The 55,734-nt window shown below is 36.5% G+C and carries 71 protein-coding genes and 2 riboswitches (2 of these 73 running past the window's edge); of the genes, 13 read left to right on the forward strand and 58 right to left on the reverse strand.

Annotated features, from left to right (window positions below):
- The 5 genes from ltrA to BK574_RS11730 all read right to left on the reverse strand — a co-directional run.
- Positions 1 to 178: the 5' end (the start) of a group II intron reverse transcriptase/maturase gene (ltrA, locus tag BK574_RS11710; protein ID WP_078428053.1), read on the reverse strand. 1,097 nt of this gene lie to the left of the window's left edge; the window shows 178 of its 1,275 coding nt (coding positions 1-178); its start codon is at positions 176 to 178; its stop codon lies beyond the left edge, outside the window.
- Positions 179 to 846: 668 nt separating this feature from the next.
- Positions 847 to 3,411 (reverse strand): vitamin B12-dependent ribonucleotide reductase, encoded by a 2,565-nt coding sequence (locus tag BK574_RS11715; protein WP_078428725.1) that lies wholly within the window; start codon positions 3,409 to 3,411, stop codon positions 847 to 849.
- 433 nt (positions 3,412 to 3,844) lie between these two features.
- Positions 3,845 to 4,384, reverse strand: coding sequence for a GNAT family N-acetyltransferase (locus BK574_RS11720; protein WP_075385063.1), 540 nt, complete (start codon positions 4,382 to 4,384; stop codon positions 3,845 to 3,847).
- Between the two features lie 21 nt (positions 4,385 to 4,405).
- The gene (locus BK574_RS11725) at positions 4,406 to 6,937 is read right to left on the reverse strand and encodes a methyltransferase domain-containing protein (RefSeq protein WP_078428726.1); all 2,532 of its coding nucleotides are present in this window, start codon (positions 6,935 to 6,937) and stop codon (positions 4,406 to 4,408) included.
- A 79-nt stretch (positions 6,938 to 7,016) separates the two neighbouring features.
- A complete protein-coding gene (locus BK574_RS11730) occupies positions 7,017 to 7,853 on the reverse strand; it encodes a lipoate--protein ligase family protein (RefSeq protein ID WP_075385065.1) in 837 nt (278 codons plus the stop codon).
- A gap of 193 nt (positions 7,854 to 8,046) precedes the next feature.
- Between BK574_RS11730 and BK574_RS11735 the strand changes: the two genes are divergently transcribed.
- Complete coding sequence (locus BK574_RS11735) at positions 8,047 to 8,424, forward strand: rhodanese-like domain-containing protein (RefSeq protein ID WP_078428727.1); 378 nt, start codon at positions 8,047 to 8,049, stop codon at positions 8,422 to 8,424.
- Positions 8,425 to 8,615: 191 nt separating this feature from the next.
- On the opposite strand, the gene gcvPB is transcribed toward BK574_RS11735, so the two are convergent.
- The 3 genes from gcvPB to gcvT are packed head-to-tail and all read right to left on the reverse strand — an operon-like array spanning position 8,616 to position 12,524.
- A complete protein-coding gene (gene gcvPB, locus BK574_RS11740) occupies positions 8,616 to 10,070 on the reverse strand; it encodes an aminomethyl-transferring glycine dehydrogenase subunit GcvPB (protein WP_078428728.1) in 1,455 nt (484 codons plus the stop codon).
- Complete coding sequence (gene gcvPA / locus BK574_RS11745; RefSeq protein WP_078428729.1) at positions 10,063 to 11,412, reverse strand: aminomethyl-transferring glycine dehydrogenase subunit GcvPA; 1,350 nt, start codon at positions 11,410 to 11,412, stop codon at positions 10,063 to 10,065. Before gcvPA ends, gcvPB begins: the two co-directional genes overlap by 8 nt.
- Before the next feature lie 11 nt (positions 11,413 to 11,423).
- Complete coding sequence (gene gcvT / locus BK574_RS11750; RefSeq protein WP_078428730.1) at positions 11,424 to 12,524, reverse strand: glycine cleavage system aminomethyltransferase GcvT; 1,101 nt, start codon at positions 12,522 to 12,524, stop codon at positions 11,424 to 11,426.
- Positions 12,525 to 12,888: 364 nt separating this feature from the next.
- Positions 12,889 to 12,996, reverse strand: a riboswitch (glycine riboswitch).
- A 118-nt stretch (positions 12,997 to 13,114) separates the two neighbouring features.
- Between gcvT and BK574_RS11755 the strand changes: the two genes are divergently transcribed.
- From BK574_RS11755 to BK574_RS11765, 3 genes are all read left to right on the forward strand, one after another.
- On the forward strand, positions 13,115 to 14,809 hold the full coding sequence (locus tag BK574_RS11755) for a DEAD/DEAH box helicase (protein WP_078428731.1): 1,695 nt from the start codon (positions 13,115 to 13,117) through the stop codon (positions 14,807 to 14,809).
- Positions 14,787 to 15,584 (forward strand): YqhG family protein, encoded by a 798-nt coding sequence (locus tag BK574_RS11760; RefSeq protein ID WP_078428732.1) that lies wholly within the window; start codon positions 14,787 to 14,789, stop codon positions 15,582 to 15,584. The genes BK574_RS11755 and BK574_RS11760 overlap by 23 nt, the downstream gene beginning before the upstream one ends.
- Positions 15,585 to 15,975: 391 nt before the next feature.
- Entirely contained in the window at positions 15,976 to 17,016 is a 1,041-nt protein-coding gene (locus tag BK574_RS11765; protein WP_158211629.1) for a beta-propeller fold lactonase family protein, read from the forward strand.
- Positions 17,017 to 17,267: 251 nt separating this feature from the next.
- On the opposite strand, the gene BK574_RS11775 is transcribed toward BK574_RS11765, so the two are convergent.
- On the reverse strand, positions 17,268 to 17,438 hold the full coding sequence (locus BK574_RS11775; RefSeq protein ID WP_139313753.1) for a DUF2759 domain-containing protein: 171 nt from the start codon (positions 17,436 to 17,438) through the stop codon (positions 17,268 to 17,270).
- Between the two features lie 184 nt (positions 17,439 to 17,622).
- A complete protein-coding gene (locus tag BK574_RS11780) occupies positions 17,623 to 18,087 on the reverse strand; it encodes a hypothetical protein (RefSeq protein WP_078428735.1) in 465 nt (154 codons plus the stop codon).
- A 78-nt stretch (positions 18,088 to 18,165) separates the two neighbouring features.
- Between BK574_RS11780 and BK574_RS11785 the strand changes: the two genes are divergently transcribed.
- Both BK574_RS11785 and BK574_RS11790 read left to right on the forward strand, forming a co-directional pair.
- Complete coding sequence (locus BK574_RS11785; RefSeq protein ID WP_078428736.1) at positions 18,166 to 18,801, forward strand: MBL fold metallo-hydrolase; 636 nt, start codon at positions 18,166 to 18,168, stop codon at positions 18,799 to 18,801.
- Positions 18,802 to 19,030: 229 nt separating this feature from the next.
- The gene (locus BK574_RS11790; RefSeq protein ID WP_078428737.1) at positions 19,031 to 20,158 is read left to right on the forward strand and encodes a class I SAM-dependent methyltransferase; all 1,128 of its coding nucleotides are present in this window, start codon (positions 19,031 to 19,033) and stop codon (positions 20,156 to 20,158) included.
- A 37-nt stretch (positions 20,159 to 20,195) separates the two neighbouring features.
- Here the strand turns inward: BK574_RS11790 and BK574_RS11795 are convergent, their stop codons facing one another.
- From BK574_RS11795 to BK574_RS11855, 15 genes are all read right to left on the reverse strand, one after another.
- Complete coding sequence (locus BK574_RS11795; RefSeq protein ID WP_075385076.1) at positions 20,196 to 20,441, reverse strand: DUF2626 domain-containing protein; 246 nt, start codon at positions 20,439 to 20,441, stop codon at positions 20,196 to 20,198.
- Positions 20,442 to 20,602: 161 nt separating this feature from the next.
- Positions 20,603 to 21,307, reverse strand: coding sequence for a helix-turn-helix transcriptional regulator (locus tag BK574_RS11800; RefSeq protein ID WP_078428738.1), 705 nt, complete (start codon positions 21,305 to 21,307; stop codon positions 20,603 to 20,605).
- A gap of 254 nt (positions 21,308 to 21,561) precedes the next feature.
- Complete coding sequence (locus BK574_RS11805) at positions 21,562 to 21,759, reverse strand: YqzE family protein (RefSeq protein WP_075385078.1); 198 nt, start codon at positions 21,757 to 21,759, stop codon at positions 21,562 to 21,564.
- Between the two features lie 38 nt (positions 21,760 to 21,797).
- Positions 21,798 to 22,328 (reverse strand): shikimate kinase, encoded by a 531-nt coding sequence (locus BK574_RS11810; protein ID WP_238458011.1) that lies wholly within the window; start codon positions 22,326 to 22,328, stop codon positions 21,798 to 21,800.
- A complete protein-coding gene (comGG, locus tag BK574_RS11815) occupies positions 22,304 to 22,597 on the reverse strand; it encodes a competence type IV pilus minor pilin ComGG (protein WP_158211630.1) in 294 nt (97 codons plus the stop codon). The genes BK574_RS11810 and comGG overlap by 25 nt, the downstream gene beginning before the upstream one ends.
- Positions 22,598 to 22,691: 94 nt before the next feature.
- A complete protein-coding gene (comGF, locus tag BK574_RS11820; RefSeq protein ID WP_078428740.1) occupies positions 22,692 to 23,135 on the reverse strand; it encodes a competence type IV pilus minor pilin ComGF in 444 nt (147 codons plus the stop codon).
- Entirely contained in the window at positions 23,114 to 23,443 is a 330-nt protein-coding gene (locus BK574_RS11825; protein ID WP_158211631.1) for a prepilin-type N-terminal cleavage/methylation domain-containing protein, read from the reverse strand. Before BK574_RS11825 ends, comGF begins: the two co-directional genes overlap by 22 nt.
- Positions 23,430 to 23,867: a competence type IV pilus minor pilin ComGD gene (gene comGD / locus BK574_RS11830; RefSeq protein ID WP_078428742.1), complete on the reverse strand. Its 438-nt coding sequence runs from the start codon at positions 23,865 to 23,867 to the stop codon at positions 23,430 to 23,432. Before comGD ends, BK574_RS11825 begins: the two co-directional genes overlap by 14 nt.
- On the reverse strand, positions 23,864 to 24,151 hold the full coding sequence (gene comGC / locus BK574_RS11835) for a competence type IV pilus major pilin ComGC (protein WP_078428743.1): 288 nt from the start codon (positions 24,149 to 24,151) through the stop codon (positions 23,864 to 23,866). The genes comGD and comGC overlap by 4 nt, the downstream gene beginning before the upstream one ends.
- A gap of 48 nt (positions 24,152 to 24,199) precedes the next feature.
- Entirely contained in the window at positions 24,200 to 26,611 is a 2,412-nt protein-coding gene (locus tag BK574_RS11840; RefSeq protein WP_078428744.1) for a type IV secretory system conjugative DNA transfer family protein, read from the reverse strand.
- Between the two features lie 140 nt (positions 26,612 to 26,751).
- Positions 26,752 to 26,907: a hypothetical protein gene (locus BK574_RS27490; RefSeq protein WP_158211632.1), complete on the reverse strand. Its 156-nt coding sequence runs from the start codon at positions 26,905 to 26,907 to the stop codon at positions 26,752 to 26,754.
- Positions 26,894 to 27,580, reverse strand: a complete 687-nt coding sequence (locus BK574_RS11845) for a M23 family metallopeptidase (RefSeq protein WP_078428745.1) — start codon at positions 27,578 to 27,580, stop codon at positions 26,894 to 26,896. The genes BK574_RS27490 and BK574_RS11845 overlap by 14 nt, the downstream gene beginning before the upstream one ends.
- A gap of 9 nt (positions 27,581 to 27,589) precedes the next feature.
- Positions 27,590 to 28,000 (reverse strand): hypothetical protein, encoded by a 411-nt coding sequence (locus tag BK574_RS11850; protein ID WP_078428746.1) that lies wholly within the window; start codon positions 27,998 to 28,000, stop codon positions 27,590 to 27,592.
- Entirely contained in the window at positions 27,975 to 28,142 is a 168-nt protein-coding gene (locus BK574_RS27495) for a hypothetical protein (RefSeq protein ID WP_158211633.1), read from the reverse strand. Before BK574_RS27495 ends, BK574_RS11850 begins: the two co-directional genes overlap by 26 nt.
- A gap of 15 nt (positions 28,143 to 28,157) precedes the next feature.
- Entirely contained in the window at positions 28,158 to 28,448 is a 291-nt protein-coding gene (locus BK574_RS11855; protein WP_078428747.1) for a hypothetical protein, read from the reverse strand.
- A gap of 143 nt (positions 28,449 to 28,591) precedes the next feature.
- On the opposite strand from BK574_RS11855, the gene BK574_RS11860 reads away from it, so the two are divergent.
- Positions 28,592 to 28,804 carry a helix-turn-helix transcriptional regulator gene (locus BK574_RS11860; RefSeq protein ID WP_078428748.1) on the forward strand — a complete coding sequence of 71 codons (213 nt, stop codon included), beginning with the start codon at positions 28,592 to 28,594 and terminating at the stop codon, positions 28,802 to 28,804.
- A 226-nt stretch (positions 28,805 to 29,030) separates the two neighbouring features.
- Here BK574_RS11860 and BK574_RS11865 read toward each other — a convergent pair whose 3' ends face one another.
- Positions 29,031 to 29,456 carry a hypothetical protein gene (locus BK574_RS11865; RefSeq protein WP_142247955.1) on the reverse strand — a complete coding sequence of 142 codons (426 nt, stop codon included), beginning with the start codon at positions 29,454 to 29,456 and terminating at the stop codon, positions 29,031 to 29,033.
- 75 nt (positions 29,457 to 29,531) lie between these two features.
- On the opposite strand from BK574_RS11865, the gene BK574_RS11870 reads away from it, so the two are divergent.
- Positions 29,532 to 29,843 carry a hypothetical protein gene (locus tag BK574_RS11870; RefSeq protein ID WP_078428750.1) on the forward strand — a complete coding sequence of 104 codons (312 nt, stop codon included), beginning with the start codon at positions 29,532 to 29,534 and terminating at the stop codon, positions 29,841 to 29,843.
- 1 nt (position 29,844) lies between these two features.
- Here BK574_RS11870 and BK574_RS11875 read toward each other — a convergent pair whose 3' ends face one another.
- Positions 29,845 to 30,222 carry a hypothetical protein gene (locus BK574_RS11875; protein ID WP_078428751.1) on the reverse strand — a complete coding sequence of 126 codons (378 nt, stop codon included), beginning with the start codon at positions 30,220 to 30,222 and terminating at the stop codon, positions 29,845 to 29,847.
- A gap of 223 nt (positions 30,223 to 30,445) precedes the next feature.
- On the opposite strand from BK574_RS11875, the gene sda reads away from it, so the two are divergent.
- Positions 30,446 to 30,577, forward strand: coding sequence for a sporulation histidine kinase inhibitor Sda (gene sda / locus BK574_RS11880; RefSeq protein ID WP_142247956.1), 132 nt, complete (start codon positions 30,446 to 30,448; stop codon positions 30,575 to 30,577).
- Here sda and BK574_RS28825 read toward each other — a convergent pair whose 3' ends face one another.
- Complete coding sequence (locus tag BK574_RS28825; RefSeq protein WP_274379425.1) at positions 30,578 to 30,709, reverse strand: hypothetical protein; 132 nt, start codon at positions 30,707 to 30,709, stop codon at positions 30,578 to 30,580.
- 262 nt (positions 30,710 to 30,971) lie between these two features.
- Positions 30,972 to 31,054, forward strand: a riboswitch (cyclic di-GMP riboswitch).
- Positions 31,055 to 31,135: 81 nt separating this feature from the next.
- On the opposite strand from BK574_RS28825, the gene BK574_RS11885 reads away from it, so the two are divergent.
- Positions 31,136 to 31,462 carry a hypothetical protein gene (locus tag BK574_RS11885; protein WP_078428753.1) on the forward strand — a complete coding sequence of 109 codons (327 nt, stop codon included), beginning with the start codon at positions 31,136 to 31,138 and terminating at the stop codon, positions 31,460 to 31,462.
- 203 nt (positions 31,463 to 31,665) lie between these two features.
- Here BK574_RS11885 and BK574_RS11890 read toward each other — a convergent pair whose 3' ends face one another.
- From BK574_RS11890 to BK574_RS11920, 8 genes are all read right to left on the reverse strand, one after another.
- Complete coding sequence (locus tag BK574_RS11890) at positions 31,666 to 32,592, reverse strand: peptidoglycan recognition protein family protein (RefSeq protein WP_078428754.1); 927 nt, start codon at positions 32,590 to 32,592, stop codon at positions 31,666 to 31,668.
- A complete protein-coding gene (locus BK574_RS11895; RefSeq protein WP_078428755.1) occupies positions 32,592 to 32,774 on the reverse strand; it encodes a hypothetical protein in 183 nt (60 codons plus the stop codon). Before BK574_RS11895 ends, BK574_RS11890 begins: the two co-directional genes overlap by 1 nt.
- Positions 32,775 to 32,776: 2 nt before the next feature.
- The gene (locus BK574_RS11900) at positions 32,777 to 32,968 is read right to left on the reverse strand and encodes a BhlA/UviB family holin-like peptide (protein ID WP_078430850.1); all 192 of its coding nucleotides are present in this window, start codon (positions 32,966 to 32,968) and stop codon (positions 32,777 to 32,779) included.
- A gap of 44 nt (positions 32,969 to 33,012) precedes the next feature.
- Positions 33,013 to 33,180 carry a hypothetical protein gene (locus BK574_RS27870; RefSeq protein WP_169917345.1) on the reverse strand — a complete coding sequence of 56 codons (168 nt, stop codon included), beginning with the start codon at positions 33,178 to 33,180 and terminating at the stop codon, positions 33,013 to 33,015.
- Between the two features lie 7 nt (positions 33,181 to 33,187).
- Entirely contained in the window at positions 33,188 to 33,859 is a 672-nt protein-coding gene (locus tag BK574_RS11905) for a DUF4145 domain-containing protein (RefSeq protein WP_078428756.1), read from the reverse strand.
- 123 nt (positions 33,860 to 33,982) lie between these two features.
- On the reverse strand, positions 33,983 to 34,402 hold the full coding sequence (locus BK574_RS11910) for a DUF1617 family protein (protein ID WP_078428757.1): 420 nt from the start codon (positions 34,400 to 34,402) through the stop codon (positions 33,983 to 33,985).
- The gene (locus BK574_RS11915; protein ID WP_078428758.1) at positions 34,399 to 34,692 is read right to left on the reverse strand and encodes an AbrB/MazE/SpoVT family DNA-binding domain-containing protein; all 294 of its coding nucleotides are present in this window, start codon (positions 34,690 to 34,692) and stop codon (positions 34,399 to 34,401) included. Before BK574_RS11915 ends, BK574_RS11910 begins: the two co-directional genes overlap by 4 nt.
- Positions 34,693 to 34,704: 12 nt before the next feature.
- Positions 34,705 to 39,822 carry a phage tail spike protein gene (locus tag BK574_RS11920; protein WP_078428759.1) on the reverse strand — a complete coding sequence of 1,706 codons (5,118 nt, stop codon included), beginning with the start codon at positions 39,820 to 39,822 and terminating at the stop codon, positions 34,705 to 34,707.
- Positions 39,823 to 39,893: 71 nt separating this feature from the next.
- Between BK574_RS11920 and BK574_RS11925 the strand changes: the two genes are divergently transcribed.
- On the forward strand, positions 39,894 to 40,112 hold the full coding sequence (locus tag BK574_RS11925) for a hypothetical protein (protein ID WP_078428760.1): 219 nt from the start codon (positions 39,894 to 39,896) through the stop codon (positions 40,110 to 40,112).
- Between the two features lie 44 nt (positions 40,113 to 40,156).
- Here the strand turns inward: BK574_RS11925 and BK574_RS27500 are convergent, their stop codons facing one another.
- From BK574_RS27500 to BK574_RS12020, 21 genes are all read right to left on the reverse strand, one after another.
- Positions 40,157 to 40,312 (reverse strand): hypothetical protein, encoded by a 156-nt coding sequence (locus tag BK574_RS27500; RefSeq protein ID WP_158211634.1) that lies wholly within the window; start codon positions 40,310 to 40,312, stop codon positions 40,157 to 40,159.
- A gap of 19 nt (positions 40,313 to 40,331) precedes the next feature.
- Positions 40,332 to 41,768 carry a distal tail protein Dit gene (locus BK574_RS11930; protein ID WP_078428761.1) on the reverse strand — a complete coding sequence of 479 codons (1,437 nt, stop codon included), beginning with the start codon at positions 41,766 to 41,768 and terminating at the stop codon, positions 40,332 to 40,334.
- Positions 41,761 to 45,057 (reverse strand): phage tail tape measure protein, encoded by a 3,297-nt coding sequence (locus BK574_RS11935; protein WP_078428762.1) that lies wholly within the window; start codon positions 45,055 to 45,057, stop codon positions 41,761 to 41,763. Before BK574_RS11935 ends, BK574_RS11930 begins: the two co-directional genes overlap by 8 nt.
- Before the next feature lie 17 nt (positions 45,058 to 45,074).
- Positions 45,075 to 45,260, reverse strand: a complete 186-nt coding sequence (locus BK574_RS11940; RefSeq protein ID WP_078428763.1) for a hypothetical protein — start codon at positions 45,258 to 45,260, stop codon at positions 45,075 to 45,077.
- On the reverse strand, positions 45,257 to 45,589 hold the full coding sequence (gene gpG / locus BK574_RS11945) for a phage tail assembly chaperone G (protein ID WP_078428764.1): 333 nt from the start codon (positions 45,587 to 45,589) through the stop codon (positions 45,257 to 45,259). Before gpG ends, BK574_RS11940 begins: the two co-directional genes overlap by 4 nt.
- A gap of 6 nt (positions 45,590 to 45,595) precedes the next feature.
- Positions 45,596 to 46,171 (reverse strand): major tail protein, encoded by a 576-nt coding sequence (locus tag BK574_RS11950; protein WP_078428765.1) that lies wholly within the window; start codon positions 46,169 to 46,171, stop codon positions 45,596 to 45,598.
- A gap of 12 nt (positions 46,172 to 46,183) precedes the next feature.
- Positions 46,184 to 46,513, reverse strand: coding sequence for a hypothetical protein (locus BK574_RS11955; RefSeq protein ID WP_078428766.1), 330 nt, complete (start codon positions 46,511 to 46,513; stop codon positions 46,184 to 46,186).
- Positions 46,510 to 46,911: an HK97-gp10 family putative phage morphogenesis protein gene (locus BK574_RS11960; protein WP_078428767.1), complete on the reverse strand. Its 402-nt coding sequence runs from the start codon at positions 46,909 to 46,911 to the stop codon at positions 46,510 to 46,512. The genes BK574_RS11955 and BK574_RS11960 overlap by 4 nt, the downstream gene beginning before the upstream one ends.
- Complete coding sequence (locus BK574_RS11965; RefSeq protein WP_078428768.1) at positions 46,911 to 47,243, reverse strand: phage head closure protein; 333 nt, start codon at positions 47,241 to 47,243, stop codon at positions 46,911 to 46,913. The genes BK574_RS11960 and BK574_RS11965 overlap by 1 nt, the downstream gene beginning before the upstream one ends.
- Complete coding sequence (locus BK574_RS11970) at positions 47,224 to 47,562, reverse strand: hypothetical protein (RefSeq protein WP_078428769.1); 339 nt, start codon at positions 47,560 to 47,562, stop codon at positions 47,224 to 47,226. Before BK574_RS11970 ends, BK574_RS11965 begins: the two co-directional genes overlap by 20 nt.
- The gene (locus tag BK574_RS11975) at positions 47,555 to 47,872 is read right to left on the reverse strand and encodes a head-tail connector protein (RefSeq protein WP_078428770.1); all 318 of its coding nucleotides are present in this window, start codon (positions 47,870 to 47,872) and stop codon (positions 47,555 to 47,557) included. The genes BK574_RS11970 and BK574_RS11975 overlap by 8 nt, the downstream gene beginning before the upstream one ends.
- Positions 47,873 to 47,883: 11 nt before the next feature.
- Positions 47,884 to 49,080 carry a phage major capsid protein gene (locus BK574_RS11980; protein WP_078428771.1) on the reverse strand — a complete coding sequence of 399 codons (1,197 nt, stop codon included), beginning with the start codon at positions 49,078 to 49,080 and terminating at the stop codon, positions 47,884 to 47,886.
- Positions 49,080 to 49,850: a head maturation protease, ClpP-related gene (locus BK574_RS11985; protein ID WP_238458131.1), complete on the reverse strand. Its 771-nt coding sequence runs from the start codon at positions 49,848 to 49,850 to the stop codon at positions 49,080 to 49,082. Before BK574_RS11985 ends, BK574_RS11980 begins: the two co-directional genes overlap by 1 nt.
- 7 nt (positions 49,851 to 49,857) lie before the next feature.
- Positions 49,858 to 51,078, reverse strand: coding sequence for a phage portal protein (locus BK574_RS11990; RefSeq protein ID WP_420796937.1), 1,221 nt, complete (start codon positions 51,076 to 51,078; stop codon positions 49,858 to 49,860).
- A gap of 4 nt (positions 51,079 to 51,082) precedes the next feature.
- Positions 51,083 to 52,828 (reverse strand): terminase large subunit, encoded by a 1,746-nt coding sequence (locus tag BK574_RS11995; RefSeq protein WP_078428772.1) that lies wholly within the window; start codon positions 52,826 to 52,828, stop codon positions 51,083 to 51,085.
- Positions 52,797 to 53,117: a phage terminase small subunit P27 family gene (locus tag BK574_RS12000; RefSeq protein WP_078428773.1), complete on the reverse strand. Its 321-nt coding sequence runs from the start codon at positions 53,115 to 53,117 to the stop codon at positions 52,797 to 52,799. Before BK574_RS12000 ends, BK574_RS11995 begins: the two co-directional genes overlap by 32 nt.
- A gap of 118 nt (positions 53,118 to 53,235) precedes the next feature.
- Positions 53,236 to 53,568 (reverse strand): HNH endonuclease, encoded by a 333-nt coding sequence (locus BK574_RS12005; RefSeq protein ID WP_078428774.1) that lies wholly within the window; start codon positions 53,566 to 53,568, stop codon positions 53,236 to 53,238.
- A 4-nt stretch (positions 53,569 to 53,572) separates the two neighbouring features.
- Positions 53,573 to 53,830, reverse strand: coding sequence for a hypothetical protein (locus BK574_RS12010; RefSeq protein WP_078428775.1), 258 nt, complete (start codon positions 53,828 to 53,830; stop codon positions 53,573 to 53,575).
- 15 nt (positions 53,831 to 53,845) lie between these two features.
- A complete protein-coding gene (locus BK574_RS12015; protein WP_078428776.1) occupies positions 53,846 to 54,064 on the reverse strand; it encodes a hypothetical protein in 219 nt (72 codons plus the stop codon).
- 1 nt (position 54,065) lies between these two features.
- The gene (locus tag BK574_RS27875) at positions 54,066 to 54,224 is read right to left on the reverse strand and encodes a hypothetical protein (protein ID WP_169917346.1); all 159 of its coding nucleotides are present in this window, start codon (positions 54,222 to 54,224) and stop codon (positions 54,066 to 54,068) included.
- 59 nt (positions 54,225 to 54,283) lie between these two features.
- Positions 54,284 to 54,514: a hypothetical protein gene (locus BK574_RS12020; protein WP_078428777.1), complete on the reverse strand. Its 231-nt coding sequence runs from the start codon at positions 54,512 to 54,514 to the stop codon at positions 54,284 to 54,286.
- A 264-nt stretch (positions 54,515 to 54,778) separates the two neighbouring features.
- On the opposite strand from BK574_RS12020, the gene BK574_RS12025 reads away from it, so the two are divergent.
- Together BK574_RS12025 and BK574_RS12030 are read left to right on the forward strand one after the other, a co-directional pair.
- Entirely contained in the window at positions 54,779 to 54,952 is a 174-nt protein-coding gene (locus BK574_RS12025) for a Spo0E family sporulation regulatory protein-aspartic acid phosphatase (protein ID WP_078428778.1), read from the forward strand.
- 188 nt (positions 54,953 to 55,140) lie between these two features.
- Positions 55,141 to 55,401, forward strand: a complete 261-nt coding sequence (locus tag BK574_RS12030; RefSeq protein WP_078428779.1) for a hypothetical protein — start codon at positions 55,141 to 55,143, stop codon at positions 55,399 to 55,401.
- Positions 55,402 to 55,620: 219 nt separating this feature from the next.
- On the opposite strand, the gene BK574_RS12035 is transcribed toward BK574_RS12030, so the two are convergent.
- A protein-coding gene (locus BK574_RS12035; protein WP_078428780.1) for a hypothetical protein crosses the window boundary here: on the reverse strand, positions 55,621 to 55,734 show its 3' portion. 321 nt of this gene lie beyond the right edge of the window; the window shows 114 of its 435 coding nt (coding positions 322-435); its start codon lies off the right edge, out of view — the gene reads right to left on this strand; its stop codon occupies positions 55,621 to 55,623.

Genomic DNA, 55,734 nt, shown 5'->3' on the forward strand with positions numbered 1-55,734 from the left:
GTGGTTGGTATTTTCTTGTTCTGATGCGCTGGCGCAGTTCATCCTTGTTCTCTTTCAGATATTGTTTTAGTTCGTCGACTGTTACTCCGTCGACCCCACTTGCACCCTTATTTCTATAAACACGCAGGTAAGCTTCGTTCATGTTTTGATTACTTAAAATCTGCTCTAAAAGCTTCACACTCGTTTCTCCTCTCCTCTCACGTAGTAAGTGATAGCTCCATTTTGGCTATCCTTTGAGATACGCTCATTCTTTCACCATTAACACATTCGGAGTTCGTCACTTACGCATTCGTGGCGTTGAAACACTATAAATTGTTCAGCCCTTCATGAGATTACTCATTACTATGGCTTCTGCTGACTTCTTGCGGTTAACCTTTTTCGACTGTACTTCTGTACATCCGCAAGACCTCCCAGGGTAAGACAGCTATCTTTCCTCTTTTACTCGCCTGATTTACTTAATAAAGTTACGCACATCTTTTGGACTTTGGCTTGTATTGGAGCCTCATCCCTTTATCAAGCCTTAGTATCAGATTTCTGTTCGTCGAGCCAAGATTTTATTCCACGCTTCCTCCAGCCCTTACCGCACGATAAGTACCTTGCGCTTCCTTAGTGGTTGGTCGATGTGTACCCCCACAGTAGACTTTCACCACCTAGATAGTTGCCATGCCTGGCACACAACAAAAAGACCGACTCGCGGTCTAGCGTCCTGGTAGTGATCAAACGTTCCCTCAATCCATGGGGTACTTTAATCGACTGTATGCGACATACTAGAATTATCGAGCCGGCTTTTATGATACTGCTACAAAAAAATTTCAGCTTAAATAGAATGATTCTATTGAATTGTTTTTATAGTCCACACTTTAATTGTGCTCCACAACTTGTACACGTATTACAACCACCAAGATCTTCAACCGTTCCTTCTCGACAAACAGGACACTTGTCTCCAACTTCAGATCCAAACGTCACTTTTGTTGAACGAAGGTCTGCAATCGTGTCAACGAGTACGATTGGTTGCTTTTTTGTCGATACTTTCTTGTCTACTGATTGATCATCAAACGTATTTTCTTCGGCACTAAGTGTAAGTACCTGAGCATCACGGCTTCCATCTACATAAACTGTACCACCTTTAGCTCCACCTTTATAAAGACGTTCATAAACTTTTTGAACTTGCTCTACTGTGTATCCTCTCGGTGCGTTTACCGTTTTAGAAAGCGAGCTATCTACCCAACGCTGTATAATACATTGAACATCCGCATGAGCTTCTGTTGTTAATTCCATAGAAGACACGAACCAGTCAGGTAAGTTTTCTTTTGTAACTTCTGGATGGCTATTCATATATTCTTGAACAATTTCTGCATTGACTTCAATGAACTTCCCTAAACGACCACTACGGTAGTAAGAAAAAGAGAAGTATGGCTCAAGACCCGTTGACACGCCAACCATTGTTCCAGTTGAACCTGTTGGAGCAACTGTTAATAAATGGGAGTTACGAATTCCATGCTCCAAAACTCCTTGACGAATATCTTCAGGCATTTTCTTCATATAGCCTGTATTAATAAATGCTTCTCTTAAAGCGACTGTATCTTCATATGTCTCACCGACTAAAAACGGAAAGCTTCCTTTTTCTTTTGCCAGTTCAATACTGGTACGATAAGCTGTCGTCGCAATGGTTTCAAAGATTTGATCGACAAGTTGATTACCTTCTTCAGAACCGTATATTGTTTCACAATAGATAAGTAAGTCATGGAGTCCCATCACACCTAACCCCACACGACGTTCACCTTTTGCTTGCTTTGTATTTTGTTCTAAGAAATACGGAGTAGCGTCAATTACGTTATCTTGCATACGAACGCCAACTTCAACCGTTTGTTGTAACTTTGCAAAATCAACAACTTTATTTTCTTTATCAGCCATTTCAGCTAAATTAATCGCAGCTAAGTTACAAACTGAAAACGGTGCAAGTGGTTGTTCACCACAAGGATTCGTTGCCACTACTTTTTGACCATATGCTTTTGCATTTGTCATGTCATTGGCATTATCGATAAAGAAAATACCTGGTTCAGCAGAATATGTTGCACATATATTAATTAAGTTCCATAACTCTTTCGCTTTAATCGTGCGATATGTTCTTACTTTAAAGCCATGTTTTTCCCACTCACGAACATCTCCATACTCATGCCACTCATTATTATAGATCGCCATTTCCTCTTCTGAGTAGTTTTCTACGTCTGGAAAGCGTAAAGAATAGTTCGCATCGTTTTCAACAGCTTCCATAAACTCTTTCGTTAAACATACAGAAATATTAGCACCAGTTAAAAACTCAGAATTATTGACAGTAAACGTTCCACCAACCGTCAATTTTTCTTCTGCTTCTTTAATCACTTTATCGTCAAATCCGCCTTGACCTTCAACATTTTTAAAGTTAACGATGCCTTGATACATCGCTTGATCAACGTCAGACAGCGGGTTGAACTTTAATTTATCTTTTACTAATTTTTTAATTTGATCATCTTTTGTCGTTTCTAATAAGAACCGCAAAATACGTGGATTTTGCATTTTAGAAATAATAAATTCTAAAATATCAGGATGCCAATCTGATAGCATGATCATTTGAGCCCCACGTCTTGAGCCACCTTGCTCAACTAAATGTGTTAACTTCGCAATATCATCTAACCATGAAACCGATCCTGACGATTTACCATTCACGCCTCTTGCCAAAGTGTTACGTGGTCTTAGCGTTGAACCATTTGTTCCGACTCCGCCACCTCGGCTCATAATTTCCATGACCTGTTTGCGGTGTTCGGAAATGCCTTCTCTCGAGTCTTTTACATATGGCATAACATAACAGTTAAAGTACGTCACATCTGTTCCAGCACCTGCACCATATAAGACACGTCCAGCAGGGATGAAATTCATGCGAAATAGTTCATGATAAAACTTTTCAAAGGTTTCTTGGCGCTTTTTCTCATCCACCTCAACAGATGCTAAACCAGTTGCTACACGTTTAGCAATCTGTTCATAATAAATTTCTAATGGTTTTTCAATTGTATCTAATGAGCGTTCGACGATGCCTGTTTTCATTTCTGTAGGTTCATCTAAAACACCATGGAATTCTTCATCAACAAGGACTTTGGCTTTATTCGCTTCTCTATCGATTTCAAGAATAAATCCAAAACCTCTCGCTGGAAACTTAGGATCATCTTTTACTGTTAAAACGACGAAGTCCCCTTCTTTAAGTGTTTTCTTTTCTGTGTCTTTAAATGTGTAACGATCGAGCATTACAAGTCGGGAAACACCCTTCTTCGTAATGTTCATGTCTGCTGTAATTGGATGAACTTGAGGAAACACCTTAATATCATCGTTTAGTCTTTCTTTGTTGATCGTCATCACCTTCGACATCATCATCGTCATACGAATAGCTCCTCTCATTTGTAACTAAATCTATTTTTCTTATGCTGTACATGTTGTATGTAACAAAGTTGTTTGACTTTTTTGGAGAGTTACCAACAATTTCATGATTACGGGTAACTTGGACAAGCGTAACATAAAATAATCACCAAATCAATATATTGTGTTCCAAAGAATAAAATCTATACTACATATTGTGAATTTGTCATTATTGCATTTTATTTGTCAACTATAGAAAATGTGAAAATAAAGAGAAATTAAGAGATAACAAGATAAATCTTAAACAAAATCGACGCAATTAAAGAAATTTCTTAGTTGCAATTGCGCTCCCTTTCAAAAGTACTGTTAATTCAACACTCTTCGAAATTAAGTAAAATAAAAAACAAAAAAGAAGGCCTCTAAGAAAGATTATCCGTCTTAGAGAGCCCTCGAAACATTACGATTGTAACTTTGAAAAATAAATCGTATCAATACCTTCTCCACGATGATTAAGCAAAGTTTCCTCTACTTTAAACCCCAATTTTTCTAGCACTCGAATATGTGCCACATTAGCGTTCCAGGTACGTGTAGTTATGTATGGTAAGCGATACTCTTCTGGTAGTTTATTCTCCATAAAGTGATAGAACTTCTTAGTTATACCTTTATTTCGAATATCCTTATTTACACAAATTGTCGTAATATAGTTATTGGGCAACACCTTTTTTAACTCTTCACATTCATAATTATGTTTAAAGGTCATAAATCCGATAATGTTTTCTTGATATTCAGCAACTAAGAACAATTGACCTAACATTTCTTTATAATAAGCAGTCGGTAATTCATCTGTAGCAGTAGTACCACTTAAAACTCCTTGATACGAACTATTCCTTGCCGAGAGTGGCGGAATAAATTCACGATCACATTCACAAAGAAGGTCCCAAACTTGTTCTTTTTGCGTATCACTTAACATATTTATAAATGAAATTTCGATATCCATAATGACTGCTCCTTCCTTTCATTACTTCTTTGCTAGAGCATACAAACGATGTGTATATTGATCAACAGGTAGTGAATTAGCTAACTTATAATAATGATTTCTTAACTTATTTTTAATGTTATCATCTGGTAATTGTAAAAAGTAAGGTAACATTCCAGCGTTCGCAAAATTTTCAACTAAATTCGAATACTCCTTACCATCGGTCTCTTCACTAATAACTTTCACGTCTCTAAATCCTATTGAATTGAGTAAATTTTCATATTCATTTTTAGTAGGATAATAGATTGGGTACGTCCAGTTTTGATAATACATTTGTAAATCTAATTCATCTATTGCCATTCTTACTATATCATGTAATCCTTTATAGCAATCTGCTCCACCTTGATGAACATTTAGTTTCCCACCTGTTCTTAATGCATCATATAGTTTTTGATACATTAAATTACTATCTGTCACCCAGTGTAATGTTGCATTACTGAATACTAGGTCGTATTGATTACTCTCGTCTAAATCTAAAGCATTCAACACGTAGAAATTAACGTTATTTTCTTGAATTCCACGTTGTTGACGATTTTCAATAGCTACGTCAATCATGCTCTCAGATAGATCGAAAGCATCAATTTGTAGTTGTGGCCATTTTTCGTATAATTCTAATGTAGTTAGACCATTACCACAACCAACATCTAGCGCACGGTCTAAACCTTCAGCATTGACATAACTAATCAACTTATTACCCTGCTTATACTGTGTATCAGAAGATTTTTGATAGTTTTCACCGTTATAGTTTAGATCTTTCTTATCATTAAAGTATCTCGGAATAATGACTGGGTTAATGGCTAAACTTTGTTTCTTTCTTAAAATGTAGTAATGGGAATAAATATCGATATTCAAGCTGGAATTTGAAAGACTAAAACGAACTTCGGCATCTTTCCAATTTGAACCGATATATAGCCTTCTACCAAATTCGTCAAATACAACCTGTTTTATTTTTATAATCTCTGGAAAAATATCCGAAGCGATCATTTCTTCCATAACATCGATTGCAGATACATACAGTTTTGAAATTCTTTTTCTATACGTTTTGTACGGGACTTCAAAGTTTTGTACTTTTTGATAATGCGAAAAGAAAGAACGGTAGCTCGAAATATTCTCCAACTTATTAATAATTTTCTTATTGATAATATAGTTACGGTTGATATTAATGAGTTTCAGCTGGTACCTTTCATCTTTCGCTAAATTATTCATAAAATGAAATAGCCCGATATATTGCCCAAATGTAATTCTTTGTTGATGGATGTTTTGACCTACCTCACGATTGTATATCTCAAAGAAATTTCTCATCGAACCACATAGATAATTGGAATAAAAATTAAGCATTTCGTATAATACACTTTCTAAATCTTGAAAAAGCGTTATACCTAATCCAATAATATACTCTTTATTTAATCTACCAATAGTATCTTCATTCAATAGTTGATTATTGTTCATAAATCGATGGTAAAAATATTCGATCCCTTTTGGTTTATCCAAAATATTTAATCCAATATTTTTCAAAATTTGCTTAGCTTTGTCTTCAATGGAGTATGTTAATGAAGCTTCCCCTAATTTACGTTCTTTCAATTCAATGATGATATCTCTTGGACCTAATAAGTTAACTAATAGATCAATAGGATCATAAGACAAGCATATATTTAACACTTTATCTTCGTATGGAATTGGTAGAGTAAACGCCTCTTCGACGAATGAAGAGTTAAACTGATTTTTCATTACTTCATATAATACTTGTTCATCAGGGTAATACTCTAAAATAACGTCTCTTAACTTTTCAATTTTATCTTTTATGCGAATTGTAAATAAATAATCACTGTCCTCAACATTTTTAGAATCAATAACTAGATCACGATTAACCTTTGAGAATAAATGAGATTTCATTATAATTTCTAAAAACTGACGTGGCGTTATAGATTTATTTTGCTCCTCCACACGAATTTTAATTTCATCTAAAACTTCCATAACAATATTAAAATTACGGCAATACGTTGCAAATAGATACAGATTTTTTAAGATAGTCTCACCGATATCTTCTTTTTTTATCTGTTGGTGTTGAACAAACTCTTCAAATTGTTCATATGTAAATAAACGGTTCCCAATTTCATAGTCAAATACTTGTATTCCAGGTACCGTTTCTACAAAAAATTTATATTTACTAGTACAAATAATTCTTACATCATTATACTGAGAATAAATACTTAGTAAGTGTCCCTTAAATTCGTTGCTTGAAAAACGATTGTCAACGTCATCTAACAAAATGACATGTTTTGAATTGCAGCTTTCAATGATTTCGTCAAAGAAGTTTTCTTCGCGATCAATTTCCATGTAATCCATTGTATGGTTTGGACTAGAATCTTGAATTTTCTTTAGTAAGCTCGATTTCCCTACCCCATGTTCCCCGTAAATATTGATAAGAAAAGTATTACTGCTTTCTAGTACTCCTAGGACATCTGTAATACAATCCTTTTCTCCAATAAACCCACTAACAAGTGTCTCAATCATCACAAACTCCTTTAAACTGTTTTGGCTAGAAAATTCGACAATTTACAACCTTCCCATTCTATCTTAAACACACTATTAATTATTTCCTAAAATTCCAATCTTCGTTTTCGTAACGCTGTTCCATTATTTCTTGAACCAGCTCTTCCTCACGTTTGGTGATAGTATAAGGCTCTAATTGAATATTTAACCCTTCTTCAAAACCCTTTTTAAAAGCAGTTTTTGCTTCCTCATAACTTACAGGTGAAGTTCTTAATTCATTAATAGCAACAGCTTTATTTTTAAAGTTTTTTTGTAATCGTTCTCGTACACGTTCACTCGGGTATTTAAACAAGTCAAATAATTGATCTTCATCTAAATCTAATATAATGGAACCGTGTTGCAAGATAACTCCTTTTTGTCGCGTTTGCGCACTTCCAGCGACCTTTCTACCTTCTACTACTAATTCATACCACGAGGGTGCATCAAAACAAACAGCAGAGCGAGGGTTTTTCAATGCATCTTTTTCTTGCTGAGTTTTCGGAATCGAAAAATAGGTTTCTAATCCTAACAGCTTAAAACCTTCCAATAGTCCTTGAGAAATGACACGGTACGCTTCAGTCACAGTTTTAGGCATATCAGGATGATCTTCAGAAACAATGACACTATAAGTCAGTTCTTTATCATGTAGAACTCCTCTACCACCTGTTGGCCTACGAACAAAGCCTAACCCATATTCCTTTACAGCATCCATATTAATTTCTTTTTCTACTTTTTGGAAATACCCGATTGATAATGTTGCGGGGTTCCAACCATAAAAACGGATCGTAGGTGGGATGATACCCTCACTATGCCAATTCAATAAAGCTTCGTCTAATGCCATATTATAAGCAGGTGAACAAAAGCCAGAATCAATAAACCGCCACGTTTCCTTCATAATTTATTTCCTCTTTTCTTCTACTATAGGATAAGTGTAACAAAAGCCGAAATAAAAACAAAGTAACAATTCTTATGAATAAATCCCTTATTTAAAGACAATGAATTAACAATTGTTTTGCGAAATATGCTATCCATGTTTATAATGAATGAGGGTACTATTGATTGTCGTATATAAAGGAGTGTTTTGGAACAAGATGGAATGGATTTTATGGGCTATATTATTAGGATTACTAGTTTTTATTATTGTAAAACGTCTTATTAAACCAAAGTATTTGACAGAATTAACACAAGAAGACTTTATTAAAGGCTATCGCAAAGCTCAACTTATAGATGTAAGAGAACCAAAAGAGTACGATGGTGGCCATATTTTAGGAGCACGTAACATTCCACTTTCTCAATTAAAACAAAGAATGAACGAGGTTCGTACTGATCAACCTGTTTATTTATACTGTCAATCAGGTGCAAGAAGTCGACAAGCTGCAGAAGTATTAAAGAAAAAACGCGGATGCGAGGACCTTAATTACCTTAAAGGCGGATTTAAAAAATGGACAGGAAAGATTAAAAAGAAATAGAATAAGGCGGAAGGTTGAAAATTTTTCTCAACCTTCCGTTTTTTCTTTACCTACAATCACTAAACTAAATATACAAAATCCTATAGTTATGCCTTTTTACTCTTTTGAACGAAAAAAAGAGCCATTCATCTCCCACCTAAACTCTAACAATTTTTGAGGAAGGAGAATTCTGGCTATAGTTCGTTAAAACTTTATTTTTCAAAGCGTAACACTGGTTTTCTCGCTGCTGTCGTCTCATCTAAACGGCCAATTACCGTATGATGAGGAGCTTCTTGGACAATTTCAGGATTATCTTCTACTTCTTTAGCAATTTGGATCATGACATCAATAAATTCATCGAGAGTTTCTTTTGATTCCGTTTCTGTTGGTTCAATCATCATACACTCTTCCACATTTAACGGGAAGTAAATCGTTGGTGGATGATATCCGAAATCTAGTAGGCGTTTCGCCATGTCTAGCGTACGTACACCTAATTTCTTTTGACGTTTTCCAGATAAAACAAACTCATGCTTACAATGTTGTTGATAAGGTAAATCAAAGTAAGGTTCAAGACGTCTCATCATATAATTCGCATTCAATACCGCATATTCTGATACAAGGCGTAGTCCAACAGACCCCATCGTACGAATATAAGTATAGGCACGAACATTAATGCCAAAGTTACCGTAATAAGGTTTGACACGGCCAATTGAATCTGGACGGTTATAATCAAGACGATATGTTTCTCCGTCTTTAACGATTAAAGGTTTTGGTAAATAAGGAATTAAATCTTTCTTTACTCCAACAGGACCAGAACCAGGACCACCGCCACCGTGAGGGCCCGTAAACGTTTTGTGTAAATTTAAATGAACAACGTCAAATCCCATATCTCCTGGACGGGCAATTCCAAGAATTGCGTTTGAATTTGCACCATCATAATAAAGTTTACCACCAGCGTTATGAATAATGGTTGCCATTTCAACGATATATTCTTCGAAAAGTCCTAATGTATTTGGATTTGTGAGCATTAGAGCAGCTGTATCTTCTCCAACTACTTCTTTTAAGTGTTCTAAATCTACTAATCCATTTTCATCCGTACGAACCGTAACCGAATTGAAACCTGCCACTGTAGCTGAAGCTGGATTTGTACCGTGAGCTGAGTCTGGAACAATGACTTTCGTACGGTGAGTATCTCCATTTGCCTCATGGTAAGCACGAATTAACATTAATCCTGTCCATTCACCGTGAGCACCTGCAGCAGGCTGTAGTGTAACCTCATCCATCCCTGTAATTTCAGCCAATGATTCTTGTAGTTCAAATAATAACTCTAATGCACCTTGGACTTGCTCTTCCTCTTGATACGGATGAATATGAGCAAAACCTTCATAGCGAGCCACATTCTCATTAATTTTTGGATTGTACTTCATCGTACATGAACCGAGAGGATAAAATCCTGAGTCAACTCCATGATTCCGTTTTGATAATGCCGTATAATGACGCATCAATTGAAGCTCTGAAACTTCTGGAAGTTCAGGTTCATTTGTACGGACAAATTCATTAGGAATTAATTCTGATAAGTCTACTTCTGGAACATCACATTCAGGTAGGCTATGACTAATACGTCCTGGCTTACTCATTTCAAAGATTAAAGGTTGATTTTTACTCATGGATAGCCGCCCCCATTTCTTTAGCAAACTGGTCAATTTCAGACTTTGTACGAATTTCAGTAATCGTTACTAACATATGTCCTTCTAACTCAGGATACGTTTTGCCTAAATCGTAACCACCGATCATTCCTTTTGTATAAAGAGCTTGATTCACTTCTTTTACAGGTTTACTTAACTTAACAACAAATTCATTAAACGTCGGATGAGAAGAAACTACTTCTACCCCTTCTTCTTGTAATTTCTTTTTCCCGTATGCTGCTTTCTGGATGTTTTGAAGCGCCATTTCTTTTACACCCGATTTTCCAATCGCGGTCATCGCTACCGATGCGGCTAATGCGTTTAATGCCTGATTTGAACAAATATTAGATGTGGCTTTTTCACGGCGAATATGTTGTTCACGAGCTTGTAATGTCAGAACGTAACCACGTTGACCTTGATCATCGGTTGTTTGACCAACAAGACGTCCTGGAATTTTACGCATCAGCTTTTTCGTTGTTGCGAAATATCCACAATGCGGTCCACCGAATTGGGTTGGTATACCAAACGGTTGAGCATCCCCGATGACGATATCAGCTCCGAATTCACCTGGTGGCTTTAATGCCCCTAATGCTAAAGGATTACTTGAAACGATAAACATACCTTTTTCTGAATGCGTAATTTCTTCAATTGCCGTTAAATTTTCAATCGCGCCAAAGAAGTTCGGATACTGAACGATCACACATGCAGTTTCACTATCATATTTTGCTTTTAAATCTTCTAAATCGGTAACACCCTCATTAATATCCACTTCAACTACTGTCAAGTTTTGACCTTTTGCATTCGTCTTTAACACGTCACGAGCTTCAGGATGAACTGCCTTCGATACGAGTATTTGCTTCTTTTTCGTATGCCCAGCACTCATCATCGCTGCTTCTGCAAGCGCAGTTGGTCCATCATACATCGAGGAGTTCGCAATATCCATTCCTGTTAATTCACAAATCATCGTTTGGTATTCAAAAATCGCTTGTAATTCACCTTGGGAAATTTCTGGCTGATAAGGTGTGTAAGCTGTATAAAATTCAGAACGAGAAATCACATGATCCACGACTGAAGGAATGTAATGCTCATAAACACCGGCACCTAAAAAGGATGGCATTTGTTTTATATTTGTATTTTTATTGGCGAGACCTTGAAGGTATTTTACTAAATCGGGTTCTGCAAGTGCTTCTCTAATATTTAACTTTCCCTTAAAACGTATTTCTTCAGGTATATCATAAAAAAGCTCTTCAATCGACTGCACGCCGACTGTCTCAAGCATCTCCTGCTTATCAGACTCGGTCATCGGTAAATATCGAAAACTCATCGTAGTTCCCCCTATTTTTGTCTTTTATAAAATGGTGTTTGAATGACTTTTGCTCTTAAACGTTTTTTTCTTACTTGAACTTCTACTTCTGTGTCAATTGCTGTAAATTCTTTATCAACTATCGCAAGGCCGATATTTTTCTTTAGTGTCGGTGACTGTGTTCCAGTCGTAACAATTCCAACTTGTTGATCACCAGAAAATACTTCATATCCTGTCCGTGGGATACCTTTATCGATCATTTCAAGACCAACCAACTTTCTCGTTGTTCCCTCTTCTTTTTGTTTCTTAAGCGCGGCCTTGCCGATAAAATCAGCTTCTTTATCCACTTTGACCGCGAAACCAAGTCCTGCTTCAAGAGGTGATATATCACGAGTAAGCTCTTGTCCGTAAAGAGGTAATTTGGCTTCGAAACGTAAAGTATCCCTTGCGCCTAACCCACATGGAACGACTTCACCGTTCTTCCCCTCTTTTAGAATTGCTGCCCAAAGCTTTGCTGCATCTTTTTCATCACAATAAATTTCAAAGCCATCTTCACCTGTATATCCTGAACGAGATACAAGCGATGGAACTCCAGCTACGATTACTTTGTCTTTAAATCGGAAAAAGCCAATCGTCGATAAGTCCTCTTCTGTCAATCGCTGGAGAACTGCTTCTGATAATGGACCTTGAATAGCAAGTTGGGCTACATGGTCAGATACATTCACTAACTCAACCCCATCAATGATATGACTCTCAAGCCAACTTGCATCTTTTTCTGTATTCGCTGCATTCACAACGAGAAGGTAGTCTTGATCACTACGTTTATATACGAGTAAATCATCTACAGTTCCACCATTTTCATAACACATCAAAGTATATCTCGCTTGACCATCCTCCATATTCGCAAGATCATTCGTCATGACATGTTGAAGAAACGCTAATGCCTTTTCACCCTTTACTTCAATCTCACCCATATGGGATACATCAAAAAGGCCTGATTTTGAACGGACTGCTTCATGCTCTTCTTTAATGCTAGAAAATTGAACAGGTAAGTCCCATCCACCAAAATCAATTGTTTTAGCCCCAAGCTCTTTATACATATCAAACAAAGGTGTTCTTTTTAAAGTCGACATGCAAATCCTCCTTAAATGTTAAAAATACATGTAACCATTAGTAAATCTAAACTAGTTCATCTAACTTAACTACTAAGAGACCGCTTATTACTATAATTGCTACTCACTTAATCTAGACTGGACCACAAGATTTATACTTTCTCATTAGAAAAATACTATGATCGCCAACAATAGCAACAATCGATATCCTCTCTTATACTAACTAAACGATGTTAAAAAAGTGTAAAAAAAGACAGAGAAGTACATACTAAATCTATGTACTTCTCTGTCCTGATACCAGAAAGTTTCTTCCTTACTTTTGAATGCAAGGAATGTCATCGTAGGTGGTTCCTAGACTAGTAATATGGAACGCTCTCCAGAGTTGCGTCGAGCAAGAGTCTGTTTGCCTGAGAGATTCACTTTCGTTTGCTCCTTCGGCGTCGTCATATTGTCCTAAACACGAACAATATACGAGCTCTCCCCTTGCTTTCATTCGCGATTATGAAGTTTTTCATAAAAAAACTTATGTTTTAAACATAATATTATATTAATATCCTATCAATTGCTGAGTAGAAAGGCAATATAAAATTTTCAGGAAAGGATGAAATTTCTTGAATATAGACGTTTTATTTCAGACATCTTGGAAAGAAGAATTTTGCAAAAGGTTAGATGAGGACGGTCCCTGGGCCAATTGGGAGTTATTTCAATTAGCTTATGAAGCAGAACAGCATCTTTCCATTCCTGAGTTTCATGGGCTGCAAGCTCCTAAACATTTGCCACACTTAGAACCGTACCCTCATCAAATTGAAGTGGCTAAAACTGTAATAGAAAAGATGAACGGAAAAGCGATTTTAGCTGATGAAGTGGGTTTAGGTAAAACAATCGAAGCTGGACTTATTTTAAAAGAATATATGATTCGTGGATTAGCAAAAAAAGTGTTAATTCTAGTTCCTGCATCGCTTGTTTCTCAATGGGCTTATGAGCTTAATCAAAAATTTCATATTCCAGCTGTGGCCCAAAAGAAAGCTTATGTATGGGATCAATGTGATGTTGTTGTTGCCTCCATTGATACAGCAAAGCGTAACCCACACTTTGAACTTGTTATGAAGCAAGATTACGACCTCATCATTATTGATGAAGCACATAAATTAAAAAATCCCAAAACAAAAAATTATGAGTTTGTTAAAAACTTAAAGAAAAAGTTTTGCTTACTACTTACAGCTACACCTGTACAAAATCGACTTGATGAGATCTTTAATCTCGTCTCTCTATTAAAACCTGGCCATTTAGGGGACCTCTCTACCTTTGAAAAAAACTACCGATCGAATAAACGAGCTCCTAAAAATGACGAGCAACTACGTGAACTCATTAATAAAGTCATGGTTAGGAATCGGCGGGAAGAAACAGGTATCGAATGGACAAAACGAATTGTTCGAACGATTCCAATTACATTTAGTAAAGAAGAAAGAGCACTATATGATGCCATTTCTTCTTTAAAACACGATCCTAATGTTCTTACTAGCAGTTTCACAATGCTTACGTTGCAACGTGAAATTTGTTCCAGCCGTGAAGCTGCCTTCATGACATTAAAAAACATGATTGAGAAGGCAAAAGAAGAAGGACGTACCTTAAATAATGCGGATCGTTTTATTAAAATGATTGAGAATATAAAACAAAACTCTAAGGCTGAAAAAGCGCTTGAAATAATTCAAGGAATAAATGATAAAGTCATTATCTTCACTGAATATAGAGCAACTCAACTTTATTTACAGTGGTTTTTAAAGCAGCACGGTATATCTTCAGTCCCATTTCGTGGTGGGTTTAAACGCGGTAAAAAGGATTGGATGCGACAACTTTTTCAAAACCATGCTCAAGTTCTCATTGCAACTGAAGCTGGAGGCGAAGGGATCAACCTTCAATTTTGTAGCCACATTATAAACTATGACCTACCATGGAATCCAATGCGGATCGAACAACGAATTGGTCGGATTCACCGGTTAGGTCAGAAAAACGACGTTCATATTTATAATTTTGCTGTTGAAGATACGGTTGAGCAGCATATTCTTAAACTGCTCTATGAAAAAATTAATTTATTCGAACGAGTTGTCGGAGAGCTAGACGACATACTAACTCAATTAGAGCTTCCTTCACTCGAAGAACATGTATCTGAAATTCTGCTGCATTCAGATTCAGAAGGAGAAATTCGAGTGAAAATGGATCATTTATCAGCCGTTATTAATGATATTACTCCAAATGTGGAAGACGAGGAGGGACCTGATACTCATGCAACAGCAACACATTCATAATTATTTAGAACGGTATTTCACTGCCAATCAAAGTCCCATACTAAATAGTGGTGATGGCTACTTGCAAGTCCAGCTTTCGATTGAACTAGACAAAGCATTAATGAATCGACCATTTTATTGGCACTACCTCGAAAAAACAGGTGGAACACCGCAGCCGATGCAGATGAACATAATTACAGACCACATGATTGCACCAGAAGATTTAAAAGGGGAACAAATTCATTTTGGTTCACCAAGACTACATCAAATTTTTCAATCGACAAAAGAACTTGGTGGATTTATACGTATGTACGAAAATATCCAAAACGTGACGCATGGTTCTGTCCCTCTTCAACCATGGCTTTGTACCAATATAAAAATTTCATTTCAGTGTGACCGTAAAAAGGATGTAATTTTATCACTTGGTTTAAACTTAATTCATGGACAAATCGTTGAAAACTTTTTTGACAGACTAAAAGAAAAAGTGTTAACACCGAAAATTCCTGACTATTGTTTTACATTATCTCCGCTCATTACACCGAAAAGCGGTCTGCTACGTATTGAACGTACGGTTGAAAATTTTATTAATGAACAAGATAAAGTTTGGGCAATAGAAGCGAGAAAACGCTGGGATGAGGATTTACAACTATTAAATCGTTTTTATGAAGAAGTAGAGGAAAAACCTGAAAGTTACGAAACAGAAAAAGAAGCACTAAGAAGCCAATATGAACCTAGAATTCACGTGCAAATCATAAACGGTGGTATGTTTTATCTAAGACAACAATTTTTTTCGTAAAAGGTAAAAAAGGGTGTCCCAAAAGCTTAGCTTATGGTGACACCCTCGTCTATTTTTAATAAAAATACAAAATAAAAAAATCGCTCTTCTTATTATAATACTAATGTCCTAACCACAATAGGCATGAATCCTCCCTTACCTGCTCCCCCATGAAGATAGAGTAATCATTAAGAAGAACGCTGTATCGCCAACTTCTGCTTACGTTGTTATAACGAAGCAGTACGCCTACTTATTTAACACTATTGAACCTCGAAATTCCTTTCACTACTAAAGTTTGTTATGTTTTTTGTAAAAGGGATTTATGCATTTGCTTCAATTTATAAAGTTTTCAAAACGAACTTTCCTTTTAAATCATACTATAATTTATCTTTATTTTAAGGAGATGAGATATGTGAAAATAAATCATTCTTTTGTTCAACAAACCCCCGTTGCAGTAGTGCATACTCCCAATTCGATTCTTAACAATGATGAAGTTCCTTTTCGTTGTCTTGCCATGCCAAACAACAGAAGCCGTTATAGTACTTGTACAGATGTGGCATGGGTAAATAACGATCGCTTTTTAGCTACCTTAAATTACGCTGCTGAAACTTTCCATTTGTATGAATTTAATAGAAAAGATCATTCCTTTACACTTAAACAAACGTTAAATAACAAGAATGGTATGGAATTACATGAACCAGATAAATTATCATTTTCTTCAAATGGACGATACCTTGCCATTACTAATAACAAACTCGGAAAATCATCAGTTAATCTTTACAAGGTAGATCGTAAGACTCATTTGATTAACCCTATCCCTTTTCATGTAATAAAATCAAATGGCCCAGATGTTCGCTTTCATGGGGTTTGCTTCTCACCAAATTCCAAATATATGGTTAGTACTACGATAGATGCTTCAAGACAAATTTTTATTCATAAACTTCATCAAAAAAATGGCTCTATAAAACCTACACTATCACAAGTTTTGGAAAACCACCACAATTCCCCATTAAAACCTAAATCAATTGATTTTTCTAGGGATGGTTCACTTATGATGGTTTGCTACAGTGGCTCTCCAGGTAAACGAGCTAAAGATAGTAACGGTGCGTTTGCCATTTATTCTTTTGATAATGACAAGGGTACCGTCCATTCTAATCCCCTATATGAGCTAAATGATAGAGCAGAAATTGCATTTACAGACGATGTTTCCTTTTCCAAAGATGAGGAATGTTCATTTATCGTACTACCATCTCAGTTACACGATTCTCTTGTGTTCTATCCATTCGATAAAATGAACAATAGAGTAAACACAAAATATTATACCCTTACTAACCCTATAGCTCAACTAAGTTTTCCACATGGTCTTGCTCTTTCCTCTGACAATAAGTATCTTGCAGTTTCTAATTATGGAGATGATAAAGTTACTGTGTACCACTTGAACCCTAAATCCTAGTTATCGGACACAAGCACTTCTAAAATGCTCCTGATCTTCCACGCCTACTCTAGTGAGGGTATTTTTTATTATAACTAAAAAAGATACGCCATCATCAAAAAGACGTACCACATTTAAAGAAAGAAGGAAGCCTTCACGTGTTGTGTTTAAATATTCTCCTACACCAATTTTCCTCCAATAGAAAAAAGGGTGACCCATCGGTCGCTAAATACGACCTTTTGAGTCACCCACTTTTCCAGTAAAAAAGTAACTTAATGAGCTACTGGTGCACCTGAGAATAATGTCATTACTCCAAACCAGCCGAATACAGCTAAAGAAATTCCAGCAAATCCTACAGCAAAGAAATTCTTGTTGCGCACTTCACGGATTAGTCCCCATGCACAGAAAATAGCAACTAAAATCATATTAATTGCAATAAACACGATGCCTTCCCCTCCTTATGTATAACTCAATTACTAAATGGCATTTTCACATATATTATAATTACTTACGAGGGATGTTTCATTAAAAACATGAAAATGTCACAGAATATCCCTCTATAGCTTGGCTCATTCTACCCCATTTTACTCTTTTTTTTTTCAAATGTCGAGGTTTGACTAAAATGATTTATAAAAATTTCACAGCAATTTTATAAGCAACTGCATACCCTTCTACTAGGAGTTTAGCCTGTTGATCTACAAAGAAAACCTTTTCTTCCGTATTATATGCGATTAAATCCTCTTCAATTTGTAGTTTGGCCATATTTATTTGTATGTCTTCCCCTCCAACAATCATAAAAGGTTGTACGAGATCACGATACAAGTAATAATATTTACCTTTCCAACCATAGTCAGAAAATATCCCCTCTACAGTAGCACTTTCAAAAAACACCACCTCATGAACATCTTGAACTACGTTATATTGAGCTAAATCTTTCATTAATCCTTCAATAGAAGACTTTTCAGTATATACAAAAGTGCAATCTGTTTCATCTATAGGTTCGTATTTGTAAATATGATAATAGCAGTCCTCTAACTTCTTCGTCTCCAGGTTTAGATCACTTTTTATTTCTACAGCAAATCCATTTTTCAACAGTAGCACTCCATTCTTTGAACAACAATTATATTCAGTGTAGAATAGGATTATATAAACTGCAATGGAGGAGATTAAATGAATTGGAAACAAATCCCACTAGGGCCGCTTCAAACAAATTGTTACTTGCTTATAAATGATCAGAAAGAGGCTGTTATATTTGACCCAGGTGGAAATGGACCTGAGTTGAATGCCTATTTAAAAAAGGAAGGGATTGAACCATTAGCCATCCTTCTTACACATGCCCACTTTGATCATATCGGTGCAGTAGACGATGTCAGGAACGAATGGGGGATTGATGTGTACCTACATACGAATGAAAGTGCTTGGCTTGGCGATGCCACCAAAAATGGTTCAGCTGCTTTTTTAGGTAATCAAGTAATAATGTTAAAAGACGCAGATCACCTCATCCAAGAAGAGGGAACACTCTCCATCGGGCCATTTAATTTTTCTGTATATGAAACTCCTGGTCACTCTCCTGGAAGTGTTTCATTTTATTTTGAACCACTTGAAATTGTTTTTTCAGGAGACGCCCTTTTTGCAGGAAGTATCGGTCGAACAGATTTACGTGAAGGTAACCACCAACAACTATTAGATAGTATTCATGATAAACTGTTAGAGCTACCAGAAAATACAATTGTAGCCTCAGGACATGGCACAACAACTACAATTGGTCAAGAAATGGACTCAAATCCCTTTTTAAGTGGATTTTAATCGAAAAAATATTTAATAAAACCAAAAAAATTGACCTCCTATTTTGGAGGTCACAAGGGGAGTAAATCGTATTGATAAATGAACTATGAGGGGGAGGGGGACTCCCAAAATCATTGTATTCACCAATGTATTAAAAGTATATAATACACTTTACACTATGTCAACGGTATTAACAATAATTTCTTCCTCTAAATAGTGATGTTAAAATATTACAACTAAGGAGTTTATTATGACTCACCCAATCATTTCATACATACGTAATCAATCAAACAAAAAAATTGACTATGCTGAATATATGGAAAAAGTTCTTTACGATCCTCATTATGGCTATTATATGAAAGAGAAACATAAAATTGGCAAAACGGGAGATTTTTTTACTACAAGTAATGTACACCCTATCTTTGCAAAAGTATTTTGCTCTATTTTTCATGAAGTGATCTTGAAAAACAATTTACCTTTTGTCGTTTGTGAAATTGGTGGTGGTACAGGAAGGTTTTCATTTGAATTATTAAAAGAGTGGCAAAACAAATTCCCTGATTCTTTTAATAAACTTACGTATTATATCATAGAAGGAAGTCCTTATCACATCGCACTGCAAAAAGAAAAGTTAGGGAATTTCACGAACATTTTTTATTGTTCATCTATTGAAGAGATGAACCTCCATCCCTTTGAAGGGATTCTTTTTTCTAATGAACTTATTGATGCATTTCCTGTTCATGTAATTGAGAAACACGCAGGCAGTTTATACGAAGTTTTCGTAGCTCTTAACGGCGACGAAACTTTAACGGAAGTGAAGGAACCGCTTCAAAACAATGAAATTAGGGAATGGTTACACACATACGGGCCATCACTTAAAAATAACCAACGAATTGAAGTCCCTTTAGCGATGAATCAATGGATAAAACAAATCAGCCACTTTGTTAATAGAGGAGCGGTTTTTACAATTGATTATGGATATTGGAACGAGGAATGGGAACAACCCGAACACCGAGAAGGCAGCTTACGTGGATACTATCAACATCAGATGATTCATAATCCTTTATTACACCCTAGTGAAATGGATTTAACAACCCATATCCATCTTGATCCTTTTATCCAAATCAGTAAAGATAATGGATTGAACACCCAACTCGTGACAACTCAAGATCGATTTTTAATCCTAGCTGGAATCCTCCAATATTTACAAGAAAACTATGACACCAATCCATTCTCTGAGATTAGTAAGCAAAACCGTGCCATCCGTTCTCTCATTACAGATGGTATAAGTAAGAGTTTTCATGTAATTTTCCAAACAAAATCTTTACTAGAGACGGAAGCCTTATCTTTTATTATAGCTGAAAAAGAGGCTGACTTATAATCGTCAGCCTCTTCAGTATGTAAACTCAATTTACATATTAGTGGTTTCCAAAACCTGGTACAAGTAGGAAATGCGAGTACCACGTAAAACCTACAAAGAAAACAGTTAAGTATGCACCAAAAAGATAAATGTACACTCGCTCAGATAAATTTAAATAGCTAAGTGCAACAAAAGCTCCTGTTTGTGCAAAAAATAATAAAGCCATGTTATACATATCTCCAACGAAGAAAAGTACTGCAAAAATTCCTGTCCAGAAGCCTAAAACACGAAACATACGATCCATTCCTGTCCCCTCCTTCTCTATGTCTTAATCCATTGATCAACAATAGCACATGTCTATGCTAATCATATCATAAATAAAAACAGTACACTACAATTATATATGACAAATAAATTGATTGTAAATGGCTTTTCGATGTCTATATCGTGTCATTGTATAAATATTTATAAAATGATCGTTGTATATGAACAAGCGATACAATCACGGTCTTTCATTGATTGCTCCTCTTTCAAGATAACTTGCCCGAAAAAGTACTCAAATATACCAAGAAGGAGCGAGTAATGCATAGAACATAATACAACTGAATGATTTTGGATTACTTCTTTAAACGTACAATTAAAAATTTTAAAGCTCACTTGCCGCTCTTCTTTATTATATGAGATTTCTGGATTGAGTCCTTGATTAGTAGCAATATTTTCTATATATTTAACTTTTTCTTCATCTTGCAAATCTTCTAAATTGCGATTAAGACGGAGTAAAAAAGTCTGAGCAGTTTCTTTACCAAATCTATATCCAATTTTTTTTAATGCTTCTTTTCCTTCTTCACCGAAACTAGCTAATGTCTCCAAACACATATCGGCTAGACGCTGATAATCACGATATGGGAACTGCAGGCTTACAACTTCATCAGATAATCTGTAAAACCGACTCGGACGACCACCTTTTCCTGTTTTCTTAGTCTCAGAAACTACCATATTCACATCTTCTAATTTTGTTAAGTGTAAACGTGCTACATTCGCATGAATATTAAACTGATCTGCAATTTCTTGAACCGTTACATCACCGTGTCGTTTTGTGACAAATTGATATATAGAAAACCGAGTTGGATCGGACAATACACTTGTTATCTTTAAGGTTTGTTGCTCCATGAACGTCACTCCTTATAAATGTCTTGTACCATTATAATACAATTTGTTAAACAAGCAAATGAATTTTCATTTTTTGTAGATTTTTGTCAATAAATATACAATTTTGCATAACATTTCAACCGTCAAATTGACAAACCTAGAAAAAACTGACTCATTAAGTGTAGACTTCCTCATATTACTATAAATAAGCAAAAAAATTCATAGTAGAGGAGCCTGACAATCTATCCTTGAGTCAGCTTCATTTTCACAATTATTTACTTTTCCCGTTTTTTGCGATTTCTTTTTATAATCATAGAAAGGGCTAACGGTATCATACCGAACATTTGATATTGAAGCGGTTGTTTTGATTCTTTCTTTTGTTTCTTCATAGCTAAACGTTCTTCTTTTGGCCGATCAACATAAGTTACAAATTGTTGAGTTACAAATTTAACATAATCATTAAAGGAAGACATTTGACCCCACTCCTGAGCAAGCATTTATATTAGTATTATCAATTGGTCTCGGAATCATTCAAGATCTTCTCAATTTTTTCTACGATTTCTGGAATTGATAAGCTAGTAGTATCCACCTGATAATCAGCATCTTCGTAAAAAGCCTTACGTTGTTTGAATAAATCACTCACCTGATCTATAGATTTATTCTGCAATAATGGCCTTGTCGTATCTCCTTTCGTGCGCACTAGAATTTCATCAATTTCACAATGTAAATAAATAATAATACCTTTCTTCCTCATAATTTTCCGATTTTCTTCTTTAACCACAATTCCTCCACCTGTTGTAACGACCATATCTTCATCTGGTAAATCCTTTAATGCATTTGTTTCGTAAGACCTAAATCCCGTTTCTCCATCTTCACTAAAGATTCTAGGTATACTTTTACCCTGTATAGATTCGATCCACTCATCAGTATCAAGTAATCTGTAGTTAAGCTTTTCCGCTAATACTTTTCCAATAGTCGATTTACCTGCCCCCATAAATCCTGTTAAAAAAATAATTCTTATCCCATGGTTAACTCTATCCATTCTTTCACCCTCATTTGTTCTTTATCTAATAACACTCTAACGACTCTTTGACGATCCGATGTTGTCCTCACTTTAAGTTGTATGTTAAATGTATCATGGCTTTCTTCTAAAATCCAATAAGTAGCCGTTCCATTGTCATAATGAAATTCGCTAGAATAGTTCTGTTCCATCATTCCTATTTCATGAACTAAATCGACAATCGCCATTTGCATTAACGATTCAATTATAAATATCTCCTCTTGTTCAAAGGAAAAATTCTTTTCCGTCATGTACACTTCCACCAGATGAAGAACTGCTAGAGACATGAACAAACAAAGCATTATTGTCGTGGGGAGAATAAAACCTTTCTGGTTACCCACATACTCACCTCCAACAACAAACCATAGAGAACCTGCGTTCATAAATACTTCCATTTGTATCTATTATTGTTACTACTACTCCATTTGGGACAGATTTATATGAAAGGTCAGATACATGTCTTAAAAATACGTCATGTCCATAACCATCTACCCTTCTTCTTATCAATGTTCCAAATCTTTCAATCGTAATAACGGTATCATTTGGTTTTGTAAGGTATAGTGAATTCCCAATGACTCGAATTTCATTTGCTTCCCTAATTTCCATACTGAGTTGGTTATAGAATAATTCGACTTGTAAAATGTGTGGCTGTTCCGTTGGTGGAAAAATAACTGGGACTGCTTTAATGATGAGAGGCAATAAGGATACTACCATGACAAAAAGAGCAAACGCCAATATAACCTCAATTAAAGTGAAACCATTTTCATTTATTTTTTTGCATACCCACATTTTTTATAATCCCGTCCATTCCTCCCTGACCAAGTAAGACAAACTCTTATCTCCCTTTCATTTGATTGACTTACTGACCATAAAAATAACGTATCTTCTTTTCTAAACTCTAAAACAGGCAATTGATTTTCAAATAACCAAAGTTGAAGTCCCTCATAAATAGCATTATTAGCTATACTTTCTTGACGTATTGTTGCTCTTTCTTCATAAATTTTAATTAATGCAGGATATAACGAAGCCATCATAACAGATAAAATAAAAATAGAAATAATTACCTCTAACATTGAGAATCCCTTATCTCTCTTCAATATAAAAGCGCCCCTTTCCGAGAAGAAAAACGAGTGCATAACGTTGGTTATCGATATACATAAATAAAGTACCTGGTTTACTTATGTTGCCATTTGATAAAAATTTAATATCATCAATACCTAAAGACCCACGCTCAAAAGATACAGTTATATTAAATGGTTGCTCATATACAAACTGGTTATTTTGTTTTATTGCATAAAGATTACGGGAGGTATTAATGAAAAATACAGAAGGTGCACCGTTCGAGATTGCCAACTGCTGCGCATAATATAAATCGTTTTCAAGTTGAGAAATAAAACGATTTCTTTCGTAAGCGGAAAAAGGGGCGTAGAGCGATATTAAAGTAATTGATCCAATAATAGAAATAACCATTAAAGCGATGAGTAACTCAGTTAACGTATGGCCATGATTGTTTAACTTCATTCAGCATCGATAACTACTTTTCCATTTCCATCTATCTTCAGTGAAGTTCCGTCAGGACATGAAGTTGTAGTCACATAATCTTTTAAATCAGTGATGTTTTTAGGCTCCTCACCATGTTCTAACAAATATGCTCCTACCTGAGCTTGTAGTAAGTCGATGGTTGCTTCACACCCTTTATCATTGGCAACAGATGTATTTTTCGTCATATTTGGAACAGCTACTAATAACAAAATCGATATTATCATCATAACAATCAACATCTCGATTAATGTATTAGAAAACATATGATAATTATGAGTGAGTTTCTTCCTTATTATATAGAGAAAGTTTTTTTATCCATGCACTTCATTAGTGTGTGGATTTTTTTCTTGTTCGCTAACTGGTCCTGGTAGCTTCGTAATGAACCGACCGTAACCGTCCTTACATTTAATTAAGTTCATCGAGTGGTATCGTTTTAAATTGAGTAAGTCTTCCTCAGTAAACGGATATAATTCGCTTTCCAATTCTTTAAAGTTCTTCTTGTCACATCCGCTTATTAACATGTAACTTGCGTTAGCCGAGCGTAATTCCTCGCGAATATGCTTAATTTGGTTCAAATAGTGGCATGATATGATCGGTTTAATATTAAATTTTGGTAATCGACTAAGTTTATCTGTTAAGAACTTCTCAGTATTTTCAACTTGATACAACTCGTCGATAAACAAGTTTACCTTCGTCATTTTTTCTCGATTATCTTTATACTTTGCCTTTCGTATTTGAAGCGCTAACCATAACTTCGTAATCCAGTACGTTGTATACATATCTTTTTCGTTATCTGTCCCAAACATTGTCTCAGGCATCTTGATGCAAATTAATTGGTTCTTTTGCATTTCCTCAACTAAATCAATGTTACCTTCGGTTGATTTCTTTAACATCCATTCCATATAAGGATTAGCTTTTAACGCATTAAGACGACTGAGTATCCCCTCTATTTTTGCTGCCTTTGTACCTGTAACGTTACCCCCTTTATCAATTTCGTCTAATTCATGTAGATATCCAATATACTCCTCCATATCCTCGTATAGACTTTGTGGTATTTGTTTTATATACTTTGCCCGCTCCTTGGCGTTTTGTAATACGCTGAACACATCTTTTATACTCCCGTTACAAACGAACACTGCCAGCGCTGCACTTTCCATAAACCTGCGCATTCTTGCAGTTAAATCTGTATCATCTGAATTAATAGAATTAACTAACGTTAGTAATTGCGTGGTTTGTTTTTTAGCATTAATATACCTTTCTTTCGGATCTGCACTGTATCTTATTTCGTTATATCCTAAGCCTTCAATCGTTTTAGGGTCGTCGCAGTTAATATTGAGTATCTTTTCATGCGGAAATAATGCCGATACCTCTTCGCTTAATTCGCAATTTCCAATATAATCGAACATAATCACACACTCACCGTTTGCTATTGCATCGTACGACTGGTTTCCAATTAACGTTGATTTACCTGAACGGTTAGGTCCGATCAGAATTAATGAAAGGTATTGATACTCGCGGTCTGTCGATAAATACGCTGGTTGCTTCATACCGCGATAGATCGATTCACCGATGCGCATGAGTCCTTTTCGTAAGTCCTCGGGTACTTGGGTCTCTTGCGTGTGTATTTTCTCGATAAAGTTGTAGCGCTCGAGTAGTTCACGTCCTGGCAACGATAAGAAACTTTGTGCCTCTTGGTCGCCGATCTTGTTTATTTCCGATTTAATACTGTAGTCCGTATAGTTAAACGTTTTTTTAAGTGATTTTGGTGTTAGTCGATTATCTCCAGCTATCGTATCAAAACTAGTGGCGAGCGATTTAGCATTATTGTGCTGTCTTTTCTTATTAACATCACTACCACTCTTATCTTTCTTTGACTCGGACAAAACGACAATTTGAGTATTAAGGATGATTGATGTCGCCTTTTTATGCGTGGATTCGGTAATCTGTTTGCCGCCGTTCATCCTTTCTAGTACAGATGCAAGTACGTTAACATTCTCATCTTGTCTCTTCGATTTATTTTCACCGCCGATCGTCTCACCAATGTTATCGACAATATCGGAAGCAATCGCAATAATCGATTTAATAACGTAACTTAGCCCTAGCTTATTACGTTCGACTGGCTTAAGCTCTTTTACTTTCGCCATGGTATTACGATATAGCGGTCTCCATTGTCCTTGGCTCATCGGCATAAAGTTGTAAAAAATACCGACTCTATCGCCTTCCTCCATAACATCGACGACATTTAGATTAGATGTTAATAAATCGTTATCGCTTCGGTTAGTTGCTAGGCTTAAAGCATCCTCTTTTTCGTAGACTAATTGATACATTGTCAAATTGTCAGAAAACTTCGGCACTTCCCCAACTTCTTCGATTGTAATATTCGTCCATACATCGCTAATCCGTTCTTTTATTATCGATAGATATTGTTTAGGGACGATAAGAAAGAACTGTATCGATTTCTTTTCGATATAAATGAAATAGGATACTTTCGCGTTTCTGCGATAACTAAACTTAGTACCGACTAAAAACTCCTTACCTAGTATCCGCATTATTTTCGCATCATCTTTCTGTATTCTTTCGGTGATATTCTTTTGTAATGATGCGATCGACTTGGCTATCTTATGAGATGAATTATTACGTATCGACTTATTTGGTACAATTTTTAGATAAACATAATCAGGTTTGACGATATTAAAATAGTTCGATAACTTAACAGCTTTCATTAATTCCACCCACTTAATCTATTATTTGGTCAAAATTTCATTTACGCAGATACAAAATCCGAAATTTGAGGAAATAATAGAACGAATAAACCGATCTTAATCGATAGCTCCAGCAAACCTAATAGTAATTGCGAATAAGTTTATGCAACATCCCAAGTGATCTGTGCAACTTTTTGCGCCCCTTTAATAACCCATTTACCGTTATCATTAATAAACGTCATTTTATTATTTGCAAGTTCGTTTTCAATACGGGGGAACTGAACGACTTTTTTATTTTCAATATTAAATCCCTCCAAATAAATATCTTATGGCTACGTAAATTGTAGGCAATAAACCGATATACTTATTTGCTGGCGTATAACCTACTACTCTCAATATAATTAACGTTGCTGTACCAATTAAACAAATGCCATATATCGCTTCTAAGATAACTTCACCCACTCCAGCAATAGCCCCAATTACTATTTCCTTAGTCGTAGCTTTTGCATTTTCTCGAATTGTTTCCTTTGCACCGTTCCATAGAATTTCAGATAACGCTCCTTTTGTTTCGAAAATAGTAGACCATAACGACTCATCCGTTACTTTTCCACTCATTGATGCTAACTCTTCAGCAAGTGGAGTAGGATCTATCCAATCTCCATTTGCTGATCGTAAAGCAAAATGCAGGTGTGGGCCTGTCGATAGCCCTGTCGATCCCGCCTCGCCAATTAATTCACCTGCATTCACTTCATCGCCGACATTAACGTTAACTTCGCTCATGTGTCCGTAAATTGCACGAGTGCCGTCTTCCATTTGAATGGATAAACCCTTTCCGATATTACTCGACCCATCAAATACTTTATCGATTACACCTGATGCGATAGAACGTAATTCGGTACCTTCTGGCATCGCTAAATCGATACCATTGTGTACACGACTATTTCGGACTTCTTCTAATGCGCCAAACTCCGAAGATAATCGAAATTTCATCTCATACACCTACCTAGCCGTTTCTCTAAAGACTTCATCTGCCTGATCGAATAGCCAAGGTAACGCGAGAAGTATCATATAAATTAATACGTAAGCAAAACCGCTCTTCTTCGCTTTATCGAAATCTTCGTTTGCTACCGCCTTAATAATCGTAAATCCCCCTTTGAAAATGATTATCCATTTACCGATCTGCATTAATTTATTGTAGAATGGACGGACTGCTTCATCTATACTCCCACTTGCCGCTAACGTCGGTGTGGCGAAATCCATTCCTCCCGCGACTGTTACGATAATCAACGTTCCCACTACTTTATACGTAATATGGTGTCGCTTGAAATGGCGCTCAATTTTCGTTAGTAAATTATTGTTGCCATCGTTGCGGGCCATAAATTCACTAATCGAATATCTTTGCGTTTTCATTTTGCTTCCCCCTTATAATTTCAATTAAATCATCCTCGAACTTACTATCGCTACAATGGTCAATTAAATAGGCGTAAACACATTCTGCGATAAATAACTCATCGGCATCGTGTTTTTTAAACAATTCGATTAATTTTTTCATATCGCATTCCCCCCATTATTTAAAATTAAATTTACGTACAGGACTCACGCTGTCAGGTGTCCACGTTATAGGTTGAGGGACAGTTTGAGGGTTAACTGGCGTGTGTTCTACTGGTTTCGATATCTCTACGTCTGGTTGTGTTTCTTTCTCTTTAGACTTTAACGCTTTTTCTGCTTTACTACGTTTTATATCTTCACGAATTAATTGTTTTATATACTTCGAGAAACTTCTTCGACTGAAATGTTCTAACATCGCTTTTTCTTCAAAGTTAGCAGCGTTAAACCCTACACTTTTTATAACTTTCATAACTTACCAACCTCCCGATCATTTTAGGCGTTAACCTAATTTAATGTTATTAATGTTATTAACAAAAGTTACATTGTCCATCGAAAAAATATAAAAAGGACTAGATGTTTTTTTCGAGAATTATAAAAGAGAGGTGATGAACGTTGGTAAAATGTAGATTAAGGGTTATCTTAGCTGAAAGGAATATTAAGCATGGGGAAGTATACAAAAAAGCAGGGATAAGCAGTGCTACTTTTAGCTTACTGGTTAATGAAAAGTCACTACCGACTTTACCAGTAGCTTTAAAGATCGCGAGGGTGTTAGATTTACATATCGAGGATATTTGGTACGAAGATGGTAAGGAAGTAAAACATTAATAACGGTATTAACGAAAAAAGACCGCCTTTATATTCGTGAAGGAGGCAGTCATTTCGTGTGACGTTAATAGCGCGACGTTAAATCGTCGTCGCTGGATGCTATTAACGTATGCCAACGGGTTCCATTTTATGCCTGTCTTTTTACGGTAAATTTTTCGTTTTATCTGTTGTTATTTAACGACAAAAACGCCCTCTACCGTAATTAAACGATAAAGGGCTGCCTTCCTTATTTAATTCCTAATGTTGATACAGCATCTTTGCGTTCATACTCATATTGAAACGGTTCACTATCGCCAGGTTCAAGTTTAATCATCCTTAATGAACGTCTTATTAAAACTTCTTCAGTTGCGTTTATTTCCTCTTTTTCAAGCCATTCTTCGTATACGTTTTTATATAGATCTACAAAAAGTTTATCCTCCCCTTCGATTTCTTTGCTGTTATAATAGGCTTCGTCTAGTATTTCTAATAATTCTTTTGTATCGAGATGTAATTTTTCATCTATTACAGTGATATTCGATTGTTTAGTTTCTTCAACAGCTTCGCTATTTATATTAACTTCCATATTATTTGCACAACCTACGATAAAAACAGATAATATCATTGTTAAAGCATATATACCAAATAAATTCCTCATTGTAACTCCCCTTTCCATTTATTACAACTCTATAATACCTATATTTTAAATGTCAATAATTTTTATAGCTTCTGCTTTGGAGGGACGATTTTTATGAACGAGTCACTGGGCACCTGTGAAAATTGTTTAAGAACTGGTAGAGAAAAGAACTTAAAAGTAAGGATGGATAAAAAACTCTGTCCTGATTGTTATGAGGTAAAAAGACGGTACCATATAATGTTGTACTATTATGAGGGTTTGAAAAAGGTACTTCAAGTAATGGATATGAAAGAAGGTCAAGTCATGAAGGTCTTTGATGATGACTATCTTAAAGGAAGACTCGATCGTGAGATGCTAGAGGATCTTTCAAGGGATTATGAGGAGAAAGTTCTGAATAGGGATCCTTATAATGGTTACAGAAAATAGTTTACCTTTTAGAGCTAATCTCGTATGAAAACCCTTTAATCATGTTGTTACATTCCTTTATTACCTTCAGCTCACTATCAGCGATATCTGTCATATGGCATACTTTATTTCGTATATCTGATAATTTTCTAAGCTTTTCTCTTTGAGATCTATTAATATTGGGGATGATATGTGGGTATTTAAAGAGGTAGCTAACTAATTCGTGCAGGCATGCGTCATTAATTGGCCTTTTCTCGTAGAGGATACTTCGCCAGTGAAGACCGTATTTATAAGTTAGTTGAAAATTGATTATAGATTGTAATGTTGTTTCAATTTCGTAAAGCAGCCGATACCCTTCTATCATGTTTTCTGGAACACAACTTTCTTCAAATACAGTCATTAAAAAACCTCCCTTTTATTGTTCTTTATTTAGAATAACTATTTTATTTTATAAGAACAATAAAGGTAAAGTTAAGATTGTGTAAAAAATTAAAGCCCCTTCAAAAAAATTAATAATATTACAAATCAATTACAATCGAGTGAATGTTCAGATAAGTATTGCTATAAGTTCTCACAGCATTTAATATTATTTCTTGGGTATGTATTCAAGGGAGGATTTTTTCATGTTAGAAAAGTTAAGCGACGGTGATTTATTGGAGGCATATAACAAAGCAATTAACTGCAAGTTGTCTAAAGATTTCATTGAACTATTAAAGAAAGAATTATTAAAAAGAGAAATTACATATACTAAATAATTATTTACATTTACTATTATCAATCTTTTCTTGAAGCCATTGTAAGAATTCAATTTCCCTTTCTAATACTTGTCTTTGTAACTCACTTTCAAAATAAGATACTAATTCATTCAATTGCTGTTCAATGGGCAAATTTCTCACTCCTTTACAAAAATATATTGCAAAAGTTAGATAATTTCAACTATTATGTCCTCTCTATTGAGAGGACTTTTTATTTTACTGCTAATTCTACAAATCAACTCTAATACCCTTTTTTCTGTTCCACTTTATAGACTTTTACATAAATTCCCAGCGCTAAAAAGAAAATCCCATTTCTCACCCCGAAGAGTGGGATTTACTATTTTATAGTATCACTACTTTACTCGATCGCCAATTTCCGATATAATTCTACAGTATTTGCAAAAGGCAAACTTATTGAAAGATAAGGACGCAAAGCTACAGGGACTAACGGGAAACCCACGTCAGCCAGCTGCCAATGAAAAAATAAAACTCCGTAAGAAAAGCACCCAGATATTTTCATTCGGCACAAATTTTCTTAAAGGAGTGTAAAAAACAATAATGGAACTAATTGAACCCGAACTAAAAGTAGCATTAGAAAAACTGGACTCTTTAATTGTGACTCTGCCCGATAAGAGAGATTCTGTATTTCATTTCAAAAATTTTATTATTAGCTTTTTACGTACTAATACTAATAATGTAACATTGCCCGTTTCTGAAGTAATGGCATTTTTAAAAAATAAAAAACCAACCGTTTTCTCTATCTTAAGAAATGAATACAGTCATAATTTAGTTATTAATGTTGTTACTCATGTCGATTTAGAATATAAAGTTGCTTCTAAAAGGCTTTACGATCTAAAACTAAAACTAGGTATTATAAACAGATAACCAAGAATTTAAGCCCACTCCGAAGAGTGGGCTATTTTAAGTTTAATACATAGAACAAAACCGAGTTACATATACTGATATAGAAGGCTTAATTGGCCTCGTTAAGCCTCTTGGGAATAACACCCCACTTCTTATTTCTAGTCGAGGGGCCACTAAAATATCCATCTGAAAAGTCCACCACAAGGTTGGGCTTCTTTTTGTTATTAAAACATATGTCCCCAAGTTAGTGGACCAACAATACCATCCACAGTTAGACCATGAAGACGTTGATAATTTCTTACGGCACTTGCTGAATTAGCACCATAAATACCATCAGTTGTAGCACCTACCACACGTTGTACTGCGGTCACATCATTTCCACGTAGCATTGGAGATAGATTTCTTAATAATCTACGGTATTTTGGTAATACTGCATCTAAAGCGTTTCTTGTTTGATTACCAACCAGACCGTCAACTAAGATATTTTGTCGAGCTTGGAACGCTTTTACTGCGTCTTCTGTTTCTTTACCAAAATGTCCGTCAGCTCCGAAACGTGGTAATCGTTCACCAGCCGCAAGCAATTTATTTTGTAAACTCCTCACCGTTTCTTCTCGGTCTCCGTTCTTAATTAATGGATTTGGTGAAGGTGCTTTTATTACTATTCCAGCAATTTTAGTATCTGTAACTTCTTTCTCAGTGCGCCCCTCTAACCGTTTTCGAAACTCACCCATATTTATTCCTGGGCACGCTGTGGATTGATTAGGAAACTCTCGATGCCCTAAAACATTAGATAACCCTATATTAAATCGTTCCATCGCTAAGCGTACACGTTCTATTAATACTGGTAATTGCTTCTCGTTAGGTGCTCCTTTACCGACGTAACAAATATTATATGTTCGTGTATTGTGACCACCAACTCCATTTGTAATAACTACAGGGTCATAGCATATTTGTAGTGTTCCATCCTTTAGTATGATTTCAGAATAACCACCGTGACTCCATCCTCTTTTAGTTCTCCATGTTCTTTCAAAAGAAAAAGCGTCCCCTTGATCTGTAAAAGAATAATGGACGCCAATACGATTAATTTGATCAATACGTCTACGACTTCCGCCATCCATTAACTTACCTCGTAAATCTTGTACTTTGCTCATTACTTACCCTCTCCTTTCACTTTTCCGTCAACATACGCTTCACCGAGAATATATGAAATAGCCACACCAGCAACAGTGAGAACCGCATCTGTCGGAATTTCTAACCCTAACCCTTGATTAACAATGACCAATAACCCTGTAACCACAGCCATTAGAAACTTTCTAGACGTGAATTTTTTCATAACTATTTACCTCCAATTTTATTTTTGATATCTCTTAACTCACCGATCACAATGTCGTATTTGTCGGAAAACTTATCTAATATGTCGTGGAGTCGATTTTCTCGCTCAGCATTTCTTTTCATGACATACAAAAGGAGCCATACAAATAAAATTGCAAATGGCCCCTGTGTTAAAAAGTATTTAATTACATCCATTTCACCCACATCCCCACCTCTTTCAAGCAAAATAGAGCCTACAATTAATCTGCAGACTCTCTTTCATTAAAAAGTAACTTACCATCTTTGGTCCAATATTGTGTTATATGCCTAATTGGATCTTCATTTGAATTTCCGTTCCCTTCTGTAACAACAACTTTTATAACTTCCACTATTTGAGCATTAATACAAGCTCCTCTAACCATCGACATCCTCTCCCTAAGACATTTCTTTTAAATACTTTTTGGCCGCAACATCCATTGCAATAAAATAAACAGTAACATCAATAAGTTTTTTTAAATCATTAATATCTTTATCTCCCCACTTTCTTGTATAATGAGCCTCATCGTTTCCAATCCAAGTAGCCCTTTTAGCAATTTCTTTGATATTATTATTGTTTAACTCATTTATACATTGCCCAAGTGGTTTTTTCGAGATTTCCTCTTCTTTTTCACCATCTAAGAAAATCAAATAATCTTTTATAAGGAATTCTAGAGATTTTCTATAACCAATTCCTGATATCAAAGTCAGGCCAGTTTGTTCTGCAAACAATGATTGATTGTAAATTTCAATAAAATTTGATGAAACCTCTAATATTTCTGCATTAAACTCCTTATTTATGGGTATTACTGGAGCATGTTTCTGAAGCTTAAAAGTACCAGATGCTGATTCCCTTAGATAATAGCCAATTATTAAGCTTGAACATTCTCTATTTGTACATTGAAAAGCGAGTTCCATTTTATTACTTTGTGCAGATCCATTGTTAAAAGCACCAGATATAAAAGTTGGGTCCACTTGTTTATGACATAAGCCACATTTGCTTGGAAAACAATCAATGGTTAGGTTATGTCTATTTCCACCAAATGCAGCAATTGTTATGCTTCGACTCACATTATTCACCTCATTTTTAATATAACAACTCCATTCTACAAAAGTTTGTATTAATTTGTAAGTTATTAAGAAACAAATATATCAGTTATTTTTTCCAGACAAAATAAAAAAAGCCCTCACTGTTTAGGCTTTATCCTCATATGTTAAGTTTTCAAACGCCTCACACCAGCGGTCATAATCAAAAGCTTCCATACCACTAAACACCTTTTCTGTATTCTCTAAAATGCGTTTAACATGGGTGATCATTTCTCTTTTGGATTCGGTTTCATCGATGATAAATTCCTCTTCCATTAATTCGTTGTATTCATAACTAAATATTTCTCGATCCTCTATCTCATATTGATTTCCATTCAAAACAGCCTTACCTTTGTCGTCCTTCTTAGCATACTTTTCAAGTAATTCAATTCTAAACTCTTCCACTTCCTTTAGTCGATCCTCAAGGATTTTGATAAACCTTGTTCGCATTCTGGAAGTTTTCCCTGCTAGTTTCTCTTCTGCTAAAAAGTTTGCTAGACTTCTAATATCATTATTTTTTAGTTTCATTTTGCTTCCTCCCCAGATTTAACATCTTGTAACAATTGGCTCCTGCAACTTTGACATATGTTTCGGTCTTCTCCTTGAAAAAATATCTTACTCATCGAACCATTTGTATCACAAAAGTAACAAAATTGATCGATGCTTCGTATGGTTACTCCACCGTCATTAGCGAAGATTTCCACTTTATCCCCTCTAATTTGAGCAATGTCTATAAAGTCTTTTGGGATGACTACTGCACCGTTCCCGTTGATTTCAATAACCTTTCCTAAAAATTGACTAGTTGGCTTATCTTCCATTTTTACAACTCCTTATCCTGCGATTTCTCGAACCCAACCACCTGATTTCCTGAAATACCATCCGACACCAGCAAATCCATTACCGTACCATATGTCACCGTTGCGAGTACCTGAAATGGTACCACTGGAAAACCCTAGTTGGTTCACAATGGCTCTTGTACCTTTAACGGTTAGATCACCCTCGATATCCATTGCACCTGTACGATACATTCTAGCTGCAATGGTTCCACCGACTCTATAAATCATCCCGTAATCGTTATTTTGGTCAGCGTTCCAGTATATTTCCGTAGTATCGGATCTTCCTAGTACTTCATATATTGTTGTTGGTCTGGATCCTCTTCTAATACGTACAAAATCATCAGTGGTTTGTAATACAGCTTGCTTTGTGTAAAGTTCAAATGTGTCATTAGCTGCAAGGAGGTTCATTCTACCGTTAGCCGCAATGTCTAATTTCCCGTTTAAAGCATTTATGAATACGTCATTATCTATGGCTTGAAAGTAACTGTCCTCGTTAAACATTAACCTCTTTGTACCGAGTTGCGCGCTGTCACCAATATAAATATTATCGCCTACGTAAAGGTCGGTAGTGACATTAATATCGGTATTAGATGATATACTACCGCCAATAATCTCCACACCTTGAATAGTCCCTGCTGTAACCGTTCCTAAGTTAGCTGAAATAGCATCTAATGACGTTACACTGATTTGTACCGCTGTTATTGTGTCCGTTTCTATCTGACCACCATTAATAGTAGTTTTACCTGACATTTTCCAACGTGTAGTATCGGCATTAGCTGTATTCCATTTACCTGTTGAAGTTGAGTTAATTTGATTTTCGGCTACTGTACCACTTAACTTAGACGTGTTAAATGTACCGTTAGAGTTGATATTACTTGCCCTATCCCAAGTAACTTTGTTGTTATCAATCGTGTCATTCGCTGTCTTGGGATTGTATCCACTTGAAAATGTGACATTACCGTCAATGTGTATACGATTAGCGGCGATCCTAATACTTTCACTTGTTTGGTTTATTTCAGAAATCACGTTATTCTTTTCAACACGTAGATTAATTGCATCACTGTGCTGAGTAATTGTTGACTCAGCCGTTGAAAGTCTACCAGCTAAATTACTTCCATCACTAGATGAAAATGCCCCTACCTCACTTGCTGTAGTAGGTGTAGCTTTTACCCATGCGCTCCCTGTTGATCTATATAAGATATTAGGCGTTACTGAGGTATTTAACCATAAGCGTCCGTTTAAATGCGCTGGTGCTGAGTTTTGCTTAAATACAGTATTCTCTTTACCAGCCATACCACTGTTATAAGTGGTTGTAGTTACACGCTGTTCTATCATATTTCCATGATTAGTTATAGTAGCCTCAGCAGTAGAAAGGCGTGTACCTAGTCCGTTAATAGAACTGTCTACATCCTCAGGTGCTGGTGTCCAATCAGTTGCTTTGTTTCCTTTTTCGAGTTTTGGTAAAGTATATAAGATCTCGCTATTTTCTGGAGCCCAATCACACCAAAAAAATATTTCTGTTATTCTATCGGTTATCTTGTTTTTATTAGGTTCGAAAGTGAACTGATAACTTTTCCAATCTTCATTTTCTCCTCTTAAATCCGGAATCCCACTAAAAGTAAATCTTTCTGTTTCTCCGTCTGTATATCTTACTTGTACCCTTCCACCTAAATTACGGTCATGTTGAAAGTAAATCGTTTTGAAATTAAATGAAATAGTATGCTTTGATCCCTGGGTTTTAAAAACGATTGTTTCATTACCATTTCTTCTAAATCCGAAATTATTACCCGATCCAGGGTTCGAAACTTTGTTTTTGAAAACCGGTGCGCCTTCATATATTTCTTTTGTATCCTCCCATACACTACCATGTCCTGTTATATCTTTAAATTTAAGTAAATTCCTTCCACCAATTTGTAAGTTATCAAACTCAGTCTTAGTTACCCTTTGAGAGATTTGTCCAGCTTGTACAGTCAATTCACTTTCAGCACTTGAAACTCTAGTAGTTAAAGCAGAAACATTGCTGTTAGTAGTATTCAAGTCTGTTTGATTAGCCTTTGTCCCTAAGTTATTGTCAACTTGTGACTTAGTGTAAACGTCCGTACTATTAGCTTTTAACGTAATACTATCAGCGTTTTGTTGAATACTTGTTTCAGCAGTTGAAAGGCGTGTGGCATGATTACTTATTGAGTTATCTAGTTCACTCATCTTAGTATCATAGGTTGTTTTAGCAACACGTTGACTAATTTCATTAGCGTTAATAACTATTTCTGCTTCTGCATCTGTGACTCTACCTTCCACCGTGTCTAAATCCGACTGTGTAGCTTTTAGGGTAATGTCATTAGAGTTTTGAGTAATGGTAGTCTCAGCATTTGTCATTCTAGTCCCAAGAGCATCTACATCAGTTTGTGAAGCTTTAGTCGCTATCTCATTTGCATTCTGCGTAATATTTGTTTCAGCTGTGCTTACTCGACCTGTGAGAGAGTCGTGATTAACTTGAGATACTTTAGATGCTATTTCGTCTGCATGGACTGATAAGGTACTCTCGGCTGTGGATACTCGACCTTCTAGCGTGTTTACTTCTGTTTTGGTTGCTCGTAGTTGGATTTCATCTGCGTTTTGGTCGATGACGGTTTCCGCTGTTGATAGTCTTGTATTAATAGGCGATATTTGATTGTCTGTGTACCCTTTGGCGTTATTTTCAGCAGTATTAGCTTTATTTTGAGCACCTGTAGGCGTTTCGGCCCCTACCTCACTGGCTGTTGTAGGCGTTGCCTTAACCCATGCCGAGCCTGTTGACCTATATAAGATATTAGGTGTAACAGAAGTGTTTAGCCATAAACGGCCATTAGCATGTGAAGGGGCAGAAGTTTGTTTAAATACTGTGTTTTCTTTACCAGCCATACCACTTTCATAAGTTGTTAATGTAACCCTTTGAGATATATCACTTTCTGTTTGAGTAATTCTTGACTCAGCATTATCAAAACGTGTAACTACCCCGTCTTGATCTGCTTCATATTCTGTTTTGGTGACTCTTGCTTCGATTAAGCCCGCTTGCTGAATTTGTTCACTCTCTAAACTGCTGATATCCGTAGTATGACCGTCAACCGTCTGTGATAGGCTACTTACACTTGTACTAATACCATCCACATCAACTGCTAAACTACTTAGATTATTGCTAACAGTCGTTACGTCACCTTCTAGCGTTTCAAGCGCGCTCTGTTCTGCTTTTAAATCAATTCGCCCCGCTTGTACATTTAACTCTGCTGACAAACTCGACACATCACCGCTGACCGTATCTAAATCGTCCTGACTGGCTTTAAGACTAATCGCCTGAGCATTTGCATTAATGGAGGTTTGCTGTTGATTGACCGTATCATCAAGGTTGCTTAAATCCGTTATCGTAGCATTTAACGTACCCTCTACAGTGTCCAAATCAGTAGATACTGTCGTAATACGTCCATCATGCGCTTGTAACTCGTTAGCATGGTCTGTCACCGCTTGTTGCAAGTTACTAGTTGTAGTCTCTAAATCACTAACGGTAGTATTAATCGCATCCACTCGGCTATCATCCGCTTTTAATTGTAACTGACCGTCAACATACTCTAACCCAGCTTTTTCAGCAATGTCGGCATTAATGCTAGTAATCGTCGTATTAAACGTAGTTTCTGCTACCTTGCTATCAATACTTCCTTCTAATTCAGCAACCTTTGCATCGTAAATATCTTGTGCTACTTTTAAGGCAATTTCAGCATCCACATAGAGCTTGTCTGCTTTTGCCGATATATCCGCTTCAAGTGCTGTCTTAGCTTCATTCACCTTATTCTGTGCGTCCTGTTCTGCCGCTTGAATAGCATTCTGTTCAGCTTCACTAGCTTTTGTATCCGCGTGTTCTTTAGCGTTACCCTCAGCTTGATCTGAGCGTTGATCCGTATATATCGTGCCGTCTTGGTAAACACTCTCATCCTTATCGTCAATTTGTACTTTTGTATAGGTCGTATCTAATAATTTTTGTTCCGACACTTTTTGGGCCACAATTTTTTGCAAGGCTCGGAAATCAGCTTTTAAATCTTCTTCATCATATTCGATGAAATCTCCTAGAATGTATTTCTTTTGCGAAGGATCAGAAATAGAACGTTCCACAGAAATGACTCGTGCTTCCATGTATAGTGCTGGATTGTATGATGTATCCTTGATACGGGTTATGTCGCCTAAACGTACCTTTTCATGTTCATAGCCGAAAATATGTTCAATACTTGCCTGATCGGCTTCATACTGTACAACGGAATTAATACGCTTCTTGAGTTCCGTTTCTCCAAGAGAGCTAAGTCTTTCTTCTGTCATATCTTGATCTTCACTTTGCGGCTCATATATATCCCACATATGTTGCCCTGTTCGGCTCCAACGCTGTCTAGCCTCTTCATCTTCTACAGTTAATACTAAGCGAGTACCGTCTTCACGTTCAGGACCCAAACACAGTAATGCGGAAACAATGTTATCTGCTTGCTCTCTACGCTTTAAACCGATTAGATCCTTTCCTACGGTAACTTCTTTCCCTCTCCACTCACCTTGATGTTTGATCAAGTCTACAAATCTACCAGTTATCCGATTACCTTGTATTTCAACTCGGAAACGTAATTCCAATTCAAAAGTACTAGCAATTTGCTTGAGCGCCTTAAAGGGGTTGCTGTAATTCTCAAACTTAATCGAACGGACACCAGCATATTCGGTTGTCCCTCTTCTCCACTCAGTACCGCTTAATATGAAGTCTGTAGAAGTATTTACCGTAGCCCCTTCTAATGTCGTAGGTTCAATTACTTTTTGCTTCCGTAAATCAAGATAGGAAGCTGTAGTATATACTTCTTTTTGTTCCTTGTCTTTTATTGTTTCATCGATAATAAATTCAAGAAAAAAACCGTCTTCATCGGGTATGATGACACGGTTTCTTGAAGTAATATGTTGACTATTATCATAAAGGGTATGGAAATCAAAATTTTCTTCATTCTTTAAATTAGATACATGGTTGTCATTCCAAAATAGTTTGGCATTCGGCTTGTTTTCAAGAGTATCAACAATTTGGTCAGTTAGATGATTCAAGATGTGAATTTGTGACAATGTTCCTCCTCCTTCCTAAAGGATAACAGAACCTCCCTGTCGAATATTGGAAAACGAAGGGAGGTGAGATTATGTCTAAATTAGATCCTCGTCCTGAATACAATGGCCCTTTGCATTCATGGGATAATTTGAATAGTGTACTTCAAACAAATTTCAATAAACCTGGGAAAAATTTCGCAACAATAGATTTACGCAAGTATTCCATTCCAAAAGATGAAATTATCACAGAAGCCAATAAACAAGGTTACAAGGTTAGTGAGAATGGAGAACATTTTTTAAGATTTGAATAGTTTTCACCTCAGTCACTAATGGCAAGTTAGTGACTGAGACTCAGTCATTTTTCTATATCGGCTTGAATTTGCGAAATTTTTGCTTCGATGTCATTGATTTTTTCTATGTCCTTCCGTAACAAACAGACTTCTGCTTGTAATGCATCTAAGCATTGTCGCAATGAACTTACTTCTTCACTTAGTTTCTGGTTTTTACTCATTTAAAGATCATCTCCCTTTTTATTTAAACCTTTCACGCCATTTTACAGTCGTATCAAACGCTCCTTCTGGAAATGTAAATATATGATTAACTCCCTTATTCAACGAAAAAAAAGAAGCCCCGAAATCTTTTAGATCGAGCCTACTTTCACCATTGATTAAGATGTTATTCGTTTGATGATCTAATGTGATAATGTCACCCTCATGAGCAATATAAGGGATTTCTGCTTCTTCATTAATGCGATAAACTTTTAAATCTTCAAAGATGCTGTTTACTGGATCATAGCTCCCCCAACTTGCTGTATACTTCGCGATGTACAATTGAATTTGCGTCAATTCTTGATTAAAGTCACTCGTATTCAATGTCCGTCTATGAGTCGTATGATGTATTCCTGTCGCAAGATCCACTTCAGCAAAATAAACGCTCCAAGTATTGCCTACTCGCTCAATACGATAGATACCAATATAGTTGGTCCAGTTATCGACATAGACTGCTTCTGTATCGGTAATACGAATACCATTTGTCAGTGTTCCGACTCGTGCGCTAGCTTTCGTTCGATTACCTGAAGGTTTACTGTCATATAAGCCAATTCTAAAAATCTGAGCATTGTTAGCATCTAACCCAACCATTTCTATTCGCCCAACTTGACCGCTACCATTCGGGAAGCGGACAAATGCTTCTGCCCGAAAGTCTTGTAATGGACTTGGCACACTCTTTTTCAACGCTGGTCCATGATAGACATCAGTTCCAGATCCGTAATCTTGAACAACAAACCCTGTCCCATTTGACACCATCGTACCCGATATAGCACGTTCGATGTCGGTTGCCGTTCCTGTCGTCCACCCTGTTGTAGTCGTTAAGGTATCATGCATGACTAACTCTTCTCGATCTTGTGGTTGTATTCCAGCATCTAATTGGCGGCCAATCATCATATATTCATTTTCTTTAGCTACTTGTAGGAATGTAACATCTTCCTTTGCAGTAGCTTCGATAATTGGGTAGGTTTCGGCTGTTCCTTCGTTGAGTAAGGTGATGGCGTCGTTTTGAAAATTTAATTGATATGATTGACCGTACTTGTATGGATCTGGACAAATAAATGTAATAGTCCCTTTCCTAAGGGTGACAAATTCTTCAAAATCCTCTAGTGTATTTTCTACTACAGCATAATAAATTCGGTTTGGCTCATCATCAAATATTAGCGTTACTGGTTCATCGGTTAGAAGCCAACCAGCAAGTTCTTCTTTATACTGAAGAATTTGTTCATCTGTGACACTTACGAAACCAATGGGTACTTGTAAAGGTAAGACATCAGTTTCAGAAGAAGTGATAAGCCCTCCTGGACGATTAGGAATTCTTAGAATGTTTCTCCTAACAGGAGCAAAAGGAGGGCGAGACTTCCCGCTAAGCATATAAATATATGGTTTTCTAATCCCGTTAAACCTAAATGACTTATGCAAATCTCTCCCTCACTCTCTTGTTTCTGCTTTGTATTTCGGTCACATGTTCTTCTACTACTTGCCCGACAACTCGACCATCCATGGTGTTTGTTAAGTTGATTTGAAGTACAATAGGCTCAGCTTCTCTCTCTAAACCTTCACCATTCAGTTGTCTAACCACACGATCGGCTTCACCTGTTCTACTAATACCTGTAGCATAAGCTGGCAACCTATTTAAAGAGTTTAATATTCTCTTAGTCTCATCATTCGTAAAAACCTGTGTCCCTCGAGGTAAATCCACCATACCAAAATCAAGCATGGTCCATCGATTTCCTAACTTAGCTAACTCAGGGCCTTCTTCCCCTACGATTGCAGGTCCACCTGGATGATAATCTGTCCCCTCGGCGTATGCAAAAGGTTGTGAATTATGGCGTGTAAAATTAGGTTTAACAAAGACTGTTTTAGTAATTTCACGAGCTGCTCGTCGCTCTAGATCTGCGATGGTACCTCTGTCAGTAACGTTCACGGTCTTTAAATAGTCACTAATACTTAGAGACCTATCCAGCTTCTGTGCCTCTAAATATGACTCATAAATAGCATCGGTAACACCATCTTGAGCTCCATTGATATTGATAATTTCTCGTTTGGTATTCTCTAGTTGACGAATATTCTCTTGACGACGGGCTATTTCCTCTTGCACTTCCATATTCATTTCACCTTGAGCACCTTTAAGATCTTCCATCTTACGGATGTGTTCTTCTTCCTTCTCAATCGCTTGGTTAATGGCACTGATAGCATTATCTTTTTCAGCATTAACCCCGACTTGCTTGAGCATTTGCTCAACCATCATGTCTCTGATTTCGCCAGCTAGTCCAAGTTCTTTTTCTTTCTGCTCAATAGTTTCCCTAGTTTCATCATTCTTTTTCATTTGCTCAGTTAGTTGGTCACGATATAAAGAAAGTTTATTTTCTTCATTCTTTAACTCTCCAAGCAATAACTGTCTTTCTCTTCCTCGTATTCCTTCTTTTTCGAGCATTTGATTGATTTCTTCAATGCGAGCAATAGACGCTTCTTCATCAAAACCTCTTAATTGCTCTCTATATATTTCTTCTTTTTCTAGACCTTCGTTTAATTGTTCCTGAAGTTCAACAATCTCTTGTTTTAATTGACGTTCGTTACCTTCTGCAATGATCTTTTGCCGTTCTAGCTCTCGAAGTGTCGCGTTTGCTAGTTCCTCATTATATTCACGTAAATAGCCTGTGGTATCGACAATACGATTACCTTGTTCTGATATATGGCCTGCCGCTTCTGGTACTTTTTCAATTAGAGAATTATTAAGTCCGACCATTTTATCTAATTCTTCATTAGATAATCCTGATTTTTTACGTAATTCTTCAAGTTCTGCTTGTAACGCCTCGATCTCACTCTCACTTACCGCCTTATTGATCCTGTCCTGAATATCCATAAAGCGGCCAAATTCTTCAGTGGTAAGATTACTTTGGCGTCGTAAACTTTCATAGGCGCTAGTAGCTTCTTCTAGTGCTGCATGTTGTTCAATTAAAGATTTTGCCGTTTCTAAGTTAACTTCAACTGCTCTTTCCGATCGTTGGTTCAATAGATAAATACCGCCAGCTAAGAGACCAACACCCGCAATCGTAGCAGTAACTGGATTACTTAACATCCCTAATGCAGCAACAAGGCCACCTTTAGCAGCAATGGCACCTGAAACTAAACTCACTATTCGTAAAACACCACCTAATGCTGTGGTTAAATTCCCTAAAACTATTGCAGCTGGACCAACAGCAGCTACCATTAGTCCCCATTTTACGATTTGCTTTTGTGTCTCGTCATCAAGCTCACCAAATTTACGTATTAGTTCAGTCCCTTTTTGTACAATATTGGTAAATGCAGGTATCATGTGTTCAGACAGGGCAATTCCAGCACCTTCGAGAGCCGATCTAAACTCAGTAAGTGCACCTTTTGCGTTATCTGACATAATATCAGCCATTCGCTTTGCAGCACCTTCACTATTTTCCAACTCTTTGGAGTTATCTCTTAATGCTTTAGACCCCTGATCTAACAACACCGCCCAATGCTTTTGAGCTTCGGCACCAAATAGCGTTGATAATGTCGCCGCCCTTGTTTTTTCATCCATACCAGCAGTAGCCGTTTCAATATTTTCAATAATGTCTGGTAAAGGTTTCATAGCACCGTCAGCGTCAAAGAAACTCAGTTTTAGTCTTTTCATTTCCTTTTCCATTGCAGCTGTTGGAGAAGCTAGTCGTGTTAAACTAGTTGCAAATGCTCGTCCACCCATACTGCCTTGTAAACCAGCATCAGCGGCCCCCATCATCGCGGCTGTTGCATCTTCAATTGATATACCTAGTGTATTGGCAACTGGAGCTAAGTAGGTCATTGCCTCGCCAAGTTGATTTACGTCTGTATTTGCATTACTAGCCGCATGAGCAAGAATATCAGCTACTTGGCCCGCCTTACTAGCTTCAATATTGAATGCACTCATAATGTTAGATGTAATATCCGCTGCGCGTCCTAATTCCATATTAGCAGATGCAGCTAAACTTAAAAGTCCTGGCATGCCTTGCATTATTTCTTGAGTTTCCCAACCAGCCATACCAAGAAAACTCATCGCATCTGCAGCTTGAGTCGCACTATAGCGAGTCGTTGATCCTAGTTCCTTTGCTTGGTCGGAAAGGCGTTTCATATCGTTTTCAGAAGCTTGTGTTAGGGCTTGAACTTTACTCATACCTTCTTCAAAATCCATACCTACTTTTAAAGCGGCAGCCCCAGCTCCGAGAATAGGAGTAGTTACTCGCATCGTGTATGATCGGCCGAAGCTAGAAATAGAAGACCCAACAGCTTGCATGGTTCGTCCTGTTTCCTCAGCGCTTCTACTCAACCTTCTCCAAGGATCAACCTGTTCTTTTATTGCATTCGTGACACCTTTAAGTTGATTTTCCGTTCTGTTCATTGCAGCAACAGCGTTATTGTATTGGTTTGATAAGTTTTTAGTTTGTTGGGCGTCTTCGCCTTTAACTCTTTTCGATTCCTCGTAACGTCTGCGAAGTTCAGTAACTTCTCTTTTTTGTACTGATAAACGACGAGTCAATATATCCGATTGTTCACGTAACCCACGTAAACTAGTCGTATACTCTCGACCTTGGGATCTCGCTGCATTCATTTCAGATCGTAATCCTTTAAGGTCGTCTTTAAATCCTTTTAAACCTCTAGTTGACCCTTCATCTTCCCATGAAAGACGTGTACGAAGCGTTCCTACATCTTTTGAGCTCATGTTCTCACCTGCCTTTCCTACCAAACATCACTAAGGTAAACATCAGGCTCGTGTGTTGGCTGATCGTCTGCAAAAAGGGAATCAAAAAAGGCACTATCAAATTGATCTATTTCATTCATAGTCCAACCGACTTGCCCGTTTTTTGGAAACATCATTTTTTTGTATAAAGAAATAAGGGAAGCGAAGGCTTCTTTAGCCGTCACTCCCCCTGATCGTTTCCCTCATTGTTTTCTTTACTTTTTAGTTCACTTTTAGGTGTAATACCCCAAATCGCTTCCAGCATTTTTTCATCAATATATTCTTTACTCGCTCCCTCGTAAACTTGCATAAGAGTAAATTGATTTTTAAAGATAATGTCTACAAGAATTGAAACCATCTCGTCATCTTCGTTCAATTGTTCTTGTGCTGTTATTGGACTTTCCCTTTCTTGTGCTTTTGCCTCTATCTCCAAGTATTTTCGTTTTGCCAACATAGGAACAAATGGAGTTGTAAAAACTTTATTTTCGCCATCAATGTAAAGTTCTATTTTCATAAACTATTACACCTCCGGGACTGTATTCTTATCGACCACTGCATTAAACCAGTTTGCAAAAATACTATCATCAATCGCTTCGTCTCCATTCCACGCTTTTAGCTTTTCCTCACCGTCATGTAGTCTAGGAATGGCTTCACCTGTTAGACTCGGTGTTTGATATGTTGGTGTTTCCTGCTTCGTTTCCATGTTTTGTTCAGCCGGAGCAAATTTTACGCGATAGATCCAAAAGAAGTCATATCCGCCACGTGCGTTTTCTGCTTGTCCTCCTACAGCAATGTACGGTGCATCATCATCGGCATTATCTGATAATAAACCATTAGGATGAATTGTTTTTCCTAAAATATCTGCTTCGACCTGCTTTTCTAAATAGGCTGTATTAAGAGTAACTGCAATTGGCCCCTTTGCTGTGTCAGAAAATAACACTTTATCATCTGCACGTAAATTAGCACGATTGACCGATGGTTGTATATTAAAGGCCATTGCTGGACCAAGTGGCTTTACAGTACCATAAACTGTTTCCTCTTCATTTTCGCTTTCAATTACAGCATAGTGTAAATTCTTAAGACCTTTTAACCCCATATGTTATTCCTCCTAATTTTTCGTTATATAGTGAAAACGTATTATTTTCCTAAATTTTTCCATTTCATCATCATACGTTTCCGACTCAAACATTCGTCCAAAACCCGCTTCTTTCATTAGTCGTTTTACATCTTTGACAAGTTGTAAGTAATTTCCCTCAGAAAATACATCGACTTGAAGGAAATGCTTAGTAAACATTTCCTGATCATCAGCACTTAGCCAAGGGGCTTGGTTGTACTCTAAAAAAACAATATAGGTATCAGCTGTATTGTTATATTGAGCGAATGACACAGGAACTCCTAGGGGACTAAGTATATTTATAATCAAATTATTTAAACTCACATCCCCATCTCCTTTCGAAGTTCATCGACATACGCATCTAAAATGTCATCTTTACTACCTTCATACGCAATTGATGCAAACGGTTTAGGTGGAATAAAACGCCTGGCTCTAACATTATAAAAACCAAATTCATGCATATAGAGATAAAAGCCAGGTACTTGAGCTCCACCTTGAGTACCAACAAATAATTCCCCATTTTTAGGATCTGTTCGAATTAATGACCTTTCAGCGTCGCCCGATCGTCGAACTAATCCATTTGAATATACCTCTTGCTTCATTCGTTCAAGCAGTATATCTCCACCACGGATAAGAGCACGGTTTTTCACACGAGTAGGAACATTTTCGAGCCGCTCAACTTCTGCAATTAATTCATCTAATCCTTCGAAATCAAATTTCATCAACTCACCGCCTTAACAACAACAGTCATAGTCTTATTAAGACCGTCATCGTTTTCAATAGAGACGATGTCATGCTCGACTTCTTTCCAAATAACAATTAAACCTTTAGGCCGCTCTCGGTCATCCAACTTTCGATTATAACGAATTTTAAATTCGCGGTTATGTTGCATGTTGTTTTGAGCAGCTGCGTAGAAGGTGCGACCTTTTAAAGTTTTTAACTCTGCCCAAACTGTTACATATTCAGTCGGTTGCTTAATTGGGAATCCGTCATCGTCGAGGCTACCAGCAGGTCTTTGGAATTTTATTCGTTGCTTAGCCTTCTTTGTGTTCATCCTGCTCACTCGTTAACACTTCAAGAAGCTCCATGACTGTTTTTCTATTTTTATCTTCTTTTTCTAATTCCGCTAACCTTTGCAATTGTTCCTTAGAAAGTCCATCAATTGAACTTCTAATTTTGTCAGCAGATTTACTTAAAATATTTTTAAGATAGTCATCTTCATTTGGAACTTGAGGATTGACCTCTTCACCCAAGAAACCCTTTTTTTGAAGTTCCGCTGCACGTTCCTTACCAGCTTTGTATTCCGTGCCCTCAGCATGTCGGTCTTTCGTAAATTTATCTCTGAACGCTTTTTTAACGATGTAATTACTCATCATCTTCGCCTCCTGTATAATCTCGTAATTGAAGAATGATACCTTCAATTGACTTTTCAATTCGTTCGAGTTCTATTCCAGTCAAGGGGTCATACTCTCTTTTCACATAGAGCATAATTGCTAGATTGTACTGGTCTAATTCTTCTTCTTGCTGCATCTTTTCTTCTTCATTTGCATCTGCATCAACTTGTGGTTCAACCACACCAGCATTCCTTAAAGTTGATTTTGCTGCATTAATAAAAGAAGTGAGGAGATTATTATCCTCACTTCCATCAATTCGCAGAAATGTTTTTAGTGTTTGTAGCTCCATATCGGATCACCTTATACTTCTGGAGTTACTTCAGCAATACGGAATGCAGATTTCAACTTGATTTGGTGGTCCATCCAAGCTGTGATAACAAATTGTTCAATACCTGTTTTAACATCCTTATCACGGTCATACAGAACGTTTAAGTCGTAGTTATAATGTGAGTAATTAAAGTCTCCCACAACAGGGTTAACAGCAGAGTCAGAGAAAATTACTGGCTTACCCAAGATTTGTTCAGGTTGAGCAGTATAAAGTGTTGCATTACCATTAGCTAGTGTTTCAATGATGTCAGAGTAATCCTGGTAGGTCATGACGATTTTTGCATTTTCTCGGTAATCCTCATGTAGATCCGCAATTGCGTTTTTAATTGCTTTATACAAGTTTTCTCCTTCAACTCTCTTTACAGCATTTTGTGTAGAGTAGAAAGACATGTGCTCTTCTCCTGCTTTAGGAGTTGTAGCAAATGCAACTTTCTTCTCTTTTGCCGCTACACCAGATTGAAGAGATCGTTCAACATGAGATACTAAGTTTGTGTGTGTACCATTTAGCACAGTTTCAGAAATCCCAGCAAATACTTTGAATTTGTGGCGACCAAATGACACTATATCCCCAGTAACATTCAACTCTTTCGCTGTTTCTTTATCAGCAATGAAATCATCGTCATCTAAAGCGAAGTTTAACTTTGGAATTTCAAGGTTAGTAATTTGTGTGAATGTAGAAAGTCCGCGTAATTGGTTCTTAACATACGGTTCAACAATGATGTCAGTAGAAACTGTTTTCGGTAAGAACTTACCGCCTCCTGTTTCACCTTCATCACCTAATGCTTGATAAATTTCTGTAGATACTGGTTGCTTATTCATAACAGCACGGATCAATTCAGCTTTCGCTTGGACCTTTTGTTGCGTCGGGTCTTCTGGGTTGTTCTTTTGTTGAAAAGCTTGTTGTTGGGCAAATTTAGCCTTCTGTTCAGCTTCTAAGTTATCATGTTGTTCCTTAATTACGTCAAAACGCATTTTAAGATCATCACGGGATTTTTGAAGAGCCTGAATATCTTCCATACTTGCATTAGGATCAATTGCTTTTGTAGCTAAGTTCTCCTCAGTCTTTTGTAACTGTTGCCCAACTGTTGCCATGTTTTGCTTTAATTCAAATAGAGTTTGGCCACCAAAGAATTGGATTTTCATAGGTAAGTAGAATTGGTTTGTTTTCATTAGTACATTCCTCCTGAAATTGTTTTTAAATGGGCTAAATTTGCCTTTGCTTCTTCAGCAATCTTTTGGCGTTGAGCCATTTCTTCTGCTGAAATTTTAGTACTTTTTTGAGAATTGAATTGACTAGGTACATTCTTGTACTTAGCAAACAATTCTTCATTAACAGATGCGGCCATTTCATTCGCTTCTTGAACAACGTCACAAAGTCCATATTCAAATGCATTATCAGCGGACAACCACGTTTCATCATCAAGCATTTGCTGAAGCTTTTCTTCATCAAGTTTAGCTCCAGCTTTAGAAAGGTAACTTTGGACAGCGGAAACGCCAATACGGTCTAAGTCATCAGCTGCTTTTCTAAGATCTTTTGCATTTCCAACAGCAAATGTCCACGGATTATGGATCATTAACATAGAGTTTTTAGGCATAAAAATAGTGTCACCCGCCATTGCGATGACACTTGCAATCGATGCAGCTAACGCATCAACATGTACATTCACTTTTGCCTTATGTCTTTTTAGCATATTATGAATAGCTACACCTTCAAAGACGCTTCCTCCAGGAGAATTAATATAAAGGTTTATCGTTGATACATCTCCTAAATTGTCTAAATCCTCTTTGAAACTTGAAGCGGTTGTATCAGTATCATCCCATTGATAACGGACAATATCGCCATAAATAAAAATATCCGCAACATTTGATCCATTAGCAGACATCTTCATTTCCCAAAACTTCTTTTGAGCAATAGGTTGAGTTTGTTGATTATCTGACATAAATACGTTATTCGTCATCTGGTTCTTTTTCAATTTCCTTCACCCCCTTTCGTAGAGTTGGATCCATATCTAACGGGTACATATCCCCACTGATCCATAGTTCATCAGCTTGTCCTCCTCGTGGCGCTAAATCTTCCCAACGTCTTACTTCATCACGAGTTAGCCAACCGTCTCTTAAGCCACCATGATAAAAAGCGCTTCTAGCTTTAACGTCACCACGTAGTAAGGCTCCAACGTTTAACTTAAAATAATAACCTTGTTTTCTTTCTTCATCTGTAAGCAGCTTTCGGTTAAATTCCTGTTCATATTGCCTTACAACGGGTATTAATGTCAGTTGGACGAAAGTACGCATGAGCTCTTCATTGCTTGAAAAACTTTGACCCTCGGTATCATTAAGCATTGTCACTGGAAAGTTATATACATTAGCTACACGGGAACGGGTAATACGCTCAGATGTTAAAGTATCAGCAGATACATACTTACGCTCGATTGGGTCAACTTCCACTCCTGGCTCTTGGAATAGGATCCCGCCATTCTCCTGATAAAACCTTTTGAAATCTTCAATAACTGCCTTTCGTTTTTCTGTGTCAATATTCGCCTTATATTTTACAACAAATGAATTTGGGGCACTTTTCATTTCTTTTAAACTAAATTCTCGCACCGCTTGGTCATAATCAATCGTATTCTTTAACACTTTAATAGGATTAATCCCTTTTAAACCACCAGAACCGATAATGTGCTTAACATGAAGAACATCTAAATTATGAAAATAATAAGTTTTCTGATTACCCAAAACTTTAAACCACAATTCTTGCGTTTCTGCTTCAACAATTGGCTCTACATAGGTGGGATCCATCGGTGTTACACGATATACTTGACCTCTAATATCTCTCTCAATCAAGGCATAACCATTTCCATCTTCATTCCTTGATGTTTCCAGCCTTCTCATGAAATCAAATGAAGTCATACTCGGATTGGGCGAATTCATCAATACATCTGCAGCTTGTGTATATACGGTGTCATAATTTTGATAAAGCTTTAATGGAAGTGAGGCCATAATGTTAGACATTCGAGAAACAACACTAAAAATAGTTTCATTGGTTGCTAGTTTTGAATTATCTATACCCCAAAAAGTACGACCAAACCAATTTGTAAAATCAAAAGTAGCACCAGACCATTTCACTGCCGCCATAGCCACTTTATATTTCAACTTTTTATACCATTTCAAATTCTCACCTCCTCATCAAGTCATTCATTGAAATGACTTCCAACTTATCGCCGCCAGTTGAAGAAACTAATCTCTCCATCACTTGTGTATGTGCATTAAGCATTGCGGCAAACCCATCAATTTTACGATAACGATTTGATTTGGACGGCATGTTGTTGTTTTTTCGATCCTTTACCAACTCAACATTATTGATATACCAACGTAATAAAGGATTATTATTGAAAATAACTTTACCATCGATAAATAAATGTTTTAGATCATCCATTGCTGGACCAAGTGTAATAAATCCTTGCCTTACAACTTCAGTTACAAACCCATACTCTTTTAATGCTATATTTAAACGAAAGGCTTTAGCAGGGTCATAGGTAATTAATTCAATGTTATATCGTTCACTTTGTTTCACAAACCACTCATAAACATAATCTTCATTGATATATTCATCTTCAACAATTGTTAAAAGTCCCGCATCTTTCCACTCGTGGTAAGGTATTTTTTCATTACCTTCATTCACTTTTTTTCGAGGTATCCAGGAATGAGACAAAACAAAAACTTCACCTGATTTCAGGAGGGGAAACTCAAGACAAGCACTTGTGAAATCTTCTGAATCAGATAAGTCATAACCCCCGATAGCTGTTTTTCCTTGGAGTAACTTTAGATCTAATTCCTTTTTATTTCGTTTTAACACTTCATAATCAACAAACGGCATTTTACTTGCATGCACAAAAATGTTAAATCGTTTTGTAATAAAGTCGTTTCTCTCTTGAGGTGTTCGTTTAGCTTTATCCCACTCTTCTTTCATATCTTCAAGCTTTATTGAAACACCTAAATTCGGATTCGCTTTAATCCACATCTCGGGTTTATCAAATTCTTCTGGATCATCAAGTTCAGCAAGATAATAAAATGTCCGATCATCGTTAATGATACCGTTAAGCGTGTCAATTCCTTGCTCATAATAATTCACAAGTGGCCCATCTAATTGATAACCAGCTGTACTGATATAAATTAGTAATGGCTGTTCACGGGATCCACGAGAGTTTTTCACGACGTTAATGAGTTTATAGTCTTTGTACTCATGTATTTCATCGAATATCCCGATGTGTGTATTCAAACCGTCAAGTTTTTCAGAATCGGACGCCTGTGGCTCGATTTTAGAGAAAGTTTTATCGTAGTATATCGCATCTCTAAGAGGCCTAAATCTTTTCTTGAGAAGCGGTGAAGCTTTGATCATAGCTTTCGATTCATCAAAAATAAGACGCGCCTGTTTCATGGAGTTAGCCAGGAGTGGAATGTCTGCCCCTCTCTCGCCGTCTTTTGAAACGCCATAGTTCGCTACGCCTGATATTTTAGTTGTCTTTCCATTCTTTCGAGCAACAAAAATAAGGCCCTCTTTAAAGCGCCTTAATCCTGTATCCTTATGAACCCAACCAAATAAACTTCCTAAAACAAAGTGTTGCCATCCTTGTAAGATAAGCTGTTTAAAATTTCCTTTTGAGGGTTTACAATACTTTTCGATGAAACGTATCGGTCGATGACCTGTATCCTCATCAAACACATAAGGAAAATTTTCCCTACCTTGTTTATCTAAATCTTTTAAATGTCGCTTAGCAGCAAGGATATTTTTTTTACTCGCTAATATATTCCCCTTAACCACTTGCTCAGCGTACCAAGTAGTAAGAAGTTTTGAAGAAGGTTCGGCCAGAACATTTATGATACCACTATTAGAAGTCTTCGAAATCGTCTTCTCCGCCATTTTCCCCAACTACTTTCTTTCGCTGAGCAGGAGTTAAACCCATCGACTTCAAAAGGTTATTTAGAGTCTGGACGGTTTTGGCGAGCTCAACTACAAGAGGATTTTTCGTCAAATTGGTTGCCCCAGCCTTATTTGTATACTCATACATAAGGTCTTGCTTATTTATTTCTTTCTTTAACTTCCGATAAAATTTATGCGTTTCTAAATAAAGAGAAATCAGTTCTTCATCTGACTCTTTGTAATTGTCTCCCAAATATTCAATAAGTTTATTTCTTGTAGGTATCCCCACCGTAAAACCTCCTTTCTTTCAAAGATGACCCCCCTTCATGAATTTTTTTCCGCGTTGCTAGCGCTCTAGTGCTATCGCTTACTAGGGACCCTCATCACCAGAATATTTTATAGGGGGGCTATATCATTTCTGGATTTCCTCTCTCTTCGACTACATTTATTCGATGTTTTTTCTTCTTCCTTTGCTTACCTCGATCTGGATGCTCCTTGTTATGACAGGCTGGACAAATACTCTCAAGATTGCTTAAGGTAAGTTCCAGTTCTGGATACTCTTTTCTTGGCTTGATATGGTGAACCGTGTTGGCTATGGTTAGTACCCCTTTTCTCCAGCACGGCAAGCAACGGTGTTGATCTCTCTCTAAAGCTAGTATCCTAATTTTTCTCCAAGGAGTGCTGTGATAAAATTGGTCAGCTTTTTCTGAAGTTTTTACCCCTAATTTTTTATAGACCATTCCCTTACAACTCCGTCTTCAACTTTTGCATCCTTTCTCTAATCTTTAACTGGAGATTAAAACGTTGTACTGCATCCGTGGTCTCATTTAGTTCCACCTGCCATCTGCGTACTCGTGTATCTGTAACATATGATGTATATTTATGGTCACAATGTTCACAGGTAAAGTATGCTTCTCGTCTCCCTTGTCCGTACTTACGCTCTTTAAGGTTGATCTTAGTACCTCGACCACATTCATCGCATCTTACGATTTGGTTTTGCATTGGTATCACCTTCCCCTAAACAATCATGTAACCGACAATCCTGACATCTGGGTTAACTTTTAATCTAAATTCATCATCATAAGCATTCCAGTAGTAACCAACCTTATCTACGATGTTTTCTGTATTAGTGATAGTTTCAATTGCTCCTGAAGGTAGTTGCACCGCTACTACTAACAATCTCAATCCACCTTTACTTTTTGTTTCATCAATAAATCGTTGTTTTAAGGTTTTCATATTACTTCCTCCTAATTGCTCCACCGCGTCTTTCATAACGATCACGGTTCATACCCATTAAGCTTTTAATATCTCTTTCGGTAAGTCGTTCCTTTTTGTTATTTTTCATTTTATCGAGTTTACTTTTTGTATTCTTATCAAGACGATCTTCTATCCTCATATAGACCACCTTTTTTTAGGCATAATAAAAAGCACCCATTGTTTTGGATGCTTAATTTTTTAGTATTTTAGAAATTCAACCTTAGCGCCTTCGTTGAACAGTTGCCCTTCAATATGGTTCATTATAGATATTTGAGAATGTTTCCTTAAAGTGACATTTCCTATAACCTTAGCTTCTAACTCTAGCCTCGCACCAGGTAAAACCTCGATGTTTCCATTTACTGTCCCCTTAACAATTGTATCTACTTCAATAGTTATGTCACTATTTTGTTCCCCGAACAATAACTTCATAATTTACCACGTCCTTATACATTGTTAATTAACAATATAATAGAACTAGTTAATTTTTACCATAAAACTTTGCATTAAAAACTTCTTACCTAATCAAATAACATAGTGAATTCAAAAGACCAATTAATAAATATTACTAAAGTAACGTTATACACAATATTGTCACCATTTTATCCTGTCTTATTTTGTCGAAATTATTATTTAATTTTAAAAACAATGTTAAATTAACTTTTGGCTATAAAAGAATAAGGAGAGAGGACTTAAATGCCATCTAATTTATTAAAGCAAATTGAACTTAAAAGAAACGAAATGATAAACATTGGCATGAAATATGGTCTTTCTTCTATAAAAACTATAAAAAGCAGCCAAGAATTAGACGACCTCTTAAATCTTCTTTATCAAAGCAAACAAATAGTAAATAAAAAGCACCTAACCTAAATTGGCTAAGTGCTTCACTGACATTTCTCTCATACTACTATTATATCTCATTTTGTTAAGAGGTTTTGTAGCATGATTGTAGCATGTTTTGTCGAGTCGGACTGTTCATTACTTCTGCCATACTGTTATATTTTTCTTTTCCTTGGACAAACTTAATTTGTCTGATTTAAATCAAGGAGGAATTCAATATGGTAAATGATATCAAACAGGAAATGGAACGCATTTGGACCGAAACTTGTGGTTCATGGGAAAATTGTACCACGGAAAACATTCAGTCATTCTTAGCACAATGCCAAGAAAAGAGCATTGACCCACAATACTGTATGAATTGGGTAGAGCAACATAGCAATCAAATCCCAAATTGGTCAGCAGTCGAGAAGGTATCTCTTGATTGGGTGAATGACCATACTTCAACTGGTTCTCCCATTAATGGACATGAGCCTCAGTAACAAGGAGAGAAAAACTCTCCTCCTTTTTATGCCTTGAGGTTTATACCTCATTCAGTTCGCTAGGGTCGTACTACGAATTATACTAATCCAAAAAGACTTGCTATTAGACCAAGAAACAACCCAATAGAAACACCACTACCAAAATCTTCCCACCATTCTCTATCTGATTTTGACATTCAATTTACCTCCTTCACAGTTTCGCTCGTTCCTTCGCTACTTTCAACTAATCATCTTTTTATTCCTACAAGATATTCTTCTGATATGTTGATAGCTGTAGCCTAACTCTTTAGCAATTAACCTTAGAGGCATTTTCTTTATATCTCTCATTACAAC

The organism is Alkalihalobacterium alkalinitrilicum (genome assembly GCF_002019605.1).
GTDB classification, from domain to species: Bacteria; Bacillota; Bacilli; order Bacillales; family Bacillaceae_F; genus Alkalihalobacterium; species Alkalihalobacterium alkalinitrilicum.

Excerpts from the sequence above, each read along its gene's own strand:
- BK574_RS11925 (WP_078428760.1), top strand. The coding sequence starts at position 39,894 with ATGTCTAAATTAGATCCTCGTCCTGAATACAATGGCCCTTTGCATTCA.
- BK574_RS11720 (WP_075385063.1), bottom strand. The coding sequence starts at position 4,384 with ATGGATATCGAAATTTCATTTATAAATATGTTAAGTGATACGCAAAAA.
- BK574_RS11980 (WP_078428771.1), bottom strand. The coding sequence starts at position 49,080 with ATGAAAACAAACCAATTCTACTTACCTATGAAAATCCAATTCTTTGGT.
- BK574_RS11735 (WP_078428727.1), top strand. The coding sequence starts at position 8,047 with ATGGAATGGATTTTATGGGCTATATTATTAGGATTACTAGTTTTTATT.
- BK574_RS11950 (WP_078428765.1), bottom strand. The coding sequence starts at position 46,171 with ATGGGGTTAAAAGGTCTTAAGAATTTACACTATGCTGTAATTGAAAGC.
- BK574_RS11895 (WP_078428755.1), bottom strand. The coding sequence starts at position 32,774 with ATGAAAAAATTCACGTCTAGAAAGTTTCTAATGGCTGTGGTTACAGGG.
- BK574_RS11890 (WP_078428754.1), bottom strand. The coding sequence starts at position 32,592 with ATGAGCAAAGTACAAGATTTACGAGGTAAGTTAATGGATGGCGGAAGT.
- BK574_RS12015 (WP_078428776.1), bottom strand. The coding sequence starts at position 54,064 with ATGAAAACCTTAAAACAACGATTTATTGATGAAACAAAAAGTAAAGGT.
- BK574_RS11785 (WP_078428736.1), top strand. The coding sequence starts at position 18,166 with ATGAATTGGAAACAAATCCCACTAGGGCCGCTTCAAACAAATTGTTAC.
- BK574_RS12005 (WP_078428774.1), bottom strand. The coding sequence starts at position 53,568 with ATGGTCTATAAAAAATTAGGGGTAAAAACTTCAGAAAAAGCTGACCAA.
- comGG (WP_158211630.1), bottom strand. The coding sequence starts at position 22,597 with ATGACGGAAAAGAATTTTTCCTTTGAACAAGAGGAGATATTTATAATT.
- BK574_RS12025 (WP_078428778.1), top strand. The coding sequence starts at position 54,779 with ATGCCATCTAATTTATTAAAGCAAATTGAACTTAAAAGAAACGAAATG.
- gcvPA (WP_078428729.1), bottom strand. The coding sequence starts at position 11,412 with ATGAGTTTTCGATATTTACCGATGACCGAGTCTGATAAGCAGGAGATG.
- BK574_RS11725 (WP_078428726.1), bottom strand. The coding sequence starts at position 6,937 with ATGATTGAGACACTTGTTAGTGGGTTTATTGGAGAAAAGGATTGTATT.
- BK574_RS11805 (WP_075385078.1), bottom strand. The coding sequence starts at position 21,759 with ATGTCTTCCTTTAATGATTATGTTAAATTTGTAACTCAACAATTTGTA.
- BK574_RS11855 (WP_078428747.1), bottom strand. The coding sequence starts at position 28,448 with ATGAAAGTTATAAAAAGTGTAGGGTTTAACGCTGCTAACTTTGAAGAA.
- BK574_RS11810 (WP_238458011.1), bottom strand. The coding sequence starts at position 22,328 with ATGGATAGAGTTAACCATGGGATAAGAATTATTTTTTTAACAGGATTT.
- BK574_RS11960 (WP_078428767.1), bottom strand. The coding sequence starts at position 46,911 with ATGAAATTTGATTTCGAAGGATTAGATGAATTAATTGCAGAAGTTGAG.
- BK574_RS12020 (WP_078428777.1), bottom strand. The coding sequence starts at position 54,514 with ATGAAGTTATTGTTCGGGGAACAAAATAGTGACATAACTATTGAAGTA.
- BK574_RS11790 (WP_078428737.1), top strand. The coding sequence starts at position 19,031 with ATGACTCACCCAATCATTTCATACATACGTAATCAATCAAACAAAAAA.
- BK574_RS11885 (WP_078428753.1), top strand. The coding sequence starts at position 31,136 with ATGGAACTAATTGAACCCGAACTAAAAGTAGCATTAGAAAAACTGGAC.
- gcvT (WP_078428730.1), bottom strand. The coding sequence starts at position 12,524 with ATGTCGACTTTAAAAAGAACACCTTTGTTTGATATGTATAAAGAGCTT.
- BK574_RS12030 (WP_078428779.1), top strand. The coding sequence starts at position 55,141 with ATGGTAAATGATATCAAACAGGAAATGGAACGCATTTGGACCGAAACT.
- BK574_RS11915 (WP_078428758.1), bottom strand. The coding sequence starts at position 34,692 with ATGGAAGATAAGCCAACTAGTCAATTTTTAGGAAAGGTTATTGAAATC.
- BK574_RS11760 (WP_078428732.1), top strand. The coding sequence starts at position 14,787 with ATGCAACAGCAACACATTCATAATTATTTAGAACGGTATTTCACTGCC.
- BK574_RS11865 (WP_142247955.1), bottom strand. The coding sequence starts at position 29,456 with ATGGAAAGGGGAGTTACAATGAGGAATTTATTTGGTATATATGCTTTA.
- BK574_RS27875 (WP_169917346.1), bottom strand. The coding sequence starts at position 54,224 with ATGAGGATAGAAGATCGTCTTGATAAGAATACAAAAAGTAAACTCGAT.
- BK574_RS11840 (WP_078428744.1), bottom strand. The coding sequence starts at position 26,611 with ATGAAAGCTGTTAAGTTATCGAACTATTTTAATATCGTCAAACCTGAT.
- gcvPB (WP_078428728.1), bottom strand. The coding sequence starts at position 10,070 with ATGAGTAAAAATCAACCTTTAATCTTTGAAATGAGTAAGCCAGGACGT.
- BK574_RS11715 (WP_078428725.1), bottom strand. The coding sequence starts at position 3,411 with ATGACGATGATGATGTCGAAGGTGATGACGATCAACAAAGAAAGACTA.
- BK574_RS12010 (WP_078428775.1), bottom strand. The coding sequence starts at position 53,830 with ATGCAAAACCAAATCGTAAGATGCGATGAATGTGGTCGAGGTACTAAG.
- comGC (WP_078428743.1), bottom strand. The coding sequence starts at position 24,151 with ATGTTTTCTAATACATTAATCGAGATGTTGATTGTTATGATGATAATA.
- comGF (WP_078428740.1), bottom strand. The coding sequence starts at position 23,135 with ATGTGGGTATGCAAAAAAATAAATGAAAATGGTTTCACTTTAATTGAG.
- BK574_RS11970 (WP_078428769.1), bottom strand. The coding sequence starts at position 47,562 with ATGAGTAATTACATCGTTAAAAAAGCGTTCAGAGATAAATTTACGAAA.
- BK574_RS11935 (WP_078428762.1), bottom strand. The coding sequence starts at position 45,057 with ATGAGCTCAAAAGATGTAGGAACGCTTCGTACACGTCTTTCATGGGAA.
- BK574_RS11975 (WP_078428770.1), bottom strand. The coding sequence starts at position 47,872 with ATGGAGCTACAAACACTAAAAACATTTCTGCGAATTGATGGAAGTGAG.
- BK574_RS11850 (WP_078428746.1), bottom strand. The coding sequence starts at position 28,000 with ATGAAAACGCAAAGATATTCGATTAGTGAATTTATGGCCCGCAACGAT.
- BK574_RS11995 (WP_078428772.1), bottom strand. The coding sequence starts at position 52,828 with ATGGCGGAGAAGACGATTTCGAAGACTTCTAATAGTGGTATCATAAAT.
- BK574_RS11965 (WP_078428768.1), bottom strand. The coding sequence starts at position 47,243 with ATGAACACAAAGAAGGCTAAGCAACGAATAAAATTCCAAAGACCTGCT.
- BK574_RS11985 (WP_238458131.1), bottom strand. The coding sequence starts at position 49,850 with ATGTCAGATAATCAACAAACTCAACCTATTGCTCAAAAGAAGTTTTGG.
- BK574_RS11800 (WP_078428738.1), bottom strand. The coding sequence starts at position 21,307 with ATGGAGCAACAAACCTTAAAGATAACAAGTGTATTGTCCGATCCAACT.
- BK574_RS27870 (WP_169917345.1), bottom strand. The coding sequence starts at position 33,180 with ATGTCGATGGTTAGAGGAGCTTGTATTAATGCTCAAATAGTGGAAGTT.
- BK574_RS11875 (WP_078428751.1), bottom strand. The coding sequence starts at position 30,222 with ATGACTGTATTTGAAGAAAGTTGTGTTCCAGAAAACATGATAGAAGGG.
- BK574_RS27500 (WP_158211634.1), bottom strand. The coding sequence starts at position 40,312 with ATGAGTAAAAACCAGAAACTAAGTGAAGAAGTAAGTTCATTGCGACAA.
- BK574_RS11845 (WP_078428745.1), bottom strand. The coding sequence starts at position 27,580 with ATGAAATTTCGATTATCTTCGGAGTTTGGCGCATTAGAAGAAGTCCGA.
- BK574_RS27495 (WP_158211633.1), bottom strand. The coding sequence starts at position 28,142 with ATGAAAAAATTAATCGAATTGTTTAAAAAACACGATGCCGATGAGTTA.
- BK574_RS11795 (WP_075385076.1), bottom strand. The coding sequence starts at position 20,441 with ATGGATCGTATGTTTCGTGTTTTAGGCTTCTGGACAGGAATTTTTGCA.
- BK574_RS11910 (WP_078428757.1), bottom strand. The coding sequence starts at position 34,402 with ATGAAACTAAAAAATAATGATATTAGAAGTCTAGCAAACTTTTTAGCA.
- BK574_RS11870 (WP_078428750.1), top strand. The coding sequence starts at position 29,532 with ATGAACGAGTCACTGGGCACCTGTGAAAATTGTTTAAGAACTGGTAGA.
- gpG (WP_078428764.1), bottom strand. The coding sequence starts at position 45,589 with ATGAAAATAGAACTTTACATTGATGGCGAAAATAAAGTTTTTACAACT.
- BK574_RS11900 (WP_078430850.1), bottom strand. The coding sequence starts at position 32,968 with ATGGATGTAATTAAATACTTTTTAACACAGGGGCCATTTGCAATTTTA.
- sda (WP_142247956.1), top strand. The coding sequence starts at position 30,446 with ATGTTAGAAAAGTTAAGCGACGGTGATTTATTGGAGGCATATAACAAA.
- comGD (WP_078428742.1), bottom strand. The coding sequence starts at position 23,867 with ATGAAGTTAAACAATCATGGCCATACGTTAACTGAGTTACTCATCGCT.